43 protein-coding genes and 3 pseudogenes are annotated in these 54646 nt (G+C 42.2%); 30 read left to right on the top strand and 16 right to left on the bottom strand.

All coding sequences use genetic code 11. From position 1 onward, the window contains the following. Nucleotides 1-1030: ABC transporter substrate-binding protein (locus LC605_RS09050; RefSeq protein WP_229547226.1), on the bottom strand; the 1030-nt coding region annotated here is incomplete at its 3' end. Nucleotides 1031-1497: 467 nt separating this feature from the next. Here LC605_RS09050 and LC605_RS09045 point away from each other — a divergent pair. Further along, a complete protein-coding gene (locus tag LC605_RS09045; RefSeq protein ID WP_229547225.1) occupies nucleotides 1498-1716 on the top strand; it encodes a helix-turn-helix domain-containing protein in 219 nt (72 codons plus the stop codon). Between the two features lie 76 nt (nucleotides 1717-1792). Here LC605_RS09045 and LC605_RS09040 read toward each other — a convergent pair whose 3' ends face one another. Next, entirely contained in the window at nucleotides 1793-2710 is a 918-nt protein-coding gene (locus LC605_RS09040) for a DNA adenine methylase (RefSeq protein ID WP_229547224.1), read from the bottom strand. Between the two features lie 467 nt (nucleotides 2711-3177). Here LC605_RS09040 and LC605_RS09035 point away from each other — a divergent pair, with 467 nt between their 5' ends. The 9 genes from LC605_RS09035 (at nucleotide 3178) to LC605_RS08995 (ending at nucleotide 15476) form a co-directional block, all read left to right on the top strand. Next, nucleotides 3178-3504 (top strand): hypothetical protein, encoded by a 327-nt coding sequence (locus LC605_RS09035; RefSeq protein ID WP_229547223.1) that lies wholly within the window; start codon nucleotides 3178-3180, stop codon nucleotides 3502-3504. 536 nt (nucleotides 3505-4040) lie between these two features. After that, nucleotides 4041-5570 (top strand): photosystem II chlorophyll-binding protein CP47, encoded by a 1530-nt coding sequence (gene psbB / locus LC605_RS09030; RefSeq protein ID WP_229547222.1) that lies wholly within the window; start codon nucleotides 4041-4043, stop codon nucleotides 5568-5570. 112 nt (nucleotides 5571-5682) lie between these two features. Further along, nucleotides 5683-5790, top strand: a complete 108-nt coding sequence (locus LC605_RS09025; protein WP_012409025.1) for a photosystem II reaction center protein T — start codon at nucleotides 5683-5685, stop codon at nucleotides 5788-5790. A 295-nt stretch (nucleotides 5791-6085) separates the two neighbouring features. Beyond that, nucleotides 6086-7153, top strand: a complete 1068-nt coding sequence (locus LC605_RS09020) for a 30S ribosomal protein S1 (RefSeq protein WP_229547221.1) — start codon at nucleotides 6086-6088, stop codon at nucleotides 7151-7153. 1051 nt (nucleotides 7154-8204) lie between these two features. Further along, the gene (locus tag LC605_RS09015) at nucleotides 8205-10082 is read left to right on the top strand and encodes an NAD(P)H-quinone oxidoreductase subunit F (protein WP_229547220.1); all 1878 of its coding nucleotides are present in this window, start codon (nucleotides 8205-8207) and stop codon (nucleotides 10080-10082) included. Between the two features lie 133 nt (nucleotides 10083-10215). Further along, on the top strand, nucleotides 10216-10929 hold the full coding sequence (locus tag LC605_RS09010) for a carbonic anhydrase (RefSeq protein ID WP_229547219.1): 714 nt from the start codon (nucleotides 10216-10218) through the stop codon (nucleotides 10927-10929). A 109-nt stretch (nucleotides 10930-11038) separates the two neighbouring features. After that, entirely contained in the window at nucleotides 11039-12535 is a 1497-nt protein-coding gene (locus LC605_RS09005; protein WP_229547218.1) for an NADH-quinone oxidoreductase subunit M, read from the top strand. 116 nt (nucleotides 12536-12651) lie between these two features. Then, nucleotides 12652-13959, top strand: coding sequence for a CO2 hydration protein (locus tag LC605_RS09000; protein ID WP_229547217.1), 1308 nt, complete (start codon nucleotides 12652-12654; stop codon nucleotides 13957-13959). Nucleotides 13960-14768: 809 nt separating this feature from the next. After that, nucleotides 14769-15476 (top strand): Uma2 family endonuclease, encoded by a 708-nt coding sequence (locus LC605_RS08995; protein ID WP_229547216.1) that lies wholly within the window; start codon nucleotides 14769-14771, stop codon nucleotides 15474-15476. A gap of 467 nt (nucleotides 15477-15943) precedes the next feature. On the opposite strand, the gene LC605_RS08990 is transcribed toward LC605_RS08995, so the two are convergent. Next, nucleotides 15944-21682 (bottom strand): PAS domain S-box protein, encoded by a 5739-nt coding sequence (locus LC605_RS08990; protein ID WP_229547215.1) that lies wholly within the window; start codon nucleotides 21680-21682, stop codon nucleotides 15944-15946. Nucleotides 21683-22819: 1137 nt separating this feature from the next. Here LC605_RS08990 and LC605_RS08985 point away from each other — a divergent pair. Continuing rightward, complete coding sequence (locus LC605_RS08985) at nucleotides 22820-23353, top strand: Hsp20/alpha crystallin family protein (RefSeq protein WP_229547214.1); 534 nt, start codon at nucleotides 22820-22822, stop codon at nucleotides 23351-23353. 298 nt (nucleotides 23354-23651) lie between these two features. Here LC605_RS08985 and LC605_RS08980 read toward each other — a convergent pair whose 3' ends face one another. Beyond that, complete coding sequence (locus tag LC605_RS08980; RefSeq protein ID WP_229547213.1) at nucleotides 23652-24011, bottom strand: Rieske (2Fe-2S) protein; 360 nt, start codon at nucleotides 24009-24011, stop codon at nucleotides 23652-23654. A 257-nt stretch (nucleotides 24012-24268) separates the two neighbouring features. On the opposite strand from LC605_RS08980, the gene gap reads away from it, so the two are divergent. The 3 genes from gap (at nucleotide 24269) to LC605_RS08965 (ending at nucleotide 28505) form a co-directional block, all read left to right on the top strand. Next, nucleotides 24269-25312, top strand: coding sequence for a type I glyceraldehyde-3-phosphate dehydrogenase (gene gap / locus LC605_RS08975; RefSeq protein WP_229547212.1), 1044 nt, complete (start codon nucleotides 24269-24271; stop codon nucleotides 25310-25312). A gap of 496 nt (nucleotides 25313-25808) precedes the next feature. After that, on the top strand, nucleotides 25809-27239 hold the full coding sequence (gene pyk / locus LC605_RS08970) for a pyruvate kinase (RefSeq protein ID WP_229547211.1): 1431 nt from the start codon (nucleotides 25809-25811) through the stop codon (nucleotides 27237-27239). Between the two features lie 261 nt (nucleotides 27240-27500). Beyond that, nucleotides 27501-28505, top strand: a complete 1005-nt coding sequence (locus LC605_RS08965; RefSeq protein WP_229547210.1) for a transaldolase — start codon at nucleotides 27501-27503, stop codon at nucleotides 28503-28505. Between the two features lie 247 nt (nucleotides 28506-28752). Here LC605_RS08965 and LC605_RS08960 read toward each other — a convergent pair whose 3' ends face one another. Together LC605_RS08960 and LC605_RS08955 are read right to left on the bottom strand one after the other, a co-directional pair. Continuing rightward, nucleotides 28753-29253, bottom strand: coding sequence for a DUF6174 domain-containing protein (locus LC605_RS08960; protein ID WP_229547209.1), 501 nt, complete (start codon nucleotides 29251-29253; stop codon nucleotides 28753-28755). A 279-nt stretch (nucleotides 29254-29532) separates the two neighbouring features. Then, nucleotides 29533-29646, bottom strand: a pseudogene (locus LC605_RS08955) (IS200/IS605 family transposase); the annotation flags it as partial. Nucleotides 29647-29648: 2 nt separating this feature from the next. Here LC605_RS08955 and LC605_RS08950 point away from each other — a divergent pair. The 3 genes from LC605_RS08950 to LC605_RS08940 all read left to right on the top strand — a co-directional run bounded on the left by LC605_RS08950 (nucleotide 29649) and on the right by LC605_RS08940 (nucleotide 32266). Next, nucleotides 29649-30095 carry a transposase gene (locus LC605_RS08950; protein ID WP_229547208.1) on the top strand — a complete coding sequence of 149 codons (447 nt, stop codon included), beginning with the start codon at nucleotides 29649-29651 and terminating at the stop codon, nucleotides 30093-30095. 187 nt (nucleotides 30096-30282) lie between these two features. Then, nucleotides 30283-31221 carry a phosphoribulokinase gene (locus LC605_RS08945; protein ID WP_229547228.1) on the top strand — a complete coding sequence of 313 codons (939 nt, stop codon included), beginning with the start codon at nucleotides 30283-30285 and terminating at the stop codon, nucleotides 31219-31221. A gap of 457 nt (nucleotides 31222-31678) precedes the next feature. Next, nucleotides 31679-32266, top strand: a complete 588-nt coding sequence (locus tag LC605_RS08940; RefSeq protein WP_229547207.1) for a Uma2 family endonuclease — start codon at nucleotides 31679-31681, stop codon at nucleotides 32264-32266. Nucleotides 32267-32319: 53 nt separating this feature from the next. Here the strand turns inward: LC605_RS08940 and LC605_RS08935 are convergent, their stop codons facing one another. After that, nucleotides 32320-32712: a hypothetical protein gene (locus LC605_RS08935; RefSeq protein WP_229547206.1), complete on the bottom strand. Its 393-nt coding sequence runs from the start codon at nucleotides 32710-32712 to the stop codon at nucleotides 32320-32322. A gap of 596 nt (nucleotides 32713-33308) precedes the next feature. Further along, complete coding sequence (locus LC605_RS08930; RefSeq protein ID WP_229547205.1) at nucleotides 33309-34826, bottom strand: phenylacetate--CoA ligase family protein; 1518 nt, start codon at nucleotides 34824-34826, stop codon at nucleotides 33309-33311. Between the two features lie 174 nt (nucleotides 34827-35000). On the opposite strand from LC605_RS08930, the gene LC605_RS08925 reads away from it, so the two are divergent. Next, nucleotides 35001-36695, top strand: a complete 1695-nt coding sequence (locus LC605_RS08925) for a serine/threonine-protein kinase (RefSeq protein WP_229547204.1) — start codon at nucleotides 35001-35003, stop codon at nucleotides 36693-36695. A gap of 36 nt (nucleotides 36696-36731) precedes the next feature. After that, complete coding sequence (locus LC605_RS08920; protein ID WP_229547203.1) at nucleotides 36732-38870, top strand: serine/threonine-protein kinase; 2139 nt, start codon at nucleotides 36732-36734, stop codon at nucleotides 38868-38870. Nucleotides 38871-39241: 371 nt separating this feature from the next. Here LC605_RS08920 and LC605_RS08915 read toward each other — a convergent pair whose 3' ends face one another. From LC605_RS08915 to raiA, 4 genes are all read right to left on the bottom strand, one after another. Beyond that, nucleotides 39242-39880 carry a histidine phosphatase family protein gene (locus LC605_RS08915; RefSeq protein ID WP_229547202.1) on the bottom strand — a complete coding sequence of 213 codons (639 nt, stop codon included), beginning with the start codon at nucleotides 39878-39880 and terminating at the stop codon, nucleotides 39242-39244. A 573-nt stretch (nucleotides 39881-40453) separates the two neighbouring features. Continuing rightward, nucleotides 40454-40867, bottom strand: coding sequence for a recombinase family protein (locus LC605_RS08910; RefSeq protein WP_229547201.1), 414 nt, complete (start codon nucleotides 40865-40867; stop codon nucleotides 40454-40456). A gap of 69 nt (nucleotides 40868-40936) precedes the next feature. Beyond that, entirely contained in the window at nucleotides 40937-41098 is a 162-nt protein-coding gene (locus LC605_RS08905) for a hypothetical protein (protein WP_229547200.1), read from the bottom strand. A 10-nt stretch (nucleotides 41099-41108) separates the two neighbouring features. Next, on the bottom strand, nucleotides 41109-41744 hold the full coding sequence (gene raiA, locus LC605_RS08900) for a ribosome-associated translation inhibitor RaiA (protein ID WP_229547199.1): 636 nt from the start codon (nucleotides 41742-41744) through the stop codon (nucleotides 41109-41111). A 694-nt stretch (nucleotides 41745-42438) separates the two neighbouring features. Between raiA and lipB the strand changes: the two genes are divergently transcribed. Together lipB and LC605_RS08890 are read left to right on the top strand one after the other, a co-directional pair. Further along, nucleotides 42439-43131 (top strand): lipoyl(octanoyl) transferase LipB, encoded by a 693-nt coding sequence (lipB, locus tag LC605_RS08895; RefSeq protein WP_229547198.1) that lies wholly within the window; start codon nucleotides 42439-42441, stop codon nucleotides 43129-43131. A 332-nt stretch (nucleotides 43132-43463) separates the two neighbouring features. Further along, a complete protein-coding gene (locus LC605_RS08890; protein ID WP_229547197.1) occupies nucleotides 43464-43664 on the top strand; it encodes a hypothetical protein in 201 nt (66 codons plus the stop codon). On the opposite strand, the pseudogene LC605_RS08885 reads toward LC605_RS08890, so the two are convergent. Further along, nucleotides 43665-43796, bottom strand: a pseudogene (locus tag LC605_RS08885) (polar amino acid ABC transporter ATP-binding protein); the annotation flags it as partial. A 242-nt stretch (nucleotides 43797-44038) separates the two neighbouring features. Here LC605_RS08885 and LC605_RS08880 point away from each other — a divergent pair. The 7 genes and pseudogenes from LC605_RS08880 (at nucleotide 44039) to LC605_RS08850 (ending at nucleotide 49132) form a co-directional block, all read left to right on the top strand. After that, a complete protein-coding gene (locus LC605_RS08880; protein WP_229547196.1) occupies nucleotides 44039-44680 on the top strand; it encodes a restriction endonuclease subunit R in 642 nt (213 codons plus the stop codon). A gap of 104 nt (nucleotides 44681-44784) precedes the next feature. Beyond that, nucleotides 44785-45012 carry a hypothetical protein gene (locus tag LC605_RS08875; RefSeq protein WP_229547195.1) on the top strand — a complete coding sequence of 76 codons (228 nt, stop codon included), beginning with the start codon at nucleotides 44785-44787 and terminating at the stop codon, nucleotides 45010-45012. Then, a complete protein-coding gene (locus LC605_RS08870) occupies nucleotides 45009-45275 on the top strand; it encodes a type II toxin-antitoxin system RelE/ParE family toxin (protein WP_229547194.1) in 267 nt (88 codons plus the stop codon). The genes LC605_RS08875 and LC605_RS08870 overlap by 4 nt, the downstream gene beginning before the upstream one ends. Beyond that, a complete protein-coding gene (locus tag LC605_RS08865) occupies nucleotides 45272-46117 on the top strand; it encodes a hypothetical protein (RefSeq protein ID WP_229547193.1) in 846 nt (281 codons plus the stop codon). The genes LC605_RS08870 and LC605_RS08865 overlap by 4 nt, the downstream gene beginning before the upstream one ends. A 225-nt stretch (nucleotides 46118-46342) precedes the next feature. Continuing rightward, a pseudogene (locus LC605_RS08860) lies at nucleotides 46343-47569 on the top strand (cation:proton antiporter); the annotation flags it as partial. Between the two features lie 136 nt (nucleotides 47570-47705). Further along, a complete protein-coding gene (locus tag LC605_RS08855) occupies nucleotides 47706-48188 on the top strand; it encodes a hypothetical protein (RefSeq protein WP_229547192.1) in 483 nt (160 codons plus the stop codon). 107 nt (nucleotides 48189-48295) lie between these two features. Then, a complete protein-coding gene (locus LC605_RS08850; RefSeq protein ID WP_229547191.1) occupies nucleotides 48296-49132 on the top strand; it encodes an AMIN domain-containing protein in 837 nt (278 codons plus the stop codon). A 200-nt stretch (nucleotides 49133-49332) separates the two neighbouring features. Here LC605_RS08850 and LC605_RS08845 read toward each other — a convergent pair whose 3' ends face one another. Together LC605_RS08845 and LC605_RS08840 are read right to left on the bottom strand one after the other, a co-directional pair. Then, the gene (locus LC605_RS08845; protein ID WP_229547190.1) at nucleotides 49333-49872 is read right to left on the bottom strand and encodes a DUF3172 domain-containing protein; all 540 of its coding nucleotides are present in this window, start codon (nucleotides 49870-49872) and stop codon (nucleotides 49333-49335) included. Between the two features lie 578 nt (nucleotides 49873-50450). Beyond that, nucleotides 50451-51680, bottom strand: coding sequence for a transposase (locus LC605_RS08840; protein WP_309143259.1), 1230 nt, complete (start codon nucleotides 51678-51680; stop codon nucleotides 50451-50453). A 56-nt stretch (nucleotides 51681-51736) separates the two neighbouring features. Here LC605_RS08840 and tnpA point away from each other — a divergent pair, with 56 nt between their 5' ends. After that, the gene (gene tnpA, locus LC605_RS08835; RefSeq protein ID WP_229547227.1) at nucleotides 51737-52147 is read left to right on the top strand and encodes an IS200/IS605 family transposase; all 411 of its coding nucleotides are present in this window, start codon (nucleotides 51737-51739) and stop codon (nucleotides 52145-52147) included. 95 nt (nucleotides 52148-52242) lie between these two features. Here tnpA and LC605_RS08830 read toward each other — a convergent pair whose 3' ends face one another. Beyond that, nucleotides 52243-53328 carry a glycosyltransferase gene (locus tag LC605_RS08830; RefSeq protein WP_229547188.1) on the bottom strand — a complete coding sequence of 362 codons (1086 nt, stop codon included), beginning with the start codon at nucleotides 53326-53328 and terminating at the stop codon, nucleotides 52243-52245. A gap of 899 nt (nucleotides 53329-54227) precedes the next feature. Here LC605_RS08830 and LC605_RS08825 point away from each other — a divergent pair. After that, nucleotides 54228-54425 (top strand): hypothetical protein, encoded by a 198-nt coding sequence (locus LC605_RS08825; RefSeq protein ID WP_229547187.1) that lies wholly within the window; start codon nucleotides 54228-54230, stop codon nucleotides 54423-54425. The last annotated feature ends 221 nt before the right edge of the window (nucleotides 54426-54646 follow it).

Raw genomic sequence — 54646 nt, 5'->3', positions numbered from 1 at the left:
TAGGAATCATGCTATAAAGCGGATCTGCTTGACCAAGTAATACTCGCTCGTTGATCAGGGGACGGTCAATTATTGATGCGATCGCTTGTCTTACCTCTAATTTATCTAAAGGCTTTTGATTCCGGTTTAATACCAGATAACTAACTACGCTACCTTCAGCTGCGATCGCTTGCCAATCCCCTTTTTTACCACCTTCTTCCAAACTCCGATTTTGATCTGGCTGTAGCGACAAATAAGCTACATCGATTGCGCCTGTACGGAAAGCATTAAACAAATTAACCGGACTAGTTTGAATTTGCAGGTTAACACCCTGGTTAACTGGTTTTTCCCCCCAATACTTATCAAACACATCAAATCGGATGGAATCAGTACCATACTGTCCTAATTTGTAAGGGCCAGTTCCCACAAAAATATTCGGCTTGAATTTACCAGCACCAAGTTCGTAAGCTTTTGGTGAAACTGCACACACCCCAGGAAACGCCAGCAGTGAGGGAAATGCTGCAAAGGGCTTTTTCAGCTTAATTGTTAACTCATAAGCACTTGTTGTTTTTACCGAATCTACAATATCACCCAGCAAGAACGAGGGTTTTCCTTTATTTTCAATAAAGCGCTGGATGGTAAAGGCCATTGCTTGAGCATTGAAGGGAGTCCCATCGTGAAAAACAACTCCCTGACGTAAGGGAATAGTATAAGTTAAGCCGTCTTGACTGACTTTAGGTAATGCTGTGGCGAGTTGGGGTTTAATTTCCGTGCTTCCTGGTTCGTAGGTGTAGAGGCGATCGCTCATATTAAACACCAAACCCAAAGATGCTAACTCATAAGCATCAGCCGGATCAAGGGTTCTTGGTTTCGCTGTTGTACCGATAGTAATACGACCATCACCTGTAGGGCTATTTACAGAACCCGATGGCGGCGTAGTTTGCTGGGGACGAGGAGCGCAACTAACAACTAAAAATAAACATAGACAGAACAAAGATAGGAATTGTGTAATCCGACCCCACCGTTTCACAAACAACGAAAACCAGGTCATACAATTAAATTTTATTTAATTAGCGGTCAGTGATTTTACTAGATATTCGCTAGTTTTATAGCATATTCTACAATTAATTACTAATTTATCCACTTTCGATACAGGGTTATGCTGCAATAATATAGATATATTTGGGATTATTAAATAATAATACTTAGAAAGCAATTGAATAAACCATATCGTGCAATGGTTGATTTTTAGATGCTAACTATAGTATGTAGAAAATTATTATGAATTAAGCATGGAACTATACCTAATTGTCTTAGTACAATATTTCATAAATTCGTAGCGAATTCTCTTTGCGTTCCTACCCTGCGGGAAGGCGAAGCGCCTATGCGCTTCCCTTTGCGCCCCTACCCTGCGGGAAGGCGAACGCGAGTGCGTCTCCAAGAGTTGCGCCTATGCGTTTAAATTTCAACCCTCAATTCACCACGATTTTATGCTGCATCTGTACTTAGCAAAATTCTATGAGAGCTGAGATACTTGATAAATTCGGAAAGCGAGTCAGAGATGAAAGATTGCAGAGAGGACTATCGCAAGAGGAATTAGCGGAAAAAGCAGAACTTCATCGGACATACATAGGAATGATTGAAAGAGGCGAGAAAAACATCACTCTTATCAATATTGGAAAAATAGCTAAGGCGCTGGGTATAGCTGTAGATCAATTATTAAAAGATATTAATTAAAAAATGCTTAAAGAACAAGAAGAAGAAAAATGGATAAATGATATTCGCAAGTATTGTAAGTCTTTAAATATATCAATTAGCGACTTATGGAAGATTGTAACTGATTTAAAAGTTGCTCCAATGATTCGGGGCAAGGCTTTTCATATTTTTGAAAATTAGAGTCAACAGAAGAGTAGTTTAATATAAAAATTTCTTTCCCCTTATATCGTTCGCCTTTAAAGTTATCTTGTTTACTTTTTCCATTTTTTTGATCGTCGGTTCTATTAATTGTATAATTCCATTCTTTGTCATGTATTTCCAATGCCCATTCATATAGGTTTCTAATTTCGTTGCTATTATCGTAAGTTATAAGAAATTTTATTCTATGCTGATGTCTGTTTAATATTTTGCATAGCCTGAAATGATCGTCTTTAGAAAATGAATGAACATAAAATTTATCTTGATCTGCATTGAAATAAGGAGGATCTATAAATAAGAAAGATCCATCAGGTACAGATTCAATAACTTCTTCAAAGTCGAGATTACTAATTTTAACGTTTTGAAGTTTCTCAGAAGTTCGCCGTATATTTCTAGGCCAATTCTCTGGACGCATACTGTATTTTTCACCATATCCCCAATAACAGTTCTGATGCTTCATGATCCCAGAGTAGGAGGTTCTGTTGAGGTAAAACCATCTACCAGCTTGTTCTAATTTATTTTGTGGTGTAAACTCATTTTTGTAATATGTATGTTTTTCTTTAGTAGCAGGTTCACCTTCTAAAAACTTTATTAATTCTTCGGGCTTATCTCTTATTATTAATAAGGTATTTATTAATAATTCATCAATATCATTGAGCCAATTAATATTTACTTTATCTTTGACAAAGAAGATAGAACCACCTCCAGCAAAAGGTTCAGCATAATAGGAGTGAGAAGGAATATGATTAAGAATCAAATTACGAGCATAAAATTTGCCGCCAGGATATCTAAATGGTGAGTTTATAGGTTTGTTCATAGTTACCTGAAGTATTCATAAAATTATGTTCGGCACTTGCTAAGTCTAGTATACATAAATATTTATTGCCAACTTTGCAAGAAAATAAAACTAGTAGTTTAAAATGAAATATAGTTCTGTTATTTCTAGTACTGCGTTACATGAGATAAATAAGTACTTTCCCTATTAATAAGTGGGCAATAATGGTTGAAAACTTGTTAAGTTAAAATATCATTATTTATACATTATTAGCAAATAATATACGATATCAGGGCTATTTCATTCTCCTCTAGCCCGCCTCAGAATGAATTCTGAGTCTAATAGCGAAAGTCGTCTAAAGACGACTGAGAAAAGGTTGTAGTCCGTTTTAACGGACTTTAGCTATGAGCCAGGAACTTCAGTTCCGGGTGGTTTATGTCTAGAATGAAATAGCCCTGTATACGATATGGTTAACAGCAGATTGAAAGTCTAATAGTGAGACTAAAAACGTGAAGTATTTCTTTCTATCTGAGGGATGGGCAGTTGCTAGAGTCTGGGCATCTGATGGACTCTGGCAAATAACCGCATGGCGACGCCAACCAGATATTCAGCGAATGAATATCTGTTTAGTCGAACAAAACGAATTGCTATGGCTTTATCGAGTTGAAGAAGCCGTTTTAACCGTGGAAGTAAAGCCAACAACACCAGTAATTGCCAGTGACACCATCGGTCAAGTAGTACTCAAGCGTCTGATGAGTGCCGAACAGGTAATCGAACGCCTGAGTACTGCTGAGGCGAAGTGTCAACTGCAAAATATCCACTTAGTGGTTCAGTAGATATAGTGGGACATTGAGCATTGGGCATAGGCCATAGAGAAAACACTTCCCCCGTCTCCCCCATCTCCCCCATCTCCCTCATCTCCCTCATCTCCCCCATCTCCCCCATCTCCCCCATCTCCACGAGACGCTGCGCGAACAATGCGTGAATTTTGAATTGATTTCTCCCCATTCCCCTCGTAAAGAAAAGATAAGCAAATTTAATCCTCGGCGGGTATTGGTAGCGAAAAAAGTTTGAGATGCTACGCGATCGCATCAATTTACACGCTTGCAAACAATTCCATCAATAGTTACACTTTTTAAAACATTCTCATTTTTGCTTGGCGATGGCTACCCTACAAGGTAAACCTCCCGAAGCGAGTAAGCATTGCCAAAGCACCTACGCTGTCTAGCTTATAACACTAGGCTGTGCTAGAACTCTGGCTGTGGCAATAACAAAAAACAAGAGAGAGTTTTCTGAGTGGCAATTTTCGTCTCTTGGAACCTCAGTAAGAAAATTGCTTTGTAAACTAACTCATCGAGGAGGAGCGTAGTCGATGGGACTACCCTGGTACCGAGTACATACAGTCGTTCTGAATGATCCAGGACGGCTGATTTCTGTACACCTGATGCACACAGCCTTAGTAGCAGGCTGGGCTGGTTCGATGGCACTCTACGAACTGGCTGTCTATGACCCTAGCGATCCGATTCTCAACCCGATGTGGCGTCAAGGAATGTTCGTCCTGCCGTTCATGTCACGTTTGGGCGTCACCCAATCTTGGGGTGGTTGGAACGTTACTGGTGGCCCAGCAAGTGATCCTGGCTTCTGGTCATTTGAAGGTGTTGCTGCGGCTCACATTGTTCTTTCCGGGTTACTGTTTTTAGCTGCCGTATGGCACTGGGTTTACTGGGATTTGGAACTGTTTAGAGATCCTCGCACTGGTGAACCCGCCTTAGATTTGCCAAAAATGTTTGGCATTCACCTGTTCTTATCTGGTCTACTTTGTTTTGGATTTGGTGCTTTTCACCTCACCGGACTATTTGGCCCGGGGATATGGGTTTCTGACCCCTATGGTATAACTGGCACTGTCCAGGCAGTAGCACCAGAATGGGGCCCAGATGGTTTTAACCCATATAATCCTGGTGGCATTGCGGCTCACCACATTGCTGCTGGTGTTGTTGGTATTATTGCAGGTTTATTCCACCTCACAGTTAGACCCCCTGAACGGCTTTATAAAGCCCTGCGGATGGGGAACATTGAAACAGTACTCTCTAGCAGTATTGCAGCAGTCTTTTTTGCTGCTTTCGTTGTTGCTGGTACTATGTGGTACGGTAACGCCGCCACACCCATCGAATTGTTTGGCCCTACCCGTTACCAATGGGATCAAGGCTACTTCCGTCAAGAAATTCAGCGCCGCGTCCAAACAAGCGTTGCCCAAGGTGCAACCCTTGATCAAGCTTGGTCGCAAATTCCCGAAAAACTGGCTTTCTATGATTACGTCGGTAATAGCCCCGCCAAAGGCGGTCTATTCCGTACAGGGCCAATGGTGAAGGGTGATGGCATTGCCCAATCTTGGCAAGGTCACGCTGTATTCAAAGATTCGGAAGGACGGGAATTGACCGTGCGTCGTCTCCCCAACTTCTTTGAAACCTTCCCAGTGATCTTGACTGATGCAGATGGAATTGTCCGCGCTGACATTCCCTTCCGTCGGGCAGAATCTAAGTATAGCTTTGAGCAATCTGGTGTCACCGTTAGTTTCTACGGTGGAAATCTGAATGGTAAGACCTTTACAGAGCCAGCTGATGTGAAGAAGTATGCCCGTAAGGCTCAAGGCGGTGAAATCTTTGAATTTGACCGAGAAACCTTGAACTCTGATGGTGTATTCCGCACCAGTCCTAGAGGTTGGTTTACCTTTGGACACGCCGTATTTGCTCTACTATTCTTCTTTGGTCATCTGTGGCATGGCGCTAGGACAATCTACCGAGACGTATTTGCTGGTGTTGATGCCGATCTAGAAGAGCAAGTTGAGTGGGGTCTGTTCCAGAAAGTGGGTGACAAGTCAACCCGCCGGAAGGAAGCCCTTTAATTTCAGTGCTGAGTTCTGAGTGGTGAGTTCGGTGTTAAGGCTTTGACTCAGCACTCAGGTGACTCAGCATTAAGAACTTTAATTACTGCCTGGATAAAGAGGAAATCGTAATATGGAAAGCGTTGCGTACATTTTGATTTTTACTCTGTGTATAGGTACTATCTTTTTTGCGATCGCATTTCGCGAACCTCCTCGCTTTGAGAAACCAAAAGATAAGTAGATCCTATTCCCACACCTTTAAACAGATTTAACAATAATATCCGTTGCTACTAAGCATGGTGGCAACGGATATTATTGTGTTTGTTTTTTGTTGATTTTAACTACTAAGTAAATGAGCAATCATTTTAAAATTATGATATAATTTCCAATCTTGAGAGTAGATATGTGTTAATACTAGCTTTTCTGCGCTAGGATGAAAAAGGGTGTTTTGTGTTAGATGCCAATAAAAGCGCTTGCATAGTACATCGCCCTTGTCGCACAACCTTTACGGAGACTAAAACCAGGAACAAATCAGCATGGTCAATCAGAATTTAACCGCTACAGAAATTGGATTCACTCACGAAGATTTCGCTGCTCTACTTGACAAATACGATTATCATTTTAGCCCTGGTGATGTTGTCCCAGGAACAGTTTTCAGTATAGAGCCGCGCGGCGCTCTGATTGACATTGGTGCTAAAACCGCAGCATATATACCCATACAAGAAATGTCTATTAACCGGGTTGATGCCCCGGAAGAAGTCTTACAGTCAAACGAAACACGGGAATTTTTCATCCTTACCGATGAAAACGAGGACGGTCAATTAACCCTTTCCATTCGCCGCATTGAATATATGCGGGCTTGGGAACGCGTCCGACAACTGCAAGCAGAAGATGCTACAGTACGTTCTGGCGTGTTTGCCACCAATCGCGGTGGAGCATTAGTAAGGATTGAGGGATTACGTGGCTTTATCCCAGGTTCTCACATCAGCACCCGCAAACCTAAAGAAGAATTAGTAGGCGAAGAACTGCCATTGAAATTTTTAGAGGTGGACGAAGAACGTAATCGCCTTGTTCTATCTCACCGTCGGGCCCTAGTTGAGCGTAAGATGAATCGCCTAGAAGTTGGCGAAGTAGTAATTGGTACTGTTCGTGGGATCAAGCCCTACGGTGCTTTCATCGACATTGGTGGCGTCAGTGGTCTACTGCATATTTCTGAGATTTCTCACGAACATATTGATACACCCCATAGTGTATTCAATGTCAATGATGAAGTGAAAGTTATGATCATTGACTTGGATGCAGAAAGGGGTCGGATTTCCCTATCTACCAAGCAGTTAGAACCAGAACCGGGCGACATGATTAAAAACCGGGATTTGGTCTACGATAAGGCAGAAGAAATGGCTGCTAAGTATCGTGAACAGCTTCTAGCCAAACAGCAAGGTGCTACTGCTGCGTCGGCTGCACCTGTGGAAGTTGTAGGAGAAGAAGATATTCCACCAGCAGCAGAATTTGAAGAAGATATTCCACCAGCAGCAGAATTTGAAGAAGATATTTCAGTAGCGACAGAAACTGAAGAGGAAATTCCAGCAGCTATTGAAGAATAAGAGATTTTTTATTTCTGTTTAAGTAAGAGTGTCAAATCATTTTAGAAAGAGGGAAAACCCTCTTTTTTTATGTGTAGAATTGGTAAAACTGAAGAGTTGGCGGTTGCTATATAAGTTATATCATGTCCGGGTAATTAGTTATGATTCTCACAGTCATTGCACCCACCCCCATCCCATCGGTTAGACTTTAAAATAAAGAGCATTTTGTCAATCGGTTAAAGTACTCAAAATAGTCTTATAGCGGTTCTCAATTGCATGGAATACAGACCTAACCCCTAGCCCCTTCCCTTCTAGCGTTGGGGAGTAAGATTCAAAGCCTCTCTCCTCTTAGGAGAGAGGTTTGGAGAGAGGTCAAAACTGTACTCCACCCAAGCGAGAACCGCTATAATATACGCAAAATAATGAAAAAACAACCGCAAACGCGAGTGCGTCTCCCCCTGGGAGAAGAACCCAAACGCGAGTGCGTCTCGTAAAAGTTGGACACAAAGGAATAAGAGTTTCAGAGAGTTATTGCGTAAGTCCTATAAGAGTGCTTGAAACCCACGGGGGTAGGTTTTGCCTGGTGTAGACGCGGTTTCTAGCGGCCCTCCTAACAACACAGGCTTGATGTCAATGGATAAAACTAATGATGACTATTGATTAACACCACACTGAAATCATAGAGAAAAAGCAATAAATATTATTGATTAAGTTAAGTGGGCACGATAAAACTAAGGTATATTGAGTTGGATTAAAATCCTGGAAAAAATTTATTTATAAGCTTTTTACTTAGTTTACATTTCGTCACGTAGATTAGTTTTTTAACGCCGACTTACTGAGTATAGTAGTTTACTATATAAAAATTAATTAGAGCAATTATCTCAGATTTGTTTAGATGAAGTAATTCCCTTTTGGCAGATATAACGGTAAGCTATTTCTAACAAAATTAAATAAAGATAAATTCGCATTATCTGCGTAGGCGTAGCCCGTCGTAGACATCGCTGGGTTAACCGGGATCAACGCCAGTTGATTCAAAACCCCTGATTTTTAATGGCAATATAGAGGTAAGTTGATGGCTCAGTTTCTACTTGAGACTGTTTGGCTAGTTCCGTGCTATGCCTTAATGGGTGGCTTATTAGCCGTACCTTGGTCGCCGGGGATCATTCGGAAAACGGGGCCAAGACCGGCGGGTTATGTAAACTTGGTGATGACATTTTTGGCGTTTGTCCATAGTGCGATCGCTTTACAAGCAACTTGGAATCAGCCAGCCCAAGAAGTATTTATTCCCTGGTTATCTACAGCTGGTTTAAACTTGACCATTGCTTTAGAAATTTCCTCAGTCACTGTCAGCGCTTTGGTTGTGATTAGTGGCTTGAATTTGCTAGCGCAGATTTATGCCATCGGCTACATGGAAATGGATTGGGGCTGGGGACGCTTCTATTCGTTATTAGGATTGTTTGAAGCGGGATTATGTGCCCTTGTTCTGTGTAATAACTTGTTTTTTAGCTATGTAATTTTGGAAGTCCTCACACTCGGAACCTACCTGCTAGTTGGCTTATGGTTTAGTCAGCCTTTGGTAGTCACGGGTGCGAGAGACGCTTTTTTAACCAAGCGGGTGGGAGACTTATTCTTGCTAATAGGAGTGTTGGCATTATGGCCCCTAGCGGGAACTTGGAGTTATCCAGAACTAGCCAAGTGGGCTACTACTGCTAACGTCAACCCGACAACAATAACACTGGTAGGTTTAGCCTTAATTGCTGGGCCGATGGGCAAATGTGCCCAGTTCCCCCTGCATCTGTGGTTAGATGAAGCGATGGAAGGCCCAGTTCCCAGTACGATTTTGCGGAATTCGGTAGTAGTAGCCAGTGGTGCATGGGTGCTGATTAAATTACAACCGGTGTTAACCATCTCGCCCATAGTTTCCTCGGCTATGGTGGCTATTGGGGTAGTGACAGCGTTGGGTGCTTCTTTAATTGCGATCGCTCAAATTGACCTTAAACGCTGCCAATCCTATTCTGTCAGTGTATACATGGGTTTAGTATTTATCGCTGTAGGAACGCAACAAAACGAAGCGGCGCTGTTGTTAGTACTTACCCATGCCATATCCGCAGCCCTGTTGGTGATGAGTACTGGGGGAATTATCTGGAATAGCATTACCCAAAATGTCACCCAATTAGGCGGATTGTGGACACGTCGCCCAATCTCAGCAATAGCCTTTATCGTCGGGACTTTGGGATTAATTGGTTTTCCACCCTTGGGTAGCTTTTGGGCGTTGGTGAAACTTGCAGATGGCTTGTGGGAAACGCAACCTTGGTTAGTGGGAGTAGTGATCGCGGTCAATGCTTTAACAGCCGTGAGTTTAACCAGAGAATTCGGTTTAATTTTTGGTGGAAAAGCTAGACAAATGAGTCAGCGATCGCCTGAAGCACACTGGCCGATGATTCTGCCAATGGCAATTTTACTTGGCGTTAGTCTACATCTTCCTTTAGTGTTACAAAGCTTATCACTTTTACCCAATTGGGCAACTCTAAATAAAGATGTCGCACTACTTTTAATTTGGTCGAGTCTTTTTGGTTGCAGCATCACTGGCGTAATTTATTTAGGCAATATTCCTAAACCGATTCGCCTCCCTTGGCAAGGTTTACAAGACTTACTGGCATACGACTTTTACACCCCTAAACTTTATCGGATGACCATCATTTTCAGCGTTACCAAAATTTCCCAGCTTGCCGATATGATTGACCGCTTTGTAGTCGATGGTATCGTTAATTTCGTGGGTTTATTTTCGCTATTAGGTGGTGAAGGTCTTAAATACAGCACCTCTGGACAAACTCAGTTTTATGCCTTCACCGTTCTTCTAGGAGTGAGCATTTTAGGAATGTGGGTAACTTGGCCATTTTGGGGAGTGCAGTTTTTAAATTTGATTTTTCCCATCTCGACATTTCGGTAGCAGTAACAAAATAGTTCATAATTGAAGGAGTTGGAAATTTAGACCTCAGCAGGTAACGACTAACAAAAAAGACAATTACGCACGAGTGTTTCGCCAAGAATTACGAATTAGTTAATATTGTGAGGATAATTCAATGAGCATAAAACATTTTCAACTAAATCTTTCCAGAAGAAGTTTATTTAGGTTTGGTGCAGGTGCGATCGGTACAGGTGTATTGACAGCCGGACTTGGCTCAAACTTACTTGCAGCCGAAAAACCCCCAGCAGAAGATGAAATTACCCCCGACAAGGCATTGGAAGAATTACTAGATGGGAATGAAAGATTTGCCAAAAGAAAACGTCGCAATTCTAACCAAAGCTATTCACGCTTGGTCGAAGTTGCCAAAGGTCAAAAGCCCTTCGCTTCTATTCTCGGTTGTGCAGATTCACGGGTACCTTCAGAGATTGTCTTTGATCAAGGACTTGGAGATTTATTTGTCTGCCGTGTAGCGGGTAATATTGCTACACCAGAAGAAATTGGTAGCCTAGAATTTGGCAGTTTAGTATTAGGCTCCAAAGTTATTATGGTAGTAGGGCATGAAAGATGTGGTGCGGTAGATGCCGCGATCAAAGGCGCTCAAGTACCAGGACAAATTGGCAGTTTACTTGAGGCGATTAAACCCAGTGTAGAAAGCTCAAAAGCAGAATCAGGAGACCAGCTAGAAAACGCTTGTAAAGCAAATATTTTGGCGCAAGTTGAAAAATTGAAATCATCCTCAGTTTTATCTGAGTTAATCAAGACAGAAAAACTGAAAATAGTCGGTGGTTATTACGATTTAGATACTGGAAAAATCAGCGTAGTCGGTTAGTTTTTTTGTCCTTTGTCATTAGTCATTGGTCATTGGCTAAGAGTAAGTCATAAATGACAAAAGACAAAGGGCGAAGGACAAAGGACAAAAGACGAAGGACAAAATTACCATGTTAAGTGTATTGGTTTGGCTTCCAATTGTAGCTGCTATTTTCATAGCAATATTACCTGTAAGTATCCCTAAAGAGCGCATTCGTTTCATCGCATTAATTTTTTCTGGAATCGTTCTAGTATGGAACCTATTTATCCTGCTAAAATTTGATATCAGCAATCCAGAAATGCAATTTAAAGAGTATTTGCCCTGGAATGAAACCCTTGGCTTGAGCTATCAAATAGGTGTCGATGGGCTTTCTATATTAATGTTGGTCTTAAATAGCCTACTCACCTGGATTTCTATTTACAGCAGTAGTAAAGCCACTGAACGCCCCCGGCTGTTCTACTCCATGATTTTATTAGTTAGTGGAGGAGTCGCAGGTGCTTTTCTAGCAGAAAATTTGCTGCTATTCTTCCTGTTCTACGAACTAGAATTAATCCCCTTCTATTTACTAATTTCTATTTGGGGAGGAGCAAAACGGGGTTATGCTGGGATTAAATTCCTGATTTATACTGCTGTATCGGGAGGCTTAATTCTGGCGACATTCTTGGGTATGGTGTTGCTGAGTGGTTCTACCAATTTTGCTTTTGATGCAGTCTCTACTGAAAACCTGTCAACAGCAAAGCAAATCCTTTTACTAGCAGGAATAGTATTAGGTTTTGGGATTAAAATTCCTCTAGTTCCCTTCCATACTTGGCTACCCGATGCTTACGTTGAAGCTTCAGCACCAATTGCCATTCTTCTCGGTGGGGTGTTAGCAAAGCTGGGAACCTATGGACTACTACGATTTGGGTTGGGTATGTTTCCCCACGCTTGGAGTATTATTGCACCAACTCTGGCAATTTGGGGAGCAATCAGCGCTATTTATGGGGCAGTAGTTGCGATCGCTCAAAAAGACATCAAGCGGATGGTAGCATACAGTTCGGTCGGTCACATGGGCTATATCTTGCTAGCTGCTGCCGCTAGTACACCCTTATCACTTGTGGGTGCAGTCGCCCAAATGTTTAGCCACGGCATTATTTTAGCAATTCTCTTCCACTTGGTGGGAGTTGTAGAAGCCAAAGTGGGCACCCGCGAGTTAGATCAACTCAATGGTTTAATGAGTCCCATACGTGGTTTACCTCTAATTAGCGCCTTACTAGTTTTAAGTGGAATGGCTAGTGCTGGTATTCCCAGTTTAACAGGATTCATCGCCGAATTTATCGTCTTTCAAGGTAGTTTCTCTATCTTTCCCATCCCAACTATTTTGTGTGTAGTCGCTAGTGGATTAACCGCAGTTTATTTTGTCATCCTCCTCAACCGTACTTGTTTTGGCAAACTCGATAACTTAGCCTACTATCCCAAAGTCCTATGGTCTGAGAAAATACCAGCTTTAATTTTGGCAGTTCTGATCATCTTTTTGGGAGTACAACCTACTTGGTTAGTACGTTGGAGTGAATCCACAACTACAACAATGGTGGCTGCAATTCCCACCTTAGAAAAAACCGTAATCTCTGAAGTAGTGCTGAAATAATCAGTAAGAGAGTTACGCATCGATAAAGCAGGAAGAATGAATCTGACATTAATTCCCAGTGGTCTTCTTCTATTTCGCTTTTTGATAAGAATCACTAACACCAATTACCAAATAAGATGACAGCAATTAAAACAGCCATTAAGTTACCTCCTTCCAAGCATGAATTTGCTGAAGTAATTCACCGCTTAGAAGCCGGCGGTGCGATGTTACCTGATACCCCAGAAAATTTGATGCAAATCATCGGCTTATACAAAGCTTATGCTGTGCCGATGGATTTTTACTGGCGTGACTTACTTTATATTGCTGAAAACGTATTTTTAGACCCGCTTCCCTTTTTTAAATACTTCTTACCCAAAGAGTATTTAGAACGGCATAATCATTACGCTGGCGATGATGCCGATTTACGAATTTGGCGCGGCGAAGCTACTGCACATCCAGAACTTTTGGCATTTATTGAGAAGGGTGAAACTTTCAAAATGCCGAAGTTATTGCACCACTTGCTCCACGATCGCATTAACATGGAATTTGCGGAAGCTTGTATGCGGGCGATGTTGTGGCACAGAGGGATGGGTGGACAATTTGACCCTTACCTAGATTCCGAAGAATACAAAGCCAACGCTGACAAGGCAATTAAAGCTTACTTCCAAGGAAACCCAGTGATGCTGGGGCTTTACAAGCTGTTCCCTGATATGTTTTTGGAACAGTGCCGCCAGATGTCATACTACGCTAACTTGGGCTTATTTTGGGAAATCATGGCTCCGGTATTTTTTGAAATGTCCGATCGCTATGACGAAGGCACTATTAGCAGCGTCCCAGAGGCAATGAGCTTCTTAGTTAATGGTATATTTGCGATCGCAGGTCGTCCCATTTACCATCACGTTTATATTCGTGGCCAATGCTACGAAATTATCCCCAAATCTAAGGGTTTCATGTGGCTATATGAAGCTGCATTACCATATGTAGAAGCAGTTTTCTACCGCACTGCACCTTTCCGGGGGACAAAATCTTATAATGCTCAAGCGCATCAAGTACCAGAAGAGCAAAAAGATTTTCACTTTGGTATTCTTTATGCTGATGTATTTCCAGTGGGTACTGCTGGTATTCCCCCGACATTATTAATGCAAGATATGTTGCATTTTTTGCCCCCATATCTTGTTGATTATTACAGCCAACATTGCCGGGGTGAAGAAGATATGTTGATTCAGTTGGGAGTTAGTTTTCAACGCTCAATGTACTGTGTCACTTCTGCGGTAATTCAAGCCTTGCGAACTGCACTTCTATATCCATTAGATGACCAAAACCCTAAGCATTTACAAGCCAATCGAGATTTTTTTGAGATGCAGTTAAATCGCTTTACTCGTTCCGACTATAATATTCGTGATGCTGCTCGTTTAGGGAGTATTCAAAGTCAAGATTATAGATGAGATATCCCCCCACCCCCCTTAAAAAGGGGGGCTTTTTTTGATTTTTTTACTATTAGTTGATTTAGGGTTTCTCCTGATAATCTGCATAGCTCAGAGATCCCCCCAACCCCCCTTAAAATAATTCGTAATTCGTAATTCGTAATTCGTAAATTTTGTTTTGTGTTAGCGACGCGCAAAGCGAGTCTGCGTTCGCTTTTAGCGTCTCGTAGAGAGCGTCCGGGGATTTAGACCCCGACCCAAAACTTGCTTATTTTTTGAACCGGGGGATTTAAACCCACGGTACTCGGTTAAAAAGACGTGAGTTCGCATCAATCGTAGCGTAGGCGTAGCCCCCCGCAGGCATCGCCTTTTTGTATAGCCAGTTTCGCCCAAAAAGTTTTTTAGAGTCTTACGAACTCTTTGAGGGCAGCGATACCAGCCAAAAGAGCGATCGCTCTCCCAATCTATGAAAAAAAAAGAGCGATTCGGCTCATTACTCGTTAGTGTACTGAGCATTTATTTGACCAATTTCACCCAGGATTCAAACTTTTCAATCGCTATTGGTTTAAACGAACTTTGGGGGTTTAAGTCAAGAGTCTCTACAGGCAGAACGTTTTGGGTCGGGGTGTAAATCCCCGTCACAAAACAAAATTTACGAATTACGAATTACGAATTACGAATTATTTTAATACTCCCGGCAAACGTCGGTAAGTCGGGGATCAAGTTTTGCGACAAATGATTTGGGATTACGATATCAGCATAGTAATGTTTTAGAATCTGGATAGAAGCAAAATATTTTCCCTACAGTTCCTCCTCTTAATATTCCAGCTATGACTTCAAGTGCGTACTTTAGCTATGTCGAAGACATCTCGCCAAAAAACACAATTCCGGCTCTGGAAAACGGTGACAGACTGACTCAAAGCGAGTTTGAACGCCGTTATCATGCGATGCCAGACCGAAAAAAAATAGAATTAATCGAAGGAATTGTTTACATGGCATCCCCACTACGAATTACCCAACATGGTGAACCCCATGCCGCAATTATTGGTTGGTTGATGCTTTATAAAGCCTTAACGCCTGGAGTTCAATTAGGAGATAATTGTACTGTACGCCTTGATGCAGATAATGAACCTCAACCAGATGCACTGCTGAGAATTGAAGTCGGGGGACAATCCAAAATTAGTGAAGATGGTTACGTGGAAGGTGCGCCAGAATTAACTGCTGAAGTGGCTGCCAGTACTGTTTCAATTGATATACATGATAAACTCAAGGTTTATCGCCGTAATCAAGTACAAGAATATATAGTTTGGCGGTTTCAAGACAGAGAACTGGATTGGTTTCGACTAACAAAAGGTAAGTATATTCTGCTCCCCTCCAATTCGGAAGGAATTATCAAAAGTGAAGTTTTCCCAGGATTATGGTTAGATAAAGAAGCCTTGTTAGCCGGAAATTTAGCAAAAGTAATTGAGATAGTGCAGCAGGGATTAACAACAGTTGAGCATCAGAATTTTGTGAAGCAATTGTCTGAAATAGGCTAAAAGCCAGATTAAAGGCTCCCCAATTGTCTCGTCAATAAGAAGAGGCGCGACTCCAGTGAAACCAATTAGCATTTAAATGATGATACACGAATGTCTACTGAGATTAATTTTCTTCAGACATCTGTGCCTGTAACTGCTGCACTTGCTCGCTAGGTTAAATCCCACGTTCCGCACCCTGGGGTGTCACATAGTGTAATTACTAAGTTTTTGTGATTGTTGTAGTTGCAGATTATGCTCGTGCATCTTCATATTTAAGTTATTTTACTGGTTTTATGTATATTCAGTAGCTTTGTTTATGTCTAAAAACCAGTAAAAACCGATTGTGACAGTTGAGGGTGCGGAATGTAGGTTAAATTATTTGCTTGGGAGCAGTGCGATGCAAGTTAGGTGCTAAAAATAGCGAATTGCGAATTGGTTTAAAACGGGTGATTGGAGGTATCTTATTGCTACCCAATCTCCAATTATGATTAACTAGATAATACTCCGACAAGACTCGTCAATTCCATAATTTTTTCAAACTGAAAATCATGAGCTAAATTATTGATAAAATTTTGTAGCGCCGCATTTTCTGAAGGAATTTGTTCAATCAATTCTATAATTAGATCATCACTACATTGGGCTGCGGCAGTGTACACCTGTTTTACCCATTCCGGCGGCATTTCAGATAATAGAGGCACTATCTCTGTGAGTGTAAAAATTGGTTTTGTTCCTTGTTTATTGACGTTTGTTAGCTGATAGCTCTCTTTTTGATAAGTATATTGAACTCCTAAATATTCGCTCAATTTTTCTAGTAATTGTTCTTCACGGAAAGGCTTATTAATATAATCATCACAACCTGCTAATGCCATTGCCTCTCGCTGTTCCTCAAAGGCATTAGCAGTTAAGGCGATGATAATAGTCTTGCAATTTGTGATTTGGGGTTGCATCAAAGTTGCGCTACCAGCACAATTGAGATTTGGAATTGAGGTTTCTTCTCTAGTTTTAATAGTTCTTGTGGCTTCATAGCCGTCCATAATCGGCATCCGCATATCCATTAAGATGAGATGTGGTTGCCATGTTTGCCAAAGTGCGATCGCTTCGATGCCATTTGCTGCTTCCTGAACTGCAAAACCGATGGATGTCAGAATTTTCATTAACACTAAACGGCTATCTGTGGAGTCATCAACCACTAAAATGCGGTATTCGCTTTGATCGGGCGCTAAACTAATAACTTGACGTGTAGTTTGTTTGATCTGGATTTCGCTAGCTCCGGCTAGACAAATTTCAATATCAAAAGCAAATTTACTTCCTTTGCCAATAGTGCTGGAGACGCTAATATCTCCCCCCATTAATTGCACGTATTTACGGCTAATTGCTAAACCTAGTCCTGTTCCCTGTTGCGATTTCCTTCCAGTTTCAGTTTGCCCAAAAGCTTCAAACAGCAAGTCAATTTCTTGTGAGGCAATACCGCTACCGGTATCTTGTACCTCGAAGAAGAGATGAGGGAGATGAGGAGGATGAGGGGGATGAGGGAGAAGTTTTTTTGCCTGTTCCTGTGCTTTTCTGCTCTCCTGGGAGCCAATCCCCATGCCGACGCGCAGTGTGACCCTTCCAATGTCGGTAAATTTGATTGCATTTCCCAAGAGGTTAAGCAATACTTGACGCAGTTTACTTTCGTCAATTTGGATGTATTGGGGGAGATGAGTTGTATATTCAAAGACTAATTCTAATCCTTTGGAGGTGGCACGGAAGCGCAACATCTCTTCCAGGTTTTCTAAGAGGCGAATTAGGTCAAAACTGTTGAGATTCAATGTTATTCTACCGGCTTCGATTTTAGACATTTCCAAAATATCGTTGATTAAGTTCAGGAGATGTTCGCCAGCACGATTGATGATTGCGAGGTTTTGCTGATGTTCAGTAGATAAAGCATGATCGTGGCTCATAACTTGGGTAAAACCGAGGATGGCGTTGAGTGGGGTACGCAGCTCGTGGCTCATGTTGGCGAGGAATTCGCTTTTGGCGCGGTTGGCAGTATCAGCTGTAATCACGGCTTCTTGCAATGCTTGTGACTGCCTTTGAGTTTGTGCCAGCAATTGTGCCTGCTGTAAAGCAACACCTAACTGATTGCCAATTTGAACTACGATGTTGATTTCTCCTGGTTTCCATTGGCGGGAATCGGAATTTTGATAACTCGCTAGTAATCCCCAAAGCTGATTACTATATAAAATGGGGACAATAATGTAGGCTTTTGCCTGAAAGCGCTCTAAGAGGTTGATATAAGCAGGATGAAACCCAGCGTTGTAAATGTCTGGGACAGAGCGGAAACTTGCACCTGGGGTTGCTTGCAGATCATGATCTTCCATCTGGTTATCCGTGCTATCCAAAATTTTCGTTAGGCAACGCCCATCTTGTAAGATACCCTCTGTGAGATTGGGGTGATTGTTGTGTTCTTCTATCAGCGAAATCCAACCATCACCTACTGACTCCGAGACAAATTCGCCACTCCAGTGGGGATTGAAACGATAGACAACAACCCGATCGCAATTGAGTACTTGCCGTAATTCTTCGGTTGTAGCCGCAAATATCGTCTCTAAATCGAGTGTTTGGCGCATCCTTTGAATCACTTGGGCGATCGCTCTTTCTCGTTCTGCACTCTCACGCAAGGCTTCTTCTGCCAATTTTCTCTCGGTAATATCTGTAATTGTACCGATGTAGCCTTTAATTTCTCCATCATCTCCAAATTCTGGCAAAGCCTGACAAATTACCCAGACGACCGTACTATCATGATGCAAAAATCGATGTTCTGATTTATACGAATCTTTGGTAACTCTTGCTTGATTCCATAGCAACAATAGCTGCTCGCGGTCGTCTGGATGTACGGCATTTGACCAATCTCTACCTAGAGACTCTTCTAAACTGCATCCAGTAATCTCACTCCAGCGTTGATTAAAATATAAGACGTTACCATCGACATCAGTGTGAAATATACAAGCTGGTGAGGCTTCTGCTAGAAGTTGATATCGCTGCTGACCTGACTGCAAAGCTAGTTCTGCCAATTTGCGATCGTTGATATCTGTCCAATAACCAACGCATTCCATCGGGTGGTCAGCTTCATCACGAATTAACCTCACCTTTTCATAAAACCAGTGATAAGTTCCGTCAGCGTGTAACAAACGGTATTCGTAGGAGACGTACTCCTGCTCAAGAAGCTGCGAAAATTTTCCTAAGATGAGTTCAATATCTTCTGGGTGGACATGATGCAGCCAAAAACTGGGATTTTCGATAAATTCCCGGGCTTCGTAGCCAATCATTTCCTTAACGTTTTCACTAATAAAAGTAGTACTAAAATCCTCTGAAATTTTGCTGCTATAAATGACTACAGGACTAGAAGTGAGCAGGTATTGCAAACGTTCGTTGGCTAAACGCAATTCTTGTTCGACGTGTTTGCGTTCGCGCAGCGCTGCTTGCAGTTCGCTAATTTCTACTAAAACTGTGCCGACACCACAGGGGCGATCGCCCTGACCAGGGATCGGAAAATAAGAAACTAAGAAGTGGCGGATAATATCTGGTTGTTTAATTGATGCGCCGCTTAATTCTTGATTGAGAATGGGTTGACCAGTCAACAGAACTTGTTGATAAATTGGTTCCACTAAGGCAGCCATGTGGGGTAAGACTTCATTCATGGTCTTGCCAATATGATCTTGCTGGGATAATCCATTAATCTGGGCTAGTAATTGGTTGATTTGCACAAACCGCAGCTGGTGATCTACGATACTCATGCCGACGGGAGCGCCGCTAAAAAAAGCATTGAGGCGAGCTTCTCTCAGTGCTAGTTCTTGTTCTAGGGTTTTGCGCTCAATTAACCCACCTAACTGAGCAGCAACAGCACTGACTAGCAACAGCAGACGCTGATCTTCCAATACTGAGCTACGTTTAAAAAATACTAAAACAGCTAATACTTGGTTCCCAGCTAGTATGGGAACAGCAAAGCCAGCTTTTAACCCGACATTTGTTGCTTGTGGCGATGCCTGCGGCGGGCTACGCCTACGCCAAAAAACTGGCTGTGTAACTTGAGAAACATCTTCTATCCATTCTGGTTCTTGGCTTTGCCAAACTCTTCCCGGTAGTCCCATTCCCAGAGCAAATTTCACAGTTTGGTTTTGGCAACAGAATTCTGCTAAACTACTGTCCTCACCGTACCACCCCAGACCGTGTTCTAAAACAGCACCATCTTCATTAGGTATCCATGCTTCACCAAAATCCCAACCGATGGTCTGACAAATTAAGCCCAAGACCACTACTAAGGCGCTGTTGACATCACTGGCGCGAGTGATCGCTTGGGTTGTCAACAGTAGCAAACGGCTTTCATTTTCTGCCTGCTTGCGTTCAGTAATATCTTTGGCTGTGCCCAGTACGTACCATTGGTGATCAATCTCGATCATTTCTGCACTAAACAATGTCGTCTTAATTTCTCCTCTTGAAGTGCAGACATCAACCTCGTAGTTGTAGATGGCTTTAGTTTGTTGTAACGTTTGTTGGAGAAAATTATATTCTTCTGGATTCGCCCAAATATTCAATTCTTGCTCAGTGCGATCGATGACCTGAGAACGAGAATAACCAAAAAAGCGACAAAAGCTGTCGTTAACTTCGACATAGCGGTTGTTGGCAACAGTAATTAAGGCAATTGGATCAGGAGATGACCGAAAAGCTGATGCTAACTTTTCTTCAGAAGCCCGTCGCGCTGCTTCTGCGCGTTGGCGTTCTTTTGCTTCCAATGCCAAAGATGTTAAATTGCCCAGAGAGCGAACGAAATTTTGATCTTCTAGCGTCCAATGATGAGTAACTCCCACTGCCTCTAGAGATAAAACTCCTACAGTCATGCCCTCCAGCCTGATGGGTGTATCGAGTATGGAGGTAATGTTTAATGTTGAATAAGATGCAGAAAATTCTTTAGTTCTGGGATCGATATGGAGATCATCTGCAGCGATTGGCTGGTCTTGCTGCAAAGCTGCAAAATAAGCTGGATAGTCTGCGGCTGATAAGGAAAGTCCTTCGCTATGTCGATCGCTACTGGCCTCAAATAGGTCAAAACACTGGATTTTCATCCCTGTTTCGTCATACAGCCAGACACTGGCTCGTTCGACTCCAATATTTTTGACAGCTGTTTCTGTAATTTCACCGAAAGCTGCTTTCAAGTCACCTTGATAAAGCGTCTGATTTTGTGCCAGTTGAGTTAGCACTAGGTTATGATTGCGGAGCTTAATTGTGCTTTTTCCCAGTAATTTTTCTCCATCTTGGCGGTGTGTAATATTACTAGCCGTGCCTGTCATGCCTATAACTAGACCCTCGTCGTTGCGTAAGGCGATCGCATTAAACACTAAATAAACTAAAGTACCATCTTTAGCTATACAGGTAGTTTCATGCTGGAAGATCGGCTTTCCCTGAAAAACACCCTCAAACGCTACTTTATTTTGAGCAATTTCTGTAGCCGAGATGAAATCAATCAAGGCACGCCCGATCATTTCCTGGGGTTCGTAGCCATAAATCTGCTTGACTGCCGGGTTAACAAAGGTAATTAGTCCATCAATATTCACCGACCAGATCATATCCTGGGATGTCTCCACTAAGTGGCGATACTGACTTTCGCTCTTTTTCAGAGCGGCTTCGACTAAAAGTCCTTCGTTTTGGTAAACTTCTCTGCAAAAGGCTTTGCCAAAGCTAACAGGAATTTCTTGAAAAATCTCTTCTATTTGTCTGTTGCGAATATTTAACTCAACTACAACCCGTTGGCACTCTTTAATCTCCTGTTGCAACTGATCATTTTTTTCTTTTAACTGTTTTTTCAGTCTTTGGAGAGTGAGTTGATTTTGTACGCGTAATAAAACTTCTTTAGTTCGGAATGGCTGAATAATATAGTCAATATCGTCTAAATCCAAAACGTTGATTTTCTCAAATAGTTCATCTAAAACACCGAAAAAAATTATTGGAATCTCTTGAGTTTTCTGATTAGATCTCAAATGTTGACATACTTCATAACCATCCATCTCTGACATCAGAATATCTACTAAAATCAAATCAGGGGGAGAAGTCAGCGCCCTATTGATTGCCAATTGTCCAGAAGTGGCACTTTCCACCTGATAACCTTGGTGTTGAAGGATATTTGATAAAAAATCTAAATTCTCTAAGTGATCATCAATTAATAAAATTTTGATTTTTTGAGCATCCATATAAGTTACTAAGTACGTTGGTGCGAAAAAACTCAATGAAATCGCTACTACACAAACTCTTGTCAACCTCAGTGGACTAATACAAAATCAAGGGTTTTTAACCTGGGTCGGCAGGTTTTGCCTGTGTAGCCGCGATTTCTAATCGCCGAGGCAAGTAATAAATTAGACTTTTCAAACATCCTCTTAAACCCCAGGGCTATTTCATTCTCCTCTAGCCCGCCTCAGAATTCATTCTGAGTCTAATAGCGAAAGTAGTCTTTAGACTACTGAGAAAAGGTTATAGTCCATTAAAACGGACTTTAGCTATGAGCCAGGAACTTCAGTTCCGGGTGGTTTATGTCTAGAATGAAATAGCCCTGTTTTAAACCCAGTTATTCATCCAACACACTTTGATTTTATCGTGCTGACTTACTTACACCGTGCTGATTCCATTAGTAGGTTGGGTTAAGAGAAGCGCAACCCAACAAAGCCTCAGAAATGTTGGCTTTCGTTCCTCAATCCAACCTACGTACACTAGGGTTCACAGCAGAACCACCCTTTACCACACCCGATGTCCAAGAACATTCCCGGTTCCACTTCAACGACACCAGAACTGAAAATCTTTGTTTTCGGCTATTGTTTGCCTAAGAGGTTGTTTGAAAAGTCGTTAGCTGTATATTTGCACTTATTGATCCCCCCAACCCCCCTTTTTAAGGGGGCAAAAACTTTCAAAGTCCCCCAATTTATCGGGGGATTTAGGGGGATCAAAAACGTTTTGCTACCAACAAGAAGACCTTTCAAACATCCTCTAAGGGACTTCCAAATAAAAAAATACTCAAAAAACTCTCTCCTCCTGATTTCTCTGTGTTCTCTGTGGCTCTGTGGTTCGTTTACTTGGGTAATTTATTTCTTGGAAGTCCCTAAGCTCTGGTTGTTTGTTTGATACGGTAAATCCAACCTATGTCTGTACGGTTTACCCAACTGTTTTTAGATTTTTATTTTATTAAATTACTTACTAGAGAGAAAAAACAAAGCAAATAAAGCTCCTCTCTAAAAAAATAGAGGTTCGATAATTTTAAATATTTGAAACCTCTAAATACCTCTAAAACTTGTTTGATTACCCCAAATTGAATTAGAAAGTTAAGGAGAGATTCAGATATGGCACTCATTCGTTGGGAACCATTCCGTGAAATGGAAATTCTGCGTCGTCAAATGGATCAACTCTTCTCGGATCTGACAGCAGCCGAGCGCGGCAACTCGGAGGTTTCTCCATCACCGAGAACAGCGTGGGTTCCTGCTGTTGAATTACATGACAATGGCTCAGAGTTGCTATTGAGAGCAGAGATTCCAGGCGTGGAAGCTAAAGACTTGGATATTCAAGTTACTCAAGATGCAGTTTCAATTGCTGGTGAGCATCGTTACGAAAAACATTCAGAATCTAACGCCAGAATTCATTCAGAATTCCGGTATGGCAAATTCACTAGAGTAATTGCTCTGCCAAGCAAAGTTCAGAATCAACAAGTTAAGGCAGACTTGAAAGATGGGATTTTAATTTTGACTTTACCCAAACTGGAGCAAGAGCAGAACAAGGTATTCAAAGTGAATTTAGGGCCATCTGAAAGTGCTACAGCTTCTATAGAAGCTGGCAATAGTAATACCCAACCCAACATTACATCACAGCAAAGTGTTTAAACTGCTTGAGAAGATGTTCTATTTTCTTATGCAATAGACCTCTCAAATAGGTGAATTTTGATAAAAACCCCAGCTAAACTCATCGGCTGGGGTTTTTGTCGCTTAACTCCTAAAAAATGGATCGCCTACAGGTAAGAAAAATCGAACCACAGAGGCACAGAGAACACGGAGAGAAGTCGGAGCGGCGGCTTTTGCCGTAGACGCACAGGTATCTGAAGTTCGGTGGGGATGAGAGTTTGAGAGGTATTTTGCGTAAGTTCTGTATTTGCCCAATGACAGTAAATTCACGGAGAGAGTGCTATTCGTCTTGTACATCAACCCAGATACTGCCTTCTTCCACACGAATCGGAAACACTGGTAGTGTCTTTGGTTGTGAAACTAACGAGAGTACCTTACCGACACCAGGTGGCCAAGAACACCAGTCTTGTACCTCACCTGTGCGCAGGTCAAAAGCACTGTGATGGAAGGTACAAACAATTGCCCCACTCTCCGTGATTTTCCCGCTTTTTAAGGGTAATTTTAAGTGGGGACAGTTGTTATCTACAGCATAAAGCTGATTTTCGTGATTCAAAACCAGAATTTTCCGGTTGCCAACTTTCACCACTTGTCGCGCACCTGGGGAAAGTGCTTCGACTGCAAGAACTTTAGTCCAACTCATTAGGTTCTCCTTTCCTAAATAGATCTGCTTTCAGTTTCCCGCAATTGTGACCAGTGCGATCGCCTTTCAGTACTAAGGAGTAGGCAGTAGGGAGAAAGAATAACCAATCCCCAATGCCCCAATCCTTAAAAGATGCCAAGTAAATATGCCTTAGCCGACTGAGACTGTCACGATCAGAAAGTAAAGAGTAAAAGGCAATCTATTTTGACTTTTAACTTGCTCCTTTTGTTCAACTTTCCAAAACGGGAGGTTTAATCTTGACTAAATTGAAAGTTGGTATCAATGGCTTCGGTCGAATTGGGCGACTTGTGCTTCGTGCTGGCATCGATAATCCCAATATTGAGTTTGTGGGCATTAATGACCTAGTACCACCAGATAACCTCGCTTATCTATTAAAGTACGACTCAACTCACGGTAGATTAAAGCTCAAGGTTGAAGCCAAGGAAGATGGCATCGTCATTGATGGGCACTTCATTCCTTGCCTGTCGGTGAGGAATCCAGCAGACTTACCTTGGGGAAAATTAGGTGCAGACTATGTAGTGGAAGCTACGGGACTCTTCACTGGCTATGAAGGGGCCGCAAACCACCTGAAGGCAGGTGCAAAGCGAGTGATAATTTCCGCTCCCACCAAAGACCCAGATACAGTTCCTACTTTGTTAATGGGTGTAAATCATCACCTTTTTGACCCCAGCAAGGATATCATTGTCTCCAATGCTAGCTGCACTACAAACTGTCTAGCTCCCATAGCTAAGGTCATCAATGACAACTTTGGTTTGACCGAAGGGTTAATGACCACAGTCCATGCCATGACTGCTACCCAGCCAACTGTAGACGGCCCCAGCAAAAAAGACTGGCGGGGTGGTCGAGGTGCAGCCCAGAATATTATTCCCTCCTCCACAGGTGCAGCTAAAGCCGTAGCTCTTGTTTTACCAGAATTGAAGGGCAGGTTGACTGGTATGGCATTTAGAGTTCCGACTCCCGATGTTTCTGTAGTTGATTTAACTTTCAAAACTGCCAAAGCTACCAGTTATAAGGAAATCTGTGCTGCCATGAAGGAGGCTGCCGCAGGTTCACTAGCGGGTATCTTGGGCTACACAGATGAAGAAGTAGTTTCTACAGATTTTCAAGGCGATACCCATTCTAGTATCTTCGATGCAGGTGCTGGTATTGAGTTGAACTCCAATTTCTTCAAGGTAGTTGCGTGGTATGACAACGAGTGGGGCTACTCAAATCGCGTGATTGACCTGATGTTGTCTATGTCACAGAAGGAAAAACTCGTCTCGACAGTAGCTGTGGTTTGATTTGTCATTGGTCATTGGTCATTGGTCATTTGTACATTAACTCTTGACTTTTGACCCTTGGCTTTTGAGATTTGGGTTGAATGGTAAATACCCTGAAAACAAAACGTAATTTAGTATCTTTATTTAGCAAACAGTGATATGAAGCACGTGTAAATTTGGATGCTTTATGCAATGTCTAGAACGGACTAAACCTATGGACTGCATAATACCAATTCTTTAATAGGACTTAAGTAGAGTGACGCAAATAAAGCTAACTGGCTAAGGCTGTCATTTGTCATTTGTCCTTCGTCCTTCGTCATTTATAAGGGTTTAAGGTGTATTTACGTTTCGTAATTCTGAAGTCTCTTAATTACGAACTTGTGCCGTCCTTCGACTACGCTCAGGAACCGCAAAGTCGAGGTATTACGAATTAGGTTGCCGAGCGAGGTCGAGGTACGAATTACGAATTGGTATAAGGCATCCAAATTTGCAGGTTACTCCTCAACCCCTAATCCTTATGCGTCGAACTAAAATCATTTGTACTGTTGGGCCGGCTACATCTGCACCTGAAAAGCTGCAAGCCTTGGTAAAAGCTGGAATGAATGTGGCGCGGCTGAATTTTTCCCACGGAGCCTATGAATTCCACGCCCAAACGGCTCATTATCTCAGGCAGATTAGTACTGAGCAGCAAAAGCCGATCGCAATTATGCAAGACCTGTGTGGCCCCAAAATTCGCTTGGGAACTTTACCACCGGAAGGGTTAAATTTAGAAGCTGCTAGTGAAGTCACTTTTGTTTTGCAAGAAAAGGGTGAGAGTATTGACGAAATACCTTTACCATTGCCAACTTTGTTCGCAATGGTGCGGCCCGGCGAACCGATTTTGATTAATGATGGTCGCGTCAAGTTGATTGTTACCGATCGCGATGCCGATCGCATTCGGGCCCAGGTGAAAATTGGCGGATTAATTTCTACGCACAAGGGAGTAAACCTGCCCCAAACTCCTTTACCTGTAAGTTCCATCACCGAAAAAGACTTGCTGGATCTGCGCTTTGGTATTCAGTTGGGTGTAGACTGGGTGGCGGTGTCCTTTGTGCGATCGCCACAAGATTTAGAACCCGCCAAGCGAATGATTGAAGCTGCTCATGCTTCCATCCGCTTAATTGCCAAAATCGAAAGAGCAGAAGCAGTAGAGGAGTTTGACTCCATTTTGAAGGTTGCCGACGGAATCATGATTGCCCGTGGCGATTTGGGGGTAGAAATGCCGATTCATGAAGTCCCTCTAATTCAAAAAGATATAACTCGCCGTTGCAATCAGGCTGGTAAGCCGGTAATTACAGCCACACAAATGCTAGAGTCGATGATTAGCTCCCCCGACCCCACCCGCGCCGAAGCCACCGATGTTGCCAATTCCATCTTAGATGGTACGGATGCGGTAATGCTTTCTGGTGAAACAGCTGTCGGACAATATCCCATCGCCGCCGTCCAGATGATGCACGACATCGCCGTGCGGACAGAACAGGCTCTAGATGAGGGTAGCAGACATTCTTGGTGTCATGAGGCAGGCAGTCTCAGCGTTACCGAATCTGTGGCAGAAGCGGTGTGTCGCATCGCCTATGAAACAGGCTCACGGGCAATTCTCTGTAACACGACTTCAGGGAGTACGGCGAGAATGGTGTCTAAATATCGCCCAACTTCTCCCATTATTGCCCTGACTGCTGATGCCACCGCTTACCGTCAGCTAGCACTTTCTTGGGGTGTGGAACCTTTGTTGATCCCACCAGTCCACAATGCCGAAGAGATGTTTACCAATGTCGTGAACACAGTTGTAGACATGGGTTTAGCCAATAAGGGCGATAAGGTGGTAATTACCTCTGGCGTTCCAATTGGTAAATCGGGAACAACCAGTTTAATCAAAGTGCATTCCATTGGACAGCCAATTTCGGCGTAAGGCACTTAGAATAGGGTGTAGCTCTCGATAGTAAGCAAACTTGAGCAACGATTCCGAAAAATTGTCAGAATGAGAATTGAAGGGACTAAGGACTGGAGACCGGGGACTGGAGACGAGAATAATAACCCCTAACTCCAAACTCCAAACTCCTAACTCCAAACTCCAAACTCCAAACTCCTAACTCCTAACTCCTAACTCAACACTCACTTGGTAAAGAACTGGGGAATAAGTAAATCCTAAACAAACATCACGGAGTATTTTATGTCTAAGAATTTACTAGAACAATTGCGAGAAGTGACTGTTGTAGTCGCAGATACAGGGGATATTCAGGCAATTCAAAAGTTCAAACCCCAAGACGCTACCACCAATCCTTCTCTGATTACTGCTGCGGCGCAGATGCCAGAATATCAGGGAATTGTCGATCAAACTTTACTTCAGGCAAAAAAAGATGCTGGAGCTGGTGCTACCCAAGCACAGATAGTTTCTCTAGCTTTTGACCGTTTGGCAGTTGCCTTTGGATTAAAGATTTTGCAAATCATTCCTGGTCGTGTGTCTACAGAAGTGGATGCTCGCTTGTCTTACGATACCGAAGCTACCATTGCCAAAGCACGGGAATTAATTGCCCAGTATAAAGCCGCCGGAATTGGGCGCGATCGCGTTTTGATTAAAATTGCCACCACCTGGGAAGGCATTCGTGCTGCGGAAATTCTCGAAAAAGAAGGTATTCACTGTAACCTGACCTTGTTGTTTGGTCTTCACCAAGCGATCGCCTGTGCCGAAGCTGGTGTTACCCTAATTTCTCCCTTCGTCGGTCGGATTCTTGACTGGTACAAAAAAGATACCGGACGCGATAGCTACCCAGCAGCCGAAGACCCAGGAGTTTTGTCTGTCACCAAAATCTACAACTACTACAAGAAATTCGGCTATAAAACCGAAGTTATGGGAGCTAGCTTCCGTAATCTTGGTGAAATTACGGAACTTGCAGGTAGTGATTTGCTGACCATTTCGCCATCGCTTTTGGCTGAATTACAGGCAACTATTGGAGAACTACCACGCAAACTCGACCCTGCTAAGGTAGCAAATTTGGAAATTGAAAAGATATCCATTGACAAAGCTACCTACGACAAATTACACGCTGCTGACCGTATGGCAACGGACAAACTAGACGAGGGCATCAAAGGTTTCACCAAGGCGTTAGAAGACCTTGAGAAACTTTTGGCAGACCGACTAGTTCGCCTTGAAACAGAGGTAGTAGCAAGCCATTAGAACGTAACGACATCTAAGTCTCCCAAATCTAACCCCCTAGCCCCCAACCCTTGAAGGGAATGGGGGTTTCAAGCGTCTTGACCTTTCGGGGAGAGGAATGGAAGCGGGGTTTCTAGTATACTTTCCACAGATGATCGCTTCGATCTTGCTCAACTTTTGAGTCACTGGCAAGGGTAAATTTAGGTAGCGATCGCTAATTGGTAAGGGCGCAGCACTTGATCAAAAATAGCTTCATCGATTGATGTTATTAACGCTTCTGAAGTATTTCAAAGTTGCTAATTCTAGTAAATATACCAGCATCAGCAGCTAGATTACCGATATTAATTTGGGTTGGATAACCAAGTCGTGGATTGTATCCCACAGTTAGTTCGGATTCTCCCCGATTGATCGCATTCTGAATCAAATTAAAGAGCTTGGGAATCGTACTATATTGTCGTAGTTCTCGTAATAATTCTGAATTCAGTGGCTTACCAGTGTTTGCATTTGTAATAGAAGTTGTTCTGCCATTACGTACTTCAATAATTAATGGGCCTCTAAATTCGGAAATACAAAAGCAATCATTGCTAAGTTGGTAGCGGTAATTGTTAATTTTTTGTCGATTCCACAATTGGCGATTAATTGTTAGCTGTCTTAACTTTGAGGTAGCAATCTCTGTTTGTACTCCCTGCGTAGGAGTCGCAGACATTACTGGGGCGTTGAAACTCACAGATGCTACTAAGATTGCACCAATGGCAATAGGTAAGCGCATATCAATCCTTTGTCAATGTTACATTATAACTACAATGTGACTACATAGGATTCCAGAAAAGTTCATAATTAAGAATTCTTATACAAAATTACTCCTGTTTTATTTGCTTGCTTATTGCTAAATCTCCGTTACAAAACTTAATTAAGTTAGCAATTCCGGGAACGTCATTACAAATTATAAGGGAAATGCTGAAAACCCTTGAGAAACAGCAACGCAGTTGCGTTTTTCGTACTTCAGGCTCTTGATGAAAGCTGGTAGCACCGTAAACGGTGCTACGATTTAATCTTTTTGGTGTGCAGTATACTCTATTACATTTTTTGTAGAAATATTACCAGCAGTAGAAACAAAATAGCTGGGTGTCCATAGAGTTGGGAGTTTAAGCAATTCTGGAAACTATGAGTCTTAAATGGACAATCGAGAATATTGGTTTGAATCGCGCTATCTCTGATGCAAGTTGGAGTGAATTAATTTTAAAGATTGAGTATCTCGCTGCAAAGCAAGGAAAAGTCGTAATTAAAATTAATCCTAAACACTCTAGTCAGGAATGCAGAAATTGTGGACATATCGATAAGTCAAATCGTGATGGTGAGAAGTTCATTTGTACAGAATGCGGATATCACGAACACGCTGACATCGGTGCTGCAAAAACTATTAGAGATAGAGGTTTGGAGATAGTACGCGGGGACTTTGCGAAACTTGCTGCAAGAGTGCTAAACGCCCAAAAGGTGAGCCAGTGCGGTCTTGGGGTCTCCCCAAGTAGAGCAACTGGCGGTATCACCACGCACTTACGTGCAAACGTGGTGAGTTTGGGAACCTGTGCAAACAGGATATTAAGGCTGTGAAGTCTTAAGAATCTCCTCGCCTTTAGGCAGGAGAGTGTCAATATGCAATAAACCAGCGCAGAGACATTCTATATGTAGAGATATTGCATACCAAGCCATTGCTGGAGTTACTTGCCTAAATCCTTCTAGAATTAAAACTATTGTCGGGAATTTTATTAATAAGCTTATTTTTATTCTGGGAGGTATGATGAGCCGTCCAATAATTCTTGGTATTGTAGGCGACAGCGCTGCTGGGAAAACAACCCTAACCCGAGGAATCGCTCAGGTACTCGGCCCAGAAAATGTCACGCTCATTTGTACAGATGATTATCACCGTTACGATCGCCAACAACGTGCAGAAATTGGCATAACTGCCCTCCACCCGGACTGCAACCACTTAGATATTATGCAGCAACACCTTTCGCTGCTACGCACAGGACAGCCAATTCTCAAACCAGTTTACAGCCATAAAACCGGCACATTCGAGCCACCCCAGTATATCAAACCCAATAAATTCGTGATTATTGAGGGATTACTCGGTTATTCTACCCGTGCTGCCCGTGATTCCTACGACGTGAAAGTTTACCTTGCACCTCCAGAAACACTGCGTTCTAAGTGGAAAGTCAAGCGGGATACCCAAAAGCGAGGCTACACTCCGGAACAGGTACTAGCGGAATTAGAAAAGCGCGAACCAGACTCAGCACAATTTATTCGTCCGCAACGGCAATGGTCTGATATAGTCATTAGTTTTTATCCAGCCACTGAAGAAGATGATGGAACCAATGGACACCTGAATGTCCGTTTGGTACTTCGTCCGACAATTCCCCACCCAGATTTCACCCAGATTATCATCTCTGGCTATGGTGATTCTGACTCAGCAATCCGCCTGGGACTAGACAGGGATATGAGTAAGCCGGTAGATGTCTTAGAAGTTGATGGTCATGCCACCTTAGAACAGGTGAATAAGCTAGAGCATATTATTTGTTCCGATATGCCCCATTTACGAAATATTTGCGATCGCGAAAGTAATCCAGAACTGGGTAAAATTGCTGGTACAACTGGGGAAACACTCCAAAGTTACCCCCTCGCTCTTACCCAGTTAATAATTACCTACCATATGCTGAAAGCGACGCAAATCTACCAATGAAGGTCAGTCGTGGATTGATCCAGCGATCGCACCCAAGCAACTGTATTAGCGTTGCGGGCTGGTTTGCTTAATTAGACATCTGGTGACAATAAATGTAGAGACGTAGCACTGCTACGTCTCTACAAGGGTTATGGATAAGGCATATTTAATTTCACCAGATGTCTATTAAAGTCTCTATAAGTAAAGCGACGCAAATAAAGCTAACTGGCTAAGGCTGTCATTTGTCATTTGTCATTTGTCATTTATAAGCATTTAAGGTGTATTTACGTTTCGTAACATACTTGACTTTTTTCGTGCCAACGTACTTAGCAGTTGTGAAACAATAGAAGATGCGATCGCTATTGTTACATTGTCTGCAACCATCTTTGTTATAACAAAAATATTTATTTTCGCTATCTTTAGGCTACGTTACGCTATTGATAACATAGTCATTCCCTCATTTTGTGAGTTAATTAATATGGTTTTACAAATAGAAAAGCGCTACTATACCCCAGAAGAATATTTGGAATTAGAAGAAAAGGCTGAATATAAAAATGAATACAAAGATGGAGAAATTATACCGATGACAGGGGGAACAACTAACCACAACAAAATTGCAGGTAATTTTTATAAAAAATTTCCGTTGACACTGCAAGGACAAGATTATGATATTTACATAGGGGATGTGAAATTATCAATACCTCGTTATCGCCTCTATACTTATCCTGATATTATAGTCATCAAAGGTAAGCCTATCTACGAGGGAACAAACAGAACAATTATTACTAATCCCTTATTAATTGTTGAAGTTTTATCAAATTCAACTAAAAATTATGATAAAACAGATAAGTTTAAATATTATCGTTCAATTCCTGGTTTTCAGGAATATATTATGATTGATCAGTATAGTTTTGCTGTGGAACAATTTACTAAGCAAACAGAAGGTCAATGGATTTTTAAGGAATATGAAGGTGAAGAGGCAGTTTTAATCTTAGATTCTATTGATTTTGAAATTACCTTGCGTGATATTTATGAGCGAGTTGATTTTGAGTTGATTGAGGAATAAAACTGCGATAACATAGGCATCATTCATGGTGAATGATGCCTATTTGTTGCTCATTACGCGGTCTGTGTAGAAGCCGCTTTTAAATCTGCGGTGGATTTTAACCGCGTAATGGTGGCTCTACGAATGCGATCGCTTTTGCGTACTCCGCCAGTCATTTCGTATTCCCGGCTGTCTTTGCCATACTTCAATGCTACACCACTGATTAAGCGCTCAGAGGTTTCGCGGATAGTCTTTTCAAGGGTTTCTATTTGTTGCTTTGCTGTGTCAATGGCAGTCAGCATCATATTATACTGGTCAATCTGGTTGCGGAGTTGCCCGGTTAACTCGGTTAAATGGTTTAAGCTGATCGAATCACCAAAGTCGAGGCTGGAATTAATCGATTTAAATCCGATTACTCTCTGTTCGGTTTTTTCTAGCACGGAAGAGGTTCTTTTTTGGCGTGGCATCAATGCAGACTTTTTACTAAACTTTATCTTTCTAGAGTGTCTCAATGGGACAGTATAGTGGTTCCGTAAAACTTCCAAAAAAAGGTGTTTTTTGTAATAAGATTGGATTGCTAGCTCAGTAATTCTACGACAATAAACTTGTGTTCTGAACGAATGGGCTTGTGTTCTGAACGAATGGGCTTGTGTTCTGAACGAATGGGCTTGTGTTCTGAACGAAGGGGCTTGTGTTCTGAACGAAGGGGCTTGTGTTCTGAACGAATGGGCTTGTGTTCTGAACGAAGGGGCTTGTGTTCTGAACGAATGGGCTTGTGTTCTGAACGAAGGGGCTTGTGTTCTGAACGAACAAGAGAGACGCGATAAATCGCCGTCTCTACAAGGCGTTTTTGTCATCTATTTTGACAGCGTCTTCTTCCTGATTCCTGATTCATCGCGTCTTCTTGCTGATTCATCGCGCCTAGTAAATACCTTGGTGCGAAAAAACTCAAGTATGTTACGAAACGTAAATAAGCTTAAAACCCTTACTAATGACGAATGACAAATGACAAATGACAAATGACAGCCTTAGCCAGTTAACTTTAATTGCGCCAACCTACTTACTATTGACGGGTATAACGATGCTTCACCCCAATCGGGAAATATTCTGCCTCCCCCATTGGGGCTAATGTAACTTGTGGTGTTTGATATTCTGCGGGAACATAATTAGCAAACTCGCTATTTAGGCGTAGCAGTTGTGAAACAATAGAAGATGCGATCGCAAGTCTTTGAGCTTCATTACCCTCTACCCCTGGTGCTAATTCCACAACCACAGATAAAAATAGGTTCTTGTCAGCATCTTCCTTCACCTGCAATACAAATTTACCTGTCACCCATTCTTGAATTACTGGTTGTTCTAATCCCACGGTCACATTTTCTGGATAGATATTTGCACCAAAGTAAGAAACTGTAAAGTTAGAACGCCCGAAGACATAAACGAAAGGTAGCTGATGAATACCTCTAGGTGAGTGTTGTTGAGTGTCATAACAGAGATTTTCAAGCGGATTAAATCCCCATTCAGCTAAAAATTGCAGCATGGCATCATAACTAATGATCCCGCCAGTATCTAAAATGTCATAGCGCACTAAAGGAATACCGTTGTCTCCCGAAAACAGTAATCCCCCATCTTCAACTTCAAAAAAGCGAGTGAAGGGATCATATTGTACTAGTGTAGGTAAACGCGATTCACCAAATAAAGCTCTAGCTGCATCCGGATTTTTTGCCAAAAAACGGCGAATACAAATACTTAACGGTGTTTCATTACCTAAAACTCCTGCATCCGCAGTGCCGTAGAGTGATGCAAAATCATAACAAGGATTTTGTGAACCAACTCTTTCACCAACTAAACTCCGCCATTCTTCACTAAATACTTCTCCCGCCATCACTAATTTAATCTGATATTGCTGCCACTGGACACCACGAGCGACACCAGTATCAATCACATCTTTTAAAAATGGCGGGTATCCCAATAACACCACTTGTTCAAAAGCTGAACCTAGTTCTTGGACAACTCGCAAGATTTCTTCTTTGTTGTTACCAGGAGTAATTACAGTGATCAGATAACCTTTGCTAGCAAGATAACGACAGCAATTAGTAGTGAACATCCCACCGACCCAAGTGCCCAAAGTGAAACAAATTACTGCTAGGGTACGTCTGGTATCTGTATAGAAACTATCGTGAAAAATCTGTTCAAAGCGTGTGGTGATTTGGAGTTCATCTGTGAAAAAACGAGGCCAAAATGTCGGTTTACCACTGGAACCGGAAGAAGCAGCTATGATGTCGCACCCTTGGAGTTGTCCGTTGCGACACAAGTCAGCTAAGGGATAACGCAGTATATAATTTTGTTTAGCGATCGCTGGTAGTTTCTGAAACTCCTCTAAGGTTTGAATAGTCGCGGGATTAATTTCTCTTTCTTCTAAAAAAGCTTTGTAGGCAGGTACGTTAGTTGCCACATCGTGAAATAAACTCAAAACTGCCGAAGTTTGAGTGTTGAGATGCCGTTGGAGTATGGTTTCTAGGGGGGTAGATAAAAAATCTTCAAATGCTTTAATTACTTGCTGCTGTCTTGATTTCGAGTTCATGACGCTTGTTCTTTATTTTGAAGTAGAATCAACACCGTTAAAATAATTCGTAATGACGCTCTCTACGAGAGGCTTTGCCAACGAATACTCGCTTACGTAATTCGTAAGATATCCGAAAATAAAGGTATGCGGGTTGTAGTTATTCAATAAAACCTTAATTTATCCTTGGGCACCATGCAGCTCTATTGCAGTAAACAACACACAAATAATGGTGGTAACCGCTTTTGTACTCATTGCGGTGAGCCATTACCTCTTGCTGCGGGACAGGTTGTGGATAATCGCTATCAAATTATCCGTCATTTAGGGCAGGGTGGCTTTGGACGCACCTATTTGGCAAAGGATAGAAATAAAGCTGATCAAACCTGTGTGCTGAAGGAATTTGCACCCCAAGTAGAAGAACAACAAGATTTACAAAAAGCTAAAGAGTTATTTGAACGAGAAGCGAATGTCCTGAAAACACTCCAACATCCACAAATTCCCCGTTTTCACGCTTCGCTACAAGGGAAGATCGGCGAATCAGATTTTTTCTTTCTAGTGCAAGATTATGTGGATGGTGACAATTACTACCAATTATTAGAGCAGCGTCAGACTCAAGGAAAAACCTTTAGTGAAGAGGAAATAATCACCCTCCTCCAACAGATTTTACCCGTGTTATCCTACATCCACTCACGAGATGTAGTTCACCGTGATATCTCTCCTGATAATTTGATTTGGCGGCGTTCTGATAATCTACCAGTATTAATTGATTTTGGTGGTGTCAAGCAATTGCCAGCTTCTCAAGGTTTTTGGCGCACCAAGTTGGTTGGAAATAACACTTTGCTGGGTAAAAAGGGCTATGCCCCAGAGGAACAGCTACGGCAGGGAAAAGCATTTTTTAGTAGTGATTTATACTCTTTAGCTGTGACGATATTGGTCTTGCTTACAGGTCAAGAACCGCAAAAATTATACGATAGCTATCAGGGAATTTGGGGATGGGGGAAGGAAATTAGAGTTAGTCCCCAACTGGAAGCAGTGTTAAAAAAAATGCTGGCTTATAAACCGAGCGATCGCTACCAACGAGCCGAGCAAATCCTCAAAGATTTACCATCGCCAACTACTACTAAATCCCCAGGTAATTATATTACCACCAAGATTAAGACGATGGTAGTTGCTCCAGGAAGGCAACGCGCCAGCGCAGTTTTGAGTAAATTTCAGAGCAAAACGCAAGCAATCCCAAAACCGATATCTTTGCCCGTTTGGATTCGCCCTTTTGTGATGAGTTTAGGGGGGACGGCTGTAGTTGTCTTAACTGGCGCAGGTGCTTGGGCGGTAGTAAATGCAGTCATTCGGAGTATAACTTCAATTACGATTCCATCAATTTCGTTACCGCAAATTCCACAATTACCGGGCGGGAAGCCAGACAGCGACAAAGGAAAAAATAGCGACCTCCAGAAAATTATCAGTCGTCGTCAACAGCTAGAAATTACTGAAGGATTTTTTATTGCCTTTGTAGATGATTTATTTTATACAAAAAAACCGGAATTAAAGGGACGTAGCCTGACATCTAAGCCAGAAGACGCTGGTTTACGAGATGAATGGTCTGGTTTCGCTGACGATTTATTGAATAAACTAGAACAGGCTGACCTCAGTACAGCAACTCGTCGCCAACTGGGGAAATATAGTCAAAAAGATTACGAAATATGGAGACGACAAGCGAGATCAGGGCAATTGGGGAATTATACAATTGATCAACTGAACAAACAGACAAATGAAAAATTTGATCGGTTGTTTCCTGATCAGCAGCGTAGGAAACTCAATCAACAGACTTTTGGTCAAATTTGGTATGCGATCGCAGCCGATCAAGTTAGTAAAGTACAATCTGGCAAGTAAGCAGACTGGGGAAGAGTCACTACTGACAAATAACAAATGACAAAATTATATTGTTCTAAAGCACATGAAAATTCCCCAGGTAGTCGCTTTTGTCTCCAGTGTGGTGAAAATTTGTTGGATATGCCCATGAGTTATACTATCCAACCGGGACTAACTTTAGGCGATCGCTATGTGATTGTGCGTCAAATTGGCCAAGGTGGCTTCGGACGCACTTATTTAGCTGAAGATGTCAACCGTTTCCGCGAACTTTGTGTTTTAAAAGAATTTTCCCCCCAAGTTCAAACCGCCTACGTTGTCCAAAAAGCTGAAGAACTGTTTGAGAGGGAAGCGAGTGTTCTTTATAAACTGCAACATCCCCAAATTCCCCGCTTCCGGGAACTGCTTCGGCTAAACTTAGGGGGCAAAGAATATCTATTTTTGGTGCAAGATTATGTAGAAGGGGAAACTTACAACTCGTTGTTAAATGCCCGGATACAGCAGGGTTTACGCTTTACAGAAGCAGAAGTGCGACAACTATTGCTTTCAATTTTGCCCGTGTTGGAATACATTCACTCCATAGGCGTTATTCATCGAGATATTTCTCCAGATAACTTAATACTTCGCACTATTGACAAACTGCCAGTTTTAATTGATTTTGGCGGTGTCAAACAAGTAGTAGCGACCGTTGCTTCCCAATATTACCAACCCGGCATAGTTGCATCTTCCCCATCACCAACCCTATTGGGTAAAGTCGGATTTGCCCCTCCAGAACAGATGCAAACTGGCTCCGTATCACCCCACAGCGACTTATATGCCTTGGCAGCATCAATGTTAGTTTTACTGACAGGAAAACATCCTCAAGAATTAATTGATACCTACAATCTCCATTGGGAGTGGCGACGGGAAGTTAGCCTGAGTCCGATTTTGGCACAGGTATTAGATAAAATGCTATCTGCTAGACCTAGCGATCGCTATCAATCAGCCCGTCAAGTACTCCAAGCTATCAACCCGCCCACAATTAATTATCCCCCAACTGAATATCCCACACCACCAGAACCCACATCAGCCACCCTCGCCGTCTCCCCCTCATCCCCCTCATCCCCCCCATCCCCCCCATCCCCCCCTCCCCAATGGACACCAGCAAAAACCTTCCTAGTGACGCTGTTAGCAACTGCTAGTGTTGGATTAATTTGGTGGGGAGTGAATAGCAGCCGCAATGTTGGGGAAGTCAAATCTAATTCTACAGTCAGCCCAACCCCAACCAGTGAACAACCGACTGATCCTTTAGCGCAATATTCGCCAGCAGAACGGGAACGCAAAGAAAGATTAAGCGATCGCCGTCAACAGCTAGGTATTGACTCTAACTTCTACCTGAACTTGGTGAATCAAGTTTTTTGGGACAGAAATCCTAGTTTACGGGGACGGACTCTCAGCAACGGCCCTGAAGATGAGAGTTTGCGGGCAGAATGGGATAAAACAGCCTCCGAATTGCTGGAAAAACTTGCCCTACTGAGTGACAACACCCGCCGACAATTGGGAACTTACACAACTGCTGAACGCGATCGCCAGAAAATGGAAATCAACAAAATCAACGTTGGTAGTCGTTCTTTGTATGATTTGGGAGATGCTGCCTTCTTCCGTATATTCCCGGGGCAACGTAGTCAAGATTTTCTTAGTCAACCAATTGGGCAAGTTTGGTACGGATTTGTTAGCGATCAACTCAGCGCTATCCTTGCTGGTAGTGCTTTCCAGAAACTTGTGTTTGAACCGGGTGCGATCGGTAAAACAGTAAGCGGTACTCTCCAACCTGGCGGTGGTAAAGTATTCATTGCTCAACTTGCCAAAGAGCAATCTCTGGAATTGAAGCTACAAGGAAATTCCCAAGTTTTGTTATCAGTCTATTCACCCTCTGGCAAAATCAAATTTTTGGAAGATTCTAAAGAGCGTAGTTTGTCAGCTAAATTACCAGAAAACGGATTTTACGAGTTTGTCGTAGTTTCCACAGCATCGAAACCACTAGATTATCAACTCAGCGTTACAGCAGAAAATCTTACCCCTCCCCCATCGCCAACGCCAACACCAACGCCCACGGAAACTGCCACTCCGACACCCACACCCACGCCAACGCCAACGCCAACTCCCACAGAAACTGCCACTCCCACACCGACACCGACGCCGGAGACAACGCCTCAATAGAGAGTATCCTCTGGATCTGGAGCATCTTTATGCTGCTACCAGACACACAGCGCGAAATAGAAAAGAAGCAGATGTTGAGCCGATATATGACCAAAAACCTGCAATATAACCTGAAAAGGCTTGATTTTTCGTTGTAACTCCTTGCTTTTAAGACTTAGATGTAGCAATTTTTTAAACCCATATAAGTAAGTCGGCAAGAATAAACCAAACTATATTACGAAACGTAAATACACCTTAAACCGTTATAAATGACGAAGGACAAATGACAAATGACAGCCTTAGCCAGTTACCTTTATTTGCGTCGCTCTACTTAGTGTAGGGATTTTCAAACCATCTTGCCGGAAATTACAAACATCCCGGCTCAATACCGATTATGTTCCCGGACGAGAGCGAATACGATCGGGTATATGATGGCGATCGCCTAATATTTCGAGCATTGGGCCATTAACGTCAAATTTAACCATACTTACCGACGCAACCAAAATATTCACCCGATAGCGATAGCGTCCCAAATCAATTCCCAGTAAACTGCAAAGCATAATCCGAATCGTGGCTTTATGGGAAACTACTAAAACATTACCTTGGGGATGTTTTTCTTGAATTTCAGCAATTACAGGCATAGAACGGTTAGCAATATCTACCGCAGTTTCTCCACCTAGTGGTGCATTCCAAGCGGGTTCTGTCAACCATTTTACATAGTTTTCTGCGTAATTCTCTTGGGCAAAGGATTTACTCTTAGTTTCCCATTCGCCGTAACTACCTTCTCTAAGTCCGTCACGCAACTGCATATCCATACCGATAGCATTACAAAATGGCTTGGCAGTTGCAATTGTGCGCTTCATCGGGCTAACATAAACTGCTGACCACTTCAATTTTTGATAAACATCGGCAAAACTCTCTGCCATCTGCATCCCCTCTGTTGTCAACTCCCCATCAGTTTCACCGCAGAAATTACCACTTTGACTAAAAGTAGTTTCTCCATGTCGCAGTAAATATAAATTGAGTGTCATAGCTTGTATGGCGATTGGGATAAAGGAGTTTGTGCAAAAATAAAATACCATCAATCTCGCAATCGAGTATGTGACACCAGGACAAAGTAATCAACCAAAAAAGTCAGTTCCCTCACAAACTTTTGAAATCGAAGACAAAAGTAGCGGTTTCAGCTAGTACTTATAGTTCCAAATCACATAGTCAAACATAGTCAGACATCTGCAACTCAGATTTAAGCAACCCTACCTTTAGCATGGACACGCTTGAATAGTGGAGTTATCCGCCTTGGATGTACTACCAAACATCCCCTATCCCTTAGAATAGATTTGAGATAATCAAAACCTTCAGGATTACTTTTTCTGCCGATATTCAGTGCGCCATTGAGATCGGCATGAATCTTCAAACCATTTTTACTGACATACCACGCACGTTCGACACGCCTCCCTGAGAAGATGTGCTTTACCTTATTGTTAGGATCATAAATTGGGATAATGTCCCAATCAATAAAAGATGCCTTGCTGGTGTAAGATTCTTCTCCAACCTTAACGGCGATGCCAACTTGTTCTAATTTATAAGTCAGAATCTCGATAAATCTAGCGTGTGGTATTTGAGTAAAGTTTTGGTTTGTACGCTTTCCTAACTTTGTGTTCGACTAGCAAAATATCATAATCGTCTTTGAGTAAAAGCTTTTCTAGTTTCTTGCGATTGTCGTTTAGACCACTCCCTACTTCCTTGACGATGTAGACGATCTGATATCCTTTGGCAATTGCATATTGAGTTAACCTCTGGCCTTGCCTATTCAGATTATCTTTGTTTTCAGCACTTGATACCCTGGCATAAATTGCAACCCTAACAACACCCTCTGATGTCTTTTTTGGGTCGTAATCAACAATTACCGTCCCTGTAGGAAGTTGCTCTGTTGGGTATGGTATTTTACCTGCTTTGTAGTGTCGCCAAGGGGTAAGATACGAAATCCCCAAAGTTTTAGCATAATCAGACAATTTCATCAGTAAGGACTTTTAGACTATATCTGACTATGCTAGACTATATTTTGTTTAAAGTTTTATTGTTTAACTTTAAAGGTCATGTTGAGGAAGCGCTGAAAACTTTGCAACAGATTGCGAAATAGGAGTTTGGAGTTTGGAGTTTGGAGTTTGGAGTTTGGAGTTTGGAGTTATTTCTTCCCTATCTCCCTCATCTCCCTCATCTCCCTCATCTCCCCATTCCCCATTCCCCATTCCCCACTCCCTATTTAGAGTGCGACTTTTCTGGCATGACAATATTAGCCTTACCATTCTTGCCGTTGGTATGACCGTTACCATTACGCGGATGGATCACACCATAACCGCCGTGATTGCGTTCGTAAATTACATTAATTTCTCCAGTTTCCGAATTGCGGAACATATAAAAGTCGTGTCCCACGAGTTGCAGCTGTTCTAAGGCTTCTGCAAGGGTCATCGGCGGCATGGAAAAATATTTGGTGCGGACGACTTCGTTGGGTAGTTCGGGGGTGCGATCGCCAATTAAATCTGTTACTACCGACTCTGCAACAACTGTTTCTGTTGGTTGATGTTGAGTTTTCTGGTCTTGACGCCGTTCTTTGTATTTACGCAGTTGACGGGCAATTTTATCTGCAACTAAGTCAATGCTGGCATATAAGTTTTCGCTACTTTCCTCCGCACGAATAACGCTACCATTAGCATAAATAGTTACTTCCGCCGCTTGTCTTGGATTAATTCGGGGATTACGGGCGACGCTAAGATGCACATCCACTTCATTTGTAATGCTCTGAAAATGACTAACTGCTTTTTCAATCTTCTGATGTACATACTCACGAATTGCATCGGTGATTTCAATATTTTTGCCGTGGATGACAAGCTTCATGTAAACTCTCCCGCTAAATATTTGGATGTGTGAATTTGCTTTGTATGAAAAGAAGTTGCGGTAAGGTCTATTACTTCCGCCAAAACAAATTGTGAACTATTTCTATGTACTAGACATCTTCGCAAATTAGGTTTTCACCTAGACAGAATAAGTGTTTGAGATTCTTTTTCACCAGATGTCTACTGGTGGTAAGCTGTCTATAAGTTTGTTGCACCTGAGTTTTTCTCAAGTATACCCTTGATTTCCCTCCTCATCTCTGCGCTGATATCCAAATTTGGATATTGACTTAGGACTTTTGGGTGAGGCAATCTGAGTGGTAGCTCCTGTAACTACCTTCTTCAATAAAGCAACGCTTACAAAACTTTTGATAGTTGCTCCTTCTGTGTTCGGTTGAGGTTTGCTTGCTGTTGTTCAATAATACAAGTCTTTGTGAAAGTTTGATTTTGTTTGAAATGCAAACTATTTTGTTAAAGTCATCAGCCAGTACATTCGTCCTTACTGTCTTGGCATGATGCTTATCGCAGAGAATTCCTCCTAAAAACCTATTGAGGTTATATATTCAAGCTAGCACTTTGTATTTTCTAATGCATATTCCCTTGACTTTCCTTTAAAATCCTTTGCAAAGCTTGACAATTGTTGACTGAAATCCTGTAACTTGAAATATATTTCGTTCTAAACACGGTTGATTTTTGGCATGATCCATAGTATAGAACCACACAAAAACCGTTGTTTGTTGTATAGTCAAGGATTGATGCCTTATTTAGAAGCTCATGGATGGCAGCGATCGCTCCTCACTGAGCGCATCCATGATCCCAGTCTAGATGATGTGTTAATTTTGCTAGAACATCCACCTGTGTACACTCTGGGACAAGGAGCCAATTTAGATTTTCTCCAATTTGATATTGACAAAGGTGAATATGATGTGCATCGAGTTGAACGAGGCGGCGAGGTTACTTACCATTGTCCCGGTCAACTGGTGGGGTATCCAATTTTAAATCTGCAACGTCATCGTCAAGACTTACACTGGTATTTACGTCAACTTGAAGAAGTAATAATTCGCGTATTGGCAGTTTATGGGTTGCAGGGAGAAAGAATTCCGGCTTTTACTGGCGTTTGGTTGCAAGGGCGAAAAGTTGCGGCTATTGGGATTAAAGTCAGCCGTTGGATTACCATGCACGGCTTTGCGTTAAATGTTTGTCCAGACATGACAGGCTTTGAGCGCATTATACCCTGCGGTATTTCTGATAAACCTGTAGGCAGTTTAGCCGAATGGATTCCAGGAATCACTTGCCAAGAAGTGCGTTTTTATACAGAGCAGTGCTTTGCGGAAGTTTTTGACGTGGAATTAATCAAATCTCAGCCTGAAGGATTTTTCCGGTCTGAGTAAAGTAATAAATTCTATATAGCAGTTCTCGACAAGCGTGAGGTACAATTTTGACCTCGCTTCCATTCCTCTCTCCTTTTAGGAGAGAGGCTTTAAATTGTTCCCCCTTCCCGCTTCGGGAAGGGGGTTAGGGGGTTGGGTCTATTTGCATACTTGTAACCTCACCGGATTGAAAATGGCTATAGCAGTCCTATTTAAATTGTGAGACACTTATAAGAGTAGCCCATATTTAATAGCATCCAAACAACTATTTTACTGCGATTGTTAAAGCTAGAATCTGATTATTTACAAATTTCTATAGTAACTTTTTACGGCAGTCAAGCATAACTTTGCGCGTGAATTACCCAAATAACCTCCAGGTATATGCCCCATCGTTAACGTCTCTGAGAGAACGTGATTGGACAGCTTTGATAGAACTATTTGATAGAGATGATGCTGATGAAATTGAAGCCGACATCAGTGGGAGTTTGGTTTGGCTGATACCTGAACCTTGTTGGGAAGATGACCCCTTTGATTTCTTACGCGAGTACCTTTAATTACGAATTACGAATTATTTGAAGGCGACTGAGAAAAATACGTAGGCGATCGCTTTGGGAATTGGTCAGTACTTCATAGGCTGGGCCTTTTTCTGCCACAATACCTTGATCTAAAAATATCACCTGATGGGCATGGGGATGGCATTGTTCATTACTTATGTCAAGCTTCTCTACAGTTGATTGTAAGGTTTTTGACGAACCGCCAAGACGCAGAGAGCGCAGAGGGGGATGTTATGCCGTAGGCGAAGAGGATGTTTGAAAAGTCTAATTTATTACTAGCCCTGGCACAGGTGCAGCTACACAAACAAAACCTGCCTACGCAGGTTAAAAACGTGTGTTACTTTGTATGCTAAATCTTAATCAAGCAAAAATATATGACAACCCTCAACGCTCGTAATTTATCCCTCGAAGAAGTTCATCGTCTGTTTGGCTTTCAAAAACAGTACAATGACTCATTTTCTAACTACTTATGTTTGGAACCTCTCACGGAAGCAGAACAGCAGGAACTTAAACAAATTCAGCATGACTTTGATAGATACCTGACAGCAGGTAAAGTTTCTGAAGGTCAGGTAAAGTTTCTTGCAGTTGCCCCTTTATTAAGATTAGCTGGTTTTTATCGCTATCCTATTGAGATTCTTTTGGAGGAAAATATTGCTGATATTGAAGTTGAAGATGAAGATATCAAAATTAAAGGAAGATTTGATATTCTAGCTGTTAGTAAGGCTCAACATACAAAACCTCAAAAATATTTTTGGGTACTGTTAATTGAATCTAAAAATAGCCAGATTGATATATCAACAGGTTTGCCTCAGCTACTCACTTATGCTTATAAAAATTTAGATAATCAAAAATTCGTTTGGGGATTGGCGACTAATGGTAGAAGTTATCAGTTTATATATATTGAACAAGGAAATCCCCCGATTTATTACCTGTTGCCAGAATTAAATTTAATGGAAAGAGAGCGTTCAATTCAGTTGTTACAAGTTTTAAAAGTAATTTGTCAATTAACTTTGTGATTAAGGCAGCAGGGACTGTTCTGAGTCTCAAGCGATGCCTTGATTCCAGACTACTGTTACTACAATATATAATGTATGTAAATTCAATATTTCTGGCTTGAAACATGAAAACCGAAATTGAAAGAGAAAAAATTATCAAAGCCATCAACTTACTACTGAAACAGGCTTATGACAGCACTTTAGATGAAATTCTCGCATTGTTACAACGAATAGAAGAAGAAGAGGAGGAGGAAGAGTTAAAAGCCTATGATCAAGGTAAAGAAGATATACGTATTAATGGTACTGTGAGTTGGGAAGAAGTTAAAAAAGAAATAAGTCAGGAAGTGGCGTGAGTTATCAAGTTGAAATTTCTCAAGGTGCATCAAAACAACTTAACAAATTACCGCCAAAACTTCAAGAATGCATACACGCTAAAATTGATGATTTAGCCACAGACCCACGTGCAAATGGAGTTAAAAAGCTAAAAAATAGAGACAATGGTTATCGAATTAGAGTAGGAGACTATCGCATTATCTATGATATTTTGGATGAAATTTTATTGATAATCATCATAGAAGTTGGGCATCGTAGTAGTATTTATAAAGATAAAAAGTGACTTCATACTCGATATTAACTACTTTAGTTAACAACGAGAGCGATCGCATAATAAGAATCCTTATTGCTCCAGCTAATCTCCAAACAACAAGTGAAATAAACCTAGATGAACTCCGGCTGCAACCAAACACAAAAGTAGCTGGATTAAGTTATGACTTTTATCGCAATCAGCTTGCTTTTTCTCTGCAATCTAACTCGAAATCAGACTTAAACAACAACCAAAATACATTAGAACTATATTTAGGTGAACAACCAATTAAAGTTATAGTAGAAGGCTATGAACTATTAGATTTAAAATTACCAAATCAACCAGATAAAGAAACACCGCTAAAATTTATTGTCAATCCAAATAATAAAAAATTTAATTTAGAAATCGCACAAAATACCAATCTTTATATTACCCTAGCCAAACCTCCCAAATACGAATCAGAACAATGGTTTAGAGAAAAGATAGAAACCAAAGATGTGAAATTTCTAGATTTAGACAGAAATGGTAAAGATGCCAGAGACGATTTAAAATTTTCTACTATTGTGGAAGGTAAAATCCGCGTGGTGGGACAAGAACAGGATATTAAGAGAAATCAGTTTCTCATGGGGGAAAATCCTGATATTCCTCTCAATATTGAACTAATACGCCATCTACAAATTGTCCCGAAAAAGGGAATAGAAGCCCGCTTTTCTGGAAAAACTAAGGAGATTCAAATTGGTTTAGATCAAGATTTTCCAGTTTCTCAAATACAGGGTAGCTGGTTGGATGGGGTTTTACCTCGTGATGCAATTATTGCGCTGTTCTCTTTTGGGGCTGCTACGGTTGCAAATCTTTTGTCTTGGTTATTTAGCTGAAACAAAAAGAAGCCTCACACTCACTCTTAGGAGTGTGAGATGAATTTTTGGGCGATGACGAATTGACCCACAACCAATTCAATCCGTAGGATTGACAGGACGGTGGGTCGATGATAGCGAAGCGTTAGCGGGTACTCCCGCGTCGGAATCGCCATTTTCTGGGGTATTTTGATTTTCTATATATTTTCGTAAAGTTGAAACTGTAACACCGCCACAGCTAGCAATTTGGTTTTAGGAGTAGCGATCGCAGGCAAATATGTTGGCACTTATGTCGCAGCCCGTGTAAGTGGCATTAATAAACGGGAAGCCTCAGCACTCGGTTGGTTAATGAATACGCGCGGCTTGACCGAACTGATAGTGCTAAACATTGGTCTAGAGTTAGGGGTAATTTCCCCCTTGATATTTACCATGCTGGTAATTATGGCATTGGTAACTACATTCATGACCTCGCCACTGCTGGAATGGACATATCCTAAGAGACTGATCAGGTTAGACGTGGTAGAACCGGAGTTGGAAGTAGAAACAGCTACAAGCGCTACTGATGGCGAAAATTACACTCGCCCCTACCGAATTTTAGTGCCAGTGGCTAATCCGAGTACCCAAAAAGGTTTGCTACAGTTAGCAGCCAGCATTGCTCTCAACTACAGTTATCCTGCCATTATTAACCCTCTGAGCCTGATTGAATTTGAAGAAGATTATGCCTTTGAAAGTACACCAGTTGAAGCAGACCGATTAATTGCCCAGCGCCGTCAGCAGCTAGAACAATTGATTAATACTCTCGAACCAGTGGAAATACGCTCTCATGTGCATCCCATCGTTCGCATATCTAGCAATGTCGCACGGGAAACCGCACAGATTGCTGCACTCAAACAAGTTGACTTAATTCTTGTGGGATGGCATCGCCCAGCTTTTAGTAGCAACCGCTTGGGCGGAAAAGTTGGTCAAATGCTCACCACTGCGCCAGTTGATGTTGCAGTGTTTGTGGATCGGGGAGGCGATCGCTTAGAAAGCTTGTTAGTGCCTTATTCGGCAAATATTCATGATGATTTAGCCCTAATACTAGCTCTGAGGCTGCTAATTAATCGTGAGACTTGTATGTTACAAGTTTTACAGGTTGTACCCGAAAATCACCTGAAGGATGAATTGAGTTACGAGTTAAATAAGATGATGGAGCAATTACCCAGTAGTGTACGCGATCGCATAGAAATCAAAATTGTCCAAGCCCCAGATCCAATCCAAGCTGTAGTCGAAGCCTCAAAAAATGTAGACCTGACAATTGCAGGTACTAGTCGCACTTGGGGTATTGAGCGTCAAACCTTGGGAAGATATACAGATCAACTAGCCATCCAATGTTGCTCCTCCCTACTGATTACCCGCCGTTACAGTCAAGTCACCGCTCATCTGGCTTCCATGCTTCCTGATGTTAGGAATCAAGAGCCAACACTTAAGTAAGTCGGCAAGAATAAATCAAACTATGTTACGAAACGTAAATACACCTTAAACCCTTATAAATGACGAAGGACAAATGACAAATGACAGCCTTAGCTAGTTAGCTTTATTTGCGTCACTCTACTTAGGAATTGAGATTATGAATCATTTCAAATTCAAATCTTTAGCTTTTTACGGAGTAGCAATAACTTCAGTGCTACTCTTGTTTAAAACTGTAACCATTTATGGGGAAAAAAATCTCAAGGCTCCTCCTCCAGTTAACGGCCAATATCGTCTAACCCTAGCGGAAAATTTGCTTAACTGTGAAAAATCGGATACCCTGACGTTAAACATTGAACAGTCAGGTATTTACTTAAATGCCTCTGTCTTATCGGCAACTGATAACGGCGATACTAACCAAAAGCACTCTTTGGCAGGTATCTTCAGAAATCAACAATTAAATTTATCTGGAAAAGTTGGTAGCTCAATCCTTTGTAATATTCCTCGCCCCCAAAATGATCCTCTGAACTTAGTCAAAATTCAAATGCAACTTGTAGATAAAGGTAATATGACAGGTAAATTAACCATAAATGAGATTCAACAAACTCGGATATTTACTGCTATACCCCAAAAAGCTAATTGAATTGGGGAGTGGGGAGAGACGCGATTAATCGCGTTTACAGGGATTGGAAGCCCGAAATAAACAGCAATGTCAGCGCATTGTATGGGTTTTATGGAGCAAATAAAAGAATGGATCAGGGACTAAAGACTAGGCAAGTTCGTCAACGGCGCAAGCAGCTATTTAGTATCAGTATATTAGGCTTTTATGCAGCGATCGCCCTCGAAACTTGCAGTACTGCCGCTACACCAGTGGCAAAGCTAGATAATTGGCGTTTTTCCCCTAAGACACAGCAACTCGAAATCACCCTCTCAACAGGCACAACCCCCCGTTATTTCTACCTTACCCAACCCTCTCGTCTGGTTGTAGATTTACCAAATACTAAGTTGGGCAAAGTTACCACACAACAAAATTATTCTGGAGCAATCAAAAGTATTCGCGTTTCTCAACTGAATGATCACCAAACACGCATTGTCCTAGATTTAGCACCAGGGGCTGTTTTTGATCCCAAGCAGGTACAACTGCAACCCGTTTCTCGAAAAAACTCCACTCGCTGGGTATTACGTCCGGTTATTTCTGGTAAAACTACTGCCGTCAAACCAGCAAACTCCCCACCTTCTCCGAAAAAACAACCTCAAACACCTTATAAGTCACAGCCGCCTAGTAACCTACCCGTAACGACTACTCCACAAGCGCCCTTACTCGCAGTTCCCCCTTTATCCAACGAACTGCCCTCAACAATTACCAATAACTCAGGACAGCCTTTTGTCACTGTACCTCCCCTAACGCCGAATATATCATCTCAGCAACCTGCTTTGACTCTTCCCCCTCCTTCTTTCCCAAATCAAACTGGTAATTTAAATAGTATTCCTCCTTTCGGTATGTCGGAATTCCCAGTTCCAACAATCCCCAATGTTGCCGATCCCCAGGTGATCGAGTTTGGTCAACCGCTTCCTAAAAGTAGATAGGGATGAGGGGGATGAGGGGGATGAGGGGGATGGGGGAGCAGGGGGAGCAGAAGTGGAAGAATTAATAACCAATGGCCACTTGCCTTGCCCTTCTCTACGAGAGGCTGCGCCAACGACTACGCTCACCAAGCGCGTTCGCGAGTGCGTCTGGTAGAGTTGTCGAACGCGAGTGCGATCGCACCAGAAGGGATGCCCAAATTCTAAAACCTATCGGTTTCTTGAGGCGTTCCAACTGCTCCTGGTTGAGCCGTGAAGAAGTTTTGAGCAGCTTCATTCTGATATATACACCTAATATCAGGTTTGTCACTGTCCAAGTTACCTGTAAAACCAAAGGTGTTCAGGCGATTTTTGCAATCTCTTACCTGATCAGATGTCACCAGCTTACGTTGCTCTAAAAGTGCCCAGTTATTTTGTCGGATCACACATCCAGGACGCATACTCGGCTGGGCAACATAAACATTAAAGGGGTTGAGAGTGACGAACAGTCTAGCGTCCATCACCATCGCACTGGCTCCGTACTGCACACAAATTTCCGGGTTTGGTGCTTTCGTGTCAATAAATTCACGGGAAGCCACATTTGATGGAGCCAAGGTCGTTGTAGAACTAAAAGCAATGCCAATTCCAATTCCCAAAATTAACACCCCTCCCATAATTGCAATGGTGAAGAGGTTAAACATCGGGGATTGGAAAATAGAGGGTTTAGAAGTAGTAGCCGATCTACCAGTGGGTTTACGTCTCATGATTGTTTAATCACCTTCACGCCGATTTGGCAGGGAGTAGTGTAACATACTCCCACCCTGATGCAAGCATACAGTGTGGGCTTCTCAGTCAATCCAGCTATTGCTTAGGAGACACTGAGCTTTGCTTAGAGTCCAGGGAATGCCCTACCGCCGACTGTGCAATTAATTTTGGGCTTTCTGGCTGTAATGAAATGGTAGGTTTATTTCCGCCGACCTGTACTAGTAGTTTGTCAAGTTTAAATTGACAGGAAGCAAGTTGGTAGTAAGGACTTCAGTCCTTATTTTCTAAGCACTAAAGTGCTTATACCATTTCTTTGTGAGGCTGCGCCAAACTGTTTTAACTTCTTTCTTTGTGTCCTTTGCGTCCTTCTCCCAACTCTTACGAGACGCACTCGCGAAGGCGCTAGCCTCTCACGAGTGGGAGAAGGGGAGACGCTAACGCGATTGCGGTTCGTTTTTCTTTTTTGTACTTATGGTTTAGCGCATCTTCATACAGAATTGGTATTACTACAAACCCTCAAAATTAGCTTAGACACTGTACTAGTACATTATACAATTAAGTGACATACTCCCGACGCTCATGCTGACGCATAGAGCGCGGGCTTCTCAGTGACCCCTGGTATTCCATCGGGCTTAGCCTGAGCTTTATTGACGGAATGCCCTACCGCCAAATATTTAATGTTGATTGCTGCATTGTAGTCACGATCTAGCGTCAGTCCACATTCATGACAAACATGAAGCCTGTCCGAAAGTGTTTTTGGGACCTTTGTACCGCACCCAGAGCAGTTTTGAGACGTACCGTTTGCATTGACTGCAATTGCCATCAGCCCAGCTTTTTCAGCTTTGATTGACAGAATTTGCAGGAATTGACCCCATCCAGCATCATGGGTCGATTTTGCGAGTCTTGTTCTGGCAATCCCTTTGATGTTTAGCTTTTCATGTGCAACGTGCAATCCTAGTTGTAGAAGCTTCTGAGCGGTTTTGTGGTGAAAGTCTTTGCGCTGATTCGAGACTTTCAGATGTGCCTTACCGACTCGTTTAATTGCCTTTTGACGACGACTTGAACCTTTCTTTTTGCGAGACAGTGAACGCTGCAACCGTTTCAGGTTCTTCTCTGAAGAGCGGTAGTGCTGAGGGATTGTGATTTCTTCACCCAAATCATTCACCAGAAACGACTTCAACCCCATGTCAATCCCGATGGTGTTCTCCATTTCTGGAACGTCAGGAGTAAGAATAGGAACAGATGAATCTTGAAGCGACAGCGTAATGTAGTAACCGTCTACCTTCTTGATGATTGCAGCCGTCTTTACCTTGAAGCCATCGGGTAGTGGACGATGGAGAATCAGTTTTAACTTGCCAATCTTCGGAAGCTGAATGAATGGCCCCTGAATGTGTTCTGGCTTAACGGGATCTGGAAATGCAATCGAGCGGAATCGTCCCTGTGCTTTGAATCTAGGTTTACCGCTTCGCTTACCACTACTATCACCACTGAGCCAGCGTTGAAAAGTCTTATCAACCCGCGCAATCACGTCTTGTAAAGTGTGAGATGGCAGATCCTTATATTCGGGGAACAGCTTTTTAGAGTTGACCAAATCTCGTTTCTGCCAATAGAAATCAGGACGGTCTTTCAACTCTGGCAAATGGCAGATTAACGGGCAAGCGTTAACGTCACAGCGATTTTGCTCGTACCAGTTAAAACGCTCCGCCAACCGATAGTTGTATTGACGACGTGCAAGTTCAAGCCACTGATCAATCGTGGTTTGCTGCATTGTGGTCAACCTTAATCGGTACTGGTAAGCGGTTCTGATGTGAGCGTTATTGTTTTAAGCTACGCTGATTATAGCAAAGATATCTAAAGATGGCGATGAAAACCGATTTTGTTTCTAGTGGTAGATCTGTATCTGACATGAAGGCACATCTGGTTTTAACGACCAAATGTCGCCGTAAGGCTTTTACGGGTGAGATGTTGGCCAGGCTCCATGAAATTCTTTCTGATCTATGCCAGAAATGGAACTGCAAGCTGATTGAGTTTAACGGTGAAGAAGATCACATTCACTTGTTGTTTCAGTACTATCCGCAGATGGATTTGCCCAAATTTGTGAACAACATCAAGTCAGTGTCCAGCCGACGCATCAGAAGTGAATTTGCCGAGCATATTAACGCATTCTATTGGAAAGATGTCCTTTGGAATGAGTCGTACTTTATCGCCTCTTGTGGGGGGGTGACAGTTTCCGTTCTGCGTCAGTACATCGAAAATCAGAACGCACCTGTGTAAAGGCATAAGAGATTGTTCGTCTCGGCAGTGTTGCTCTCCCTCGCTTCGCATTGGTCAAGCAACCTACCTCGACTCACTCGCATTCTTCCCGACGCTCACCCTCGATCGGGTAGAGCGCGGGGCTGCTGCTGCAAAAGCTCAACATACACTCCCAGTGTTTCCTGATGGACACGGGCAACACTCAGCCGCTCGAGGTTTTTATTTGCCCGTTGTTTCCATTCATCCAGCATCTGGGCATTACTCAGTAATTGCATTAAAATACCAGCCAAAGCATTACTATCTTTTACTGGTACTAAAATACCTGCTTGCCCATTGTCCAAAGCTTCAGGAATTCCGTCTACCTGAGTCCCGACGATCGCAGTTCCAGTTTCCCTAGCTTCCGAAAGTACCAGAGGGCAAGGGTCACGGTGGGAAGCCAGCACAAATATGTCACAAGATATCAGATAGCGTTGAGGTGACCGTTGGAAGCCTTCAAAATGAATGCGTTCTTTTACAGAAGTTGCTTGTGCCTGTGCCTCAAATAGCTGTTTATCAGGGCCATTTCCTACCAAATAAAGATGGGCTTGGGGAAAATCTGAGGCTATTTGTTCAAAGGCAGCGATTAACTCAGCAATTCCCTTGCGTTCATACATTCCGGCTACAGTGGCGATCGCCGGACGCTGTAGTGGTAAAGGTTGATAATCTTGTATTTGTCGGGTACGGGGACTGCCCAAAGTTCCATTACATACTACCCGTAACTTGTCTTCTGGGATACCACGCCTAATGAGAGAATCTTGCACAGCTTTACTGACAGCAATTACCTGATCCGCTAAACCCATGAGCAGGCTAGCACGTTGAAATTCATTGTGTACTGTAGAAACTAAAGCATATTTGTGCCCTTTAAAAATGCGTGCTAGTATCACTCCCGTCATCATATGGGCATGAACAATATCCGGTTGAAATTCAGCTGCGATCGCCCGGTAACTGATCGCTGCTTTGATCATACTTATTGGTTTTCTGCTTTGGTCTAGTTGGTAATGTTTGACACCAAAAATATCCAGTAAAGCCTCGTATTCACCACCAGCAGAAACAACCGCTACCTCACAACCAGATTTTGCCTGTAGACAAGCCAGATCCACAGCCACATTCACAATACCGTTACCTATTTCTTGAACGTGGTTTAAAATATGTATAATCCGCATAATCCATGATACGTGTATAAAAAATAAAGATAAGTAACTGTGTGTAAGTGTAAATCAAGATAATTATTGAGATCTTTAAGGAAAATTCAAAATTAGTTAGTAGTGCGTAAAATTGACAACTTGCTACTAGACATCTGGTAGAAATTAAATATGCGTTACCCAGAACCATTGTTTTGACGTAGCACTGCTACGTCAAAACAATTCTTTTTCACTAGATGTCTACTGACCATAGCGCTTCTAACCAGTTACTTTGCTTAAAGACTTATTCAGTAATGGCTGAATAAATCGGGGTAAAACTCCAAAATTCTTCAACGTGTCAAGGGAAGTTTGAAGGGCAAAGGAACGAACCACATTGGCGCAGCTTCTCATAAGAGTTGGACGCAAAGCGAGTGCGTCTCGTTAGAGGTTGTTTGAAAAGTATTTTTCGTAATAGCCTTGGCTATCTCTGCTCAACTTAGTGTCAAGAATCTTGTATTATTTTTTACTAAAATTTCCAATTTGCAATATACACAACATACAATAAATTAAGATTCAGTTGACAACTTTTATTGAATTGTGATTGCTTAAGTAAGTCGGTAAGAATAAACCAAACTATATTACGAAACGTAAAAATACCTTAAACTCTTATAAATAATGAAGGAAAAATGACAAATGACAGCCTTAGCCAGTTAGCTTTATTTGCATCGCTCTACTTACATTTTTGCTACAAAGAGGTAGGACGTGGCTCTTAAGTGTCCCCCGCGATCGCTCCCTCTGGGTGCAAAGCGCGATCGCCAATCACCACGCTTAACCCCAGATATATCTATGGGGTCAATCCAAAATCTCAAATCGTTCGACTGAGGGTAGTCGAAGTCTAAAATCCCAAATTGTTTGACAATGAGGATTTACAGGAGGATTCGATGCTAGTCATTTTAATGGAAGATCAAATCCTTGCTCCTGAGCAAGTTTGCCAGTCTTGTTTACTCGCTGACGGTAGTGGTCAACCCCGTTGGCGTGGGGGTCAACTGCGCTGTGGTCAAGCCATTCGCAAGCTTACTCAACAACAGCCAGACCAGTATGAGTGCATGATGGGCTTTCGTATCGCCCATATAGAATAGTTGAATTTCTCAGCAAGAGCAAGCAACTGCGTTATCCTAAGCTCAAGTAACTATAGAAATTTAACCACAGGAGAACGCATAATGTCTTGGCGCGGGTCTACAACAGTTTCAGATCGGATTTTTGCTTCCTTGCCTTATTTGCTTCCTCTAATTGAAGTTTTCGTGTTTGGTAGATATTTGTTCTCAGAGTTTCCACCACTACAACTGCTGTTCCTACCGCT

This window comes from Nostoc sp. CHAB 5836, assembly GCF_020829445.1.
Lineage (GTDB): Bacteria > Cyanobacteriota > Cyanobacteriia > Cyanobacteriales > Nostocaceae > Nostoc.
The sequence above is the reverse complement of the archived record's forward strand: the minus strand, read 5'-3'. Positions and strand labels throughout refer to the sequence as shown.

Bases quoted from the DNA above. Each gene is read 5' to 3' on its own strand.
- LC605_RS09000 (WP_229547217.1), top strand. From the start codon at position 12,652: ATGACAGCAATTAAAACAGCCATTAAGTTACCTCCTTCCAAGCATGAA.
- LC605_RS08980 (WP_229547213.1), bottom strand. From the start codon at position 24,011: ATGAGTTGGACTAAAGTTCTTGCAGTCGAAGCACTTTCCCCAGGTGCG.
- LC605_RS09040 (WP_229547224.1), bottom strand. From the start codon at position 2,710: ATGAACAAACCTATAAACTCACCATTTAGATATCCTGGCGGCAAATTT.
- LC605_RS08830 (WP_229547188.1), bottom strand. From the start codon at position 53,328: ATGCGGATTATACATATTTTAAACCACGTTCAAGAAATAGGTAACGGT.
- LC605_RS08995 (WP_229547216.1), top strand. From the start codon at position 14,769: ATGACTTCAAGTGCGTACTTTAGCTATGTCGAAGACATCTCGCCAAAA.
- raiA (WP_229547199.1), bottom strand. From the start codon at position 41,744: ATGAAGCTTGTCATCCACGGCAAAAATATTGAAATCACCGATGCAATT.
- LC605_RS09020 (WP_229547221.1), top strand. From the start codon at position 6,086: ATGGTCAATCAGAATTTAACCGCTACAGAAATTGGATTCACTCACGAA.
- LC605_RS08855 (WP_229547192.1), top strand. From the start codon at position 47,706: ATGAATCATTTCAAATTCAAATCTTTAGCTTTTTACGGAGTAGCAATA.
- LC605_RS08960 (WP_229547209.1), bottom strand. From the start codon at position 29,253: ATGCGCTTACCTATTGCCATTGGTGCAATCTTAGTAGCATCTGTGAGT.
- LC605_RS09045 (WP_229547225.1), top strand. From the start codon at position 1,498: ATGAGAGCTGAGATACTTGATAAATTCGGAAAGCGAGTCAGAGATGAA.
- lipB (WP_229547198.1), top strand. From the start codon at position 42,439: ATGATCCATAGTATAGAACCACACAAAAACCGTTGTTTGTTGTATAGT.
- LC605_RS09015 (WP_229547220.1), top strand. From the start codon at position 8,205: ATGGCTCAGTTTCTACTTGAGACTGTTTGGCTAGTTCCGTGCTATGCC.
- tnpA (WP_229547227.1), top strand. From the start codon at position 51,737: ATGAAAACCGATTTTGTTTCTAGTGGTAGATCTGTATCTGACATGAAG.
- LC605_RS08990 (WP_229547215.1), bottom strand. From the start codon at position 21,682: ATGGATGCTCAAAAAATCAAAATTTTATTAATTGATGATCACTTAGAG.
- LC605_RS08920 (WP_229547203.1), top strand. From the start codon at position 36,732: ATGACAAAATTATATTGTTCTAAAGCACATGAAAATTCCCCAGGTAGT.
- LC605_RS08965 (WP_229547210.1), top strand. From the start codon at position 27,501: ATGTCTAAGAATTTACTAGAACAATTGCGAGAAGTGACTGTTGTAGTC.
- LC605_RS08880 (WP_229547196.1), top strand. From the start codon at position 44,039: ATGACAACCCTCAACGCTCGTAATTTATCCCTCGAAGAAGTTCATCGT.
- LC605_RS08910 (WP_229547201.1), bottom strand. From the start codon at position 40,867: ATGAAATTGTCTGATTATGCTAAAACTTTGGGGATTTCGTATCTTACC.
- LC605_RS08985 (WP_229547214.1), top strand. From the start codon at position 22,820: ATGGCACTCATTCGTTGGGAACCATTCCGTGAAATGGAAATTCTGCGT.
- LC605_RS09005 (WP_229547218.1), top strand. From the start codon at position 11,039: ATGTTAAGTGTATTGGTTTGGCTTCCAATTGTAGCTGCTATTTTCATA.
- LC605_RS08850 (WP_229547191.1), top strand. From the start codon at position 48,296: ATGGATCAGGGACTAAAGACTAGGCAAGTTCGTCAACGGCGCAAGCAG.
- LC605_RS08940 (WP_229547207.1), top strand. From the start codon at position 31,679: ATGGTTTTACAAATAGAAAAGCGCTACTATACCCCAGAAGAATATTTG.
- psbB (WP_229547222.1), top strand. From the start codon at position 4,041: ATGGGACTACCCTGGTACCGAGTACATACAGTCGTTCTGAATGATCCA.
- LC605_RS09025 (WP_012409025.1), top strand. From the start codon at position 5,683: ATGGAAAGCGTTGCGTACATTTTGATTTTTACTCTGTGTATAGGTACT.
- LC605_RS08945 (WP_229547228.1), top strand. From the start codon at position 30,283: ATGAGCCGTCCAATAATTCTTGGTATTGTAGGCGACAGCGCTGCTGGG.
- LC605_RS08875 (WP_229547195.1), top strand. From the start codon at position 44,785: ATGAAAACCGAAATTGAAAGAGAAAAAATTATCAAAGCCATCAACTTA.
- LC605_RS08905 (WP_229547200.1), bottom strand. From the start codon at position 41,098: ATGGGGAATGGGGAATGGGGAGATGAGGGAGATGAGGGAGATGAGGGA.
- LC605_RS08935 (WP_229547206.1), bottom strand. From the start codon at position 32,712: ATGCCACGCCAAAAAAGAACCTCTTCCGTGCTAGAAAAAACCGAACAG.
- LC605_RS08925 (WP_229547204.1), top strand. From the start codon at position 35,001: ATGCAGCTCTATTGCAGTAAACAACACACAAATAATGGTGGTAACCGC.
- LC605_RS08845 (WP_229547190.1), bottom strand. From the start codon at position 49,872: ATGAGACGTAAACCCACTGGTAGATCGGCTACTACTTCTAAACCCTCT.
- LC605_RS08825 (WP_229547187.1), top strand. From the start codon at position 54,228: ATGCTAGTCATTTTAATGGAAGATCAAATCCTTGCTCCTGAGCAAGTT.
- LC605_RS08930 (WP_229547205.1), bottom strand. From the start codon at position 34,826: ATGAACTCGAAATCAAGACAGCAGCAAGTAATTAAAGCATTTGAAGAT.
- LC605_RS09010 (WP_229547219.1), top strand. From the start codon at position 10,216: ATGAGCATAAAACATTTTCAACTAAATCTTTCCAGAAGAAGTTTATTT.
- pyk (WP_229547211.1), top strand. From the start codon at position 25,809: ATGCGTCGAACTAAAATCATTTGTACTGTTGGGCCGGCTACATCTGCA.
- LC605_RS08915 (WP_229547202.1), bottom strand. From the start codon at position 39,880: ATGACACTCAATTTATATTTACTGCGACATGGAGAAACTACTTTTAGT.
- LC605_RS08950 (WP_229547208.1), top strand. From the start codon at position 29,649: ATGAGTCTTAAATGGACAATCGAGAATATTGGTTTGAATCGCGCTATC.